Consider the following 57,671-nt stretch of genomic DNA (forward strand, 5'->3'; position numbering starts at 1 on the left):
ACCTTGGAAGTAAACAATTTTAGGAATTAAATTATAGTGAGTAAACTTATTAAGTCATAACAACCGAAGTTGTCAACTAAAACCAGTACACATCAAAACGTAGTAAACGCTTACTCTTTCCATCGTGGGGATTTTTTCTTTCCACCATAGTGGAAAGAAAGTTTCTCCATGGAGGAAAGAAAAGAACCCCATGATGGAAAGAATAGCTATTCGCATACGAAGGTATTAAGTTTAGGCAGAAAGAAGTGTAAGAATGCCTAAGAAAAGGGTTAGTGGTTGGAAGAAGAAAAAAACGGTTACGGGCTACAAGTTTCATTCCTTTCCGTTCCGGATATTAACTTGTATTTGCGTTCATTGTATTTACATTTACTTTATTTCCGTGGTTACCCTATCTTTTTTATCCCTATCTTTGTTGTACGTAAGCAGTATATAGAAGTATGAAAGAATTGAATAAGATAAATTTCAGACAGCGGAAGTGGCGTCTGCCTGTATTGATCGCTTTATTTTTGATAGTAGTGGCAGGCTCTTTCTGGCTGAATTCGGCTCCGTTCCGCTCCGGATTCGAGATAACCGATGAACTGGGAGGCAATATTTTTCCTTCCGCCATCCTCTCTGTGGCAACGACGGATGCGCAGGTCATTGTTCCGGCCGATTCCCTCTATCTGGGCAATTCAAAATCCTGCATCGCTATCCGTGTGCGTTCGGGCAAAGCATATAGCCGGATACGGATTGAGGTGGCCGAAACTCCGTTCTTTTCCCGTTCGGTATCTGAGTTCGTGCTGGCAAAGCCACGGACGGACTATACGATATATCCCGATATTATATGGAATTATGAAGCGTTGAAGAACATTAACCAGGCGGAACCGGTCAGTGTGGCCATCAAGGCTGAAATGAATGAGAAGGATTTGGGGCAGCGGGTTCGCACGTTCTCCGTCCGCAGTATTAATGAGTGTCTGTTGGGTTACGTTACGAACGGGACAAAGTTTCATGATACGGGAATCTTCTTTGCCGCATACGTCAATGAAGAAAATCCGATGATTGACAAGCTGCTGCGCGAGGCGCTTAATACGCGTATCGTCAATCGCTTTCTGGGCTATCAGGGCGGTAGTGCCGAAGGGGTGGATAAGCAGGTCTATGCTTTGTGGAACGTGCTTCAGAAGCGTAACTTCCGTTACAGTTCTGTTTCTAATACCAGCTTGTCCAGCAATGTCGTCTTTTCGCAGCGTGTACGCACGTTTGACGATGCGCTGGAGTCTTCACAAATAAATTGTGTGGATGGCAGCGTGTTGTTCGCTTCCCTGCTCCGTGCCATTAATATAGAACCGATACTGGTGCGTACTCCGGGACATATGTTTGTGGGGTATTATACCGACTCGGGACGCAAGAACATGAATTTCCTGGAAACCACCATGATTGGTGATGTGGATCTGGATGACTTCTTTCCGGATGAGAAACTGGACTCGACGATGGTGGGCAAGTCGCAGAATCAGATGTCGCGCCTCACATTCGATAAGTCCAAGCAGTATGCTAATAATAAGTATAAGCAGAATGAAGAAGGTATTCATTCCGGTAAGTTGAATTATATGTTTCTGGAGATTTCAAAAGATGTGAGGCGGAAGATTCAGCCGATAGGAAAGTAGAGGCGGGAAAAGTGAACAGCCGATTCTCACGAACCGGCTGTCCTAATCATCATCTATGAATGAAAACCGTAAAAGTTTTCAATAAGTTTATTAACTATGCTTCCAGATAGCAAGATGACTGTGCTATGCTGTCGCAGATTATTCCTGATTGGAATCCCACCAGATGGGCAACGTCCAGATTTGGTCTGAGTTATACCAGGCTCCTTCGCCTACTCCCACCGGCAGGTCGAGCGCACCGGGTACTTCGGAGCCGATTGCTTTCAGATTCTCGAAGTTAAAGTCTGTTTCATAAGACGCTTGTTTCCAGCGGCGCGGGTATTTGTCTTGCGGAACATACGTCCAATAGGTAGGAGTGTTTCTGTATTCGTAAGGTTTATTCCAATTCAGGAAGTACTCCGTATTGTAATCAAGACGACGCATATCATTCCATTGTTCGAGGGTGAACAGCATTGCCGTTTGCTTCTGAGTCATAATCTTGCCCAGGGTGATGTCGGCTGCTGCTCCAAGCCCGTTATTCAGGAAGTTGTCAATATCGGCTTGTTTCATTGGGGTGAATGACGGACAGCTTGCCAGGGTAGCATCTTCCGTGATCCATGTGTTCAGCTGATCGTTTACGAATTCAATATTGGCCTTTACACCTTCTTTGTAGGCAGTGTAAGCTCCCGGTTTGTCGCCTTGGCGGAACAGCACTTCGGCTTTGATGAAGCAGGCTTCAGCGTAGGAAGCCATTGCGGTGGGACTTGATGCACGTGTATGGAATACACCGCTCAGAGCCGAAGCGTCATTGGTGGCATACATGCGGAATAGCATATCTTTGTTGCTGTTATATCCCTTGCTGCCGCATCTTCCCTGCACGTAGATGGTATCGCCTAAACGCTCTTCCTTTGTGGTGTTGCAGTACCAGGAATTGGTAGTGTTGTTATAGGATAGGGCGAAAGGCCCGGAATTGCTCAATATGTTAGTCTGCAAATCCACTCCCATCGAACGGCGCCATCTTCCGTCATCCGACCATTTTATTTCGGGTAGCGTACCGGCTGATTTCACTGAACGTGCCCAGGGGATAAATTTGTCGGCACGCGGGTCTTCCACACCGTAACCGCCAAAATTGGTCAGGTTTTCGTAGAACGTTGCTGTCACGTAATAGCGGTTGTTGTTCATGCCCACGGTTGAGAAGAGTGCGGAGTAGTCAACGGTTTCGTTCCATCCCTGGACGTCGTGCGTGGAACCGTTGGTGTCGGTATGGCGGATCAGCGTGTTGTCGCTGTTGCTCTGCTGGGCTTTGTTCAGGCAGGAAAGGATTTCTGCTGCGTCATATTTGCCATCTTTGTAGCTGCCGGCTTGCTTCTTGGTCAGGTGATTCAGCCAGCGGGCTTTCAGTAGATAACACATTTTGAGCCATTTGTTTACATCTCCGTCATTCCAGCTGTCACCTACTGAAAGAGGGGCGGCTGATACACTCTGATCCCTTTGGAACAGTTCGATGGCTTCTTCCAACTCTGCAATACATCCCAGGAAGATGGTCTTGCCGGTGTCATATCTGGGAGCAACCGATTCGCTGAGTGCTTCCGTGTAGGGAAGTTCGCCGTATAAATCGGTCATCTCCATAAATCCAAAGGCACGCATGAACTTGGCAGCGCCTGCATAGTGGTAAGCTTCGGCAGCCATGGCCTTGTCATACAGGTCTTTCAGATTGGACGCGCAAGGAACCAAGAACCATTGCTGGCCATTGTTTGCACGGTTGGCGGCATTTAGGTTCCATCTGGTGGCGCCCATTTGCTGAGAACCTGTCGGGGCGGCAATCTGTCCGCAATAATAGGTCGTATTGCTGGATACAATCATATATCCGTGGCTCAGATAGAATTGACACCAAGGCAGGCGATTCTGATATTGTGCACTCTCTGCGGTAGGAGTGTTGGGGTCTACATTGATATCCAGCCAGTCCGAGCATGATGCGAAGGACATGCAGGCGGCAAGACCCAGGAATAATTTTTTATATAGCTTCATATTCTTTCGTTTTTTACAGTGTTACACAAATTTAGAACGTCAAATTAACACCAAATGAGAAACTGGCTGTCGCAGGAACACCGCAATAGTCAATGCCCACAGAGGAAGAACCGACGGCACCCGAACCGGCTGCTGCAACTTCCGGATCTCCATCGTAGTTAGTGAAGAGCAGTAGATTGTTGGCGGTAGCAGTGAACATGCAACGCTTGATAACGTTTGTTTTCGCAAGAAACGATTTAGGCACGGTGTATGACAAGGAGATGGTGCGCAGACGCAGAGCGTTTACTTTTGTCATAGAGTTTGCACTTTCGTTTTTATAGTATTGAGTATAATAGTTCTCGATGATGTAAGCGCCACTTGTTTCTTTTCCATTGTATTGGTAAGTCTTGCCGGCCTCGAAGTTGAAGGTTTTGTCTTCATAGATAGGATTGCCATTGGCGTCTTCTCCTGTTGCAACGACACCTGTGATGGTTAAAGCATCGCGGCCTTCTGTTAGTTTACTTATACCTGCCACCGTCATTGCATATTGAGTGCCATTGTAGACATGGCCGCCGAAGCGGAAGTCCCACAGCATGTTGAACGACCAGTTCTTCCAGGTCAAAGTATTATTCCAGCCACCGGATACCTTTGGTTCGCGGTTACCGATTTCGTAAGTTTCTTTGTTGTCGGAAGTAGGCATGCCGTTTGCGTCAAGTATCACCTTGCCTTCATCGTTGCGGCTCCATTGAGCACCGGATATTGCCATGAAGTTGCCATCATTGAAAGAGGCGGCTTTTGCCTTACCCACTTGAGCATCGGTCACATAAAGGATGTTTACTCCTTCCATCAGGTTCTTGACGGTACCACGGTTGCCGCTCAGGTTAAGAGTCGTTTCCCAAGTCCAGTCGTTTGTCTTGATGGGAGAGCCGCCGATACTAAGTTCCATACCTTTGTTGTAAACGTCTCCGGCATTAACCTTACGCAGAATATAACCGATGGTATTGGACAGACGCGGGCTCAGAATCTGATTGAAAGAATTGTTGGTGTAGTAGGCGAAGTCGAATCTCAGGCGATTCTTGAAGAAACGAAGTTCAAGACCGATTTCTGTAGATTCGGTAATTTCGGGTTTCAGATAAGGGTTGCCGGCCATCCAGTTATTACCCACACCCACTTTGTTCCCTATGAATGTACCTACGGGCCAAAGGGCTGTGTTGGTTACATAAGGAGATGTGTCCTTACCTACGCGCGCCCAGGATGCACGTACTCTACCGAACGAGAGGATGTTGTCGCCCATGATGCCACGATCCTGAAGGAACTGGGTGAACACGACGGCACCGCCTACGGATGGATAGAAATAGGAACGGTTTTCAATCGGTAATGTAGAAGACCAGTCGTTGCGTCCTGTTACAGTCAGGAACACGGTGTTTTTCCAGTCGGCGCGGAACTCACCGAACAAGCCTACCAGTCTTTTGCGCGACTTGACATTCTTGAAGTTACGTTCATTATCCAGTGCATTGTCGAACGAGTAGAATCCCGGAACCTGGAAGTTCCATGCCATGCGATAGTCACTTTCAGAACGGGTGTCGTCGGTAGAAGTACCCAGCATGAGGTTGAAGTTGAAGTCACCGAACTGCTTGCCGAAGTTGGTCATCAAGTTGGTTGACAAATAGCGGTAACGATAGGAGTTTTCACTCATCATACCGTTTTGCCAGGCTTCTTTGTAAACACCGTCGGCGGCAATGGTCGTTGAGTTTGCAGTGGTATATGAGTCCATACCCATGCGATAGGAGATCCACCACCAGGGAGTTATGTCTGCTTTAACGCTGAAGTTACCGGTGAAACGCTCTGTCTCGTCAGTAAGTTTATTCTTGTTGAGAATCCAATAAGGATTGTCTCGTTCGTCCGTCACATCTTTTCGGTCGCCAAACATACGGTAACGGCTACCGTCTTCATTCATATAATGAGTCATGTCGTCAAACGGAGACCAACGATACACACCGGTCATCGTACCGGAACCGCCTGAATTGTAGAGGGCAGCTGAGGTAAGCGTCTTGTCAGTATTGGCTTGCGAATAAGCTACATTAGCGCCGAAAGTGAATATTTTCCATTTCTGCTCGCCGTTGAAACGGAACGTTGCTTTTTCGTAACCGGTGGTCGGTATGATACCATCCTGGTTGTAGTATGATCCGGAGAGGAAGAAAGAACTGTTTTTACTACCACCGGCGATGCTCAAGTTGGTATCCCAAGCTCCGCCTTGCTCAAAGAAATCGCCAATGTTATCATAGATTCGATCTCCGCTTTTAGCCGGTTCGCCCCAAGAATCGTAGGAAAAATCATCGTAAGTTATGCCTAAGTAGTTCCCGTCATTATCATAATTGTTTTGCGAGAATCCTCTTTTATATTTTTTCTGGGTTTCGGGAAGGCTTTTTGCCCAACTGGTTGTGTATTTCGTCGATAGATTGACTTCTACGGCGCCTTCTTTACCTTTCTTTGTCGTAATGATTACAACACCGGCGGAAGCACGCGAACCATAAAGAGCGGCAGCGGCCGGTCCCTTTAGTATTGACATGTTTTCAATATCTTCCGGGTTGATATCCATCACGCGGTTAGAGTTGGTGGAAGCTGTTGCCGTAGTTCCATCAAAGGCTGAATTACCGATAACGGACGTGGAATTATCGTAAATAACGCCATCCACAACAAAAAGAGGCTGGTTATCACGTTCAAGTGAGGTTCCACCACGCAGAATAATCTGGCTACCGGCACCGGCTGCTCCGGAACTTTGAGTGATGTTGACACCCGCAACCTTACCTGCCAAGGAATTGATGGCATTGGTGCTTTTATTTCTCATAAGTTCTTCGGCATTCACGTCGTCTACAGAATAACCCAGGGACTTCCTTTCTTTCTTGATACCCATTGCCGTCACAACAACTTCGCTTAATGTATGCAAATCATCCTGCATGGTCACTAAGTAAGAAGTTGCATTGGTTACTTTGACCTCCACGGTCTTGTAACCAACAAAAGATACTACTAATGTGTTACCAGTCGAGGCATCTACCGAAAAGTTGCCATCGATGTTCGTCACGGCGCCTGTACTTGTACCCTTCACTAATACGCTGGCGCCGATGATTGGCTCATCTGTCGCGTCTACAACTTTACCAGTGATTTTCTTTGCTTGCTGAGTTCTTTGGGAACTCAAAGTACATTATATCTTATAAATCAAATAATTAAATATAAAATAAGGAACTATTCCATTTATAGCTATAATTAGATGTCAACTTGTTGATAATCAGAGATAAATGTTTTATTGCGGATTAATGCTGGCAAAGTCTTAAATCTTTTTTTTAGAATATTTATTGGCTATTGGAACTTGGTACTGATATGATAAAGCGTACTTTAGTCGTTCTTGTGTGCTACCAATGTAGGGGTGTCACATCTTTATTATAAGTCTCTATGAATATATATTTTATGTGTATCTGATTTTGATTATGAGTCTATATTATTCATATAATAAATATAAAACTAAAAAGTAAAAATAATAAGTAGATGGTAAACCTATGGTATCTTTATAGGCCGACTGATAATGTATGGATTCTTGATAATATTGGATATTAACAGGCAATGAATGGCTATATTTTATTCAAATTTATGCATATTGAACTTCAATTGTTATGTTAATAAGGTTTAGTTTCTCTGTTCTACTTTTATTAATAGTTTGATATTAAATTTAAGTTGTGAGGGTGTTTTTTGCAATTATGCGATTCTTTATTTCCTTTTCCTCTATTGCAATACCTTGTTTTCTTATTTTAAATAAGTTATATGTAATACAAAAGATGTTGCAAAATAGACATGTCTAATAGGAAGTGTTTTGATTGTTATTATTGTGTATATGTCTTTAGAATGCTCGTATTTGATTTCTATATGATTTAAATTACTTATTATTGCAATCTTTGTGATTAATAATTTGTGTTTTGTATTAGTCGCTTTATTGTTAAATAAGCATTGTTAGTTTGCAAAAGTATAAAAGCAAATAAATTAATATTCATTTAGATATTTTTAATTATGATTATGCTGAAAATTCTAAATTTATTTATATGTTTGCAAACAAATCCAAATTGTAGAGCTTATGAAAAGAAATTATTGCTTATCATTAATGTTGCTTGCGTTATTTGGGATGTTTTCCCCGAATTCGGTCAAAGCTGCCGATGGAGAAAACACGCCAAGTTCCCAAAGTACTCAACAAGCTAAGAAAATCACAGGTAAAGTTGTGGATGCGACAGGTGAACCTATTATTGGAGCCAGTGTATTGGTTAAAGGTACAGGCACGGGTGCAGTGACGGATATTGACGGAAACTTCTCTGTAGATGTTCAGCAGGGTAGTACATTGATAATTTCATTCGTAGGGTATACTTCGGCTGAAATAAAAGTGGGTACGGGAAGTGTATATAATGTGACTTTGGCGGATGATACTCAAGCCTTGAGTGAGGTTGTGGTAACGGCAATGGGCATTAAGAAAGAGCGTAAGGCATTGGGATATGCAGTACAAGATGTAAATAGTAAGGAACTTCTGAAAAATAAGAATGCCAATGTGATCAATTCATTGAATGGAAAGATTGCGGGTGTTAATATAACTCAGTCCGGTGGTTCCGCAGGTGCCGGTGCGCAAATTGTGTTACGCGGTGGAACTTCGCTTGAGCGCGACAACCAGCCTCTTTTTGTTGTGGATGGCGTTATTTACGATAATTCAACCGCTATTGGAGGTGATTCCGGCTTCGACGGTATGCTCCGTACCGCATCTTCATTTGGTAATCGTGTAATGGATATTAATCCGGAAGACGTTGAGAATATGTCAGTATTGAAAGGACCGGCCGCTGCCGCTCTTTATGGTTCGCGTGCCGCTGCCGGCGTTATTGTGATTACTACAAAGAAAGGTAATACTGATGGTACTACGGAAGTTACCTTTAATACTCGCTTTACTACGAGTTGGGTAAATCGTCTGCCTGACATGCAAGATACTTATAAGAGAGGGCAATACAATGATTTGGGAAATCTGGAAACAGATTGGGTTATGTCTTCTTGGGGAGAAAAATACAAGAGTGGAGAGAAAGCATATGATAATCTTGAAAATTTCTTTAATAATGGAGCAAGTTACGATAACACGCTGACCGTATCTGGCGGTAACAAGGCTGGTAGCTACTTCCTGTCTATATCTCGCTTTGACCAAAACGGTATTGTGCCTAATACGGGTTATGATAAAACTACGTTCCGTTTCAATGGAGATCGCAAATATGGTAATTTTACCGTGGCCGCAAATGTAGCTTTCTCAGTCTCCAATACAGATAAGACTTTGACTTCCAGTGGACTGTGGGACTCTGACGGTAAAGGTGGAAATGGTGCTATGCAAGCTGTGTATAGCTGGGCTCGCAGTGAAGATATGGCACGTTGGATAAACGATGATGGCAGTAAATACCGTATCTTCCAGGATTTAGATCCTGATAATCAAAATCTGGTATCAGATACGGATAACCCGTATTGGATTATCAATAAAAATAAGATGTGGGATAAAACCACTCGTTTTACGGGTTCGGTAGCTCCGAGTTATAAAATAGCCGATTGGCTGAATGTCAGTTATCGTGCCGGTATAGACCGCTATACAACTAATGACTATACCTATATTGCTCCGGGAGCAGCTATGAAAGATATTTATCAGAATGGACGTCTGTCAACTAATGATTTCACCTATGAGTATTTAACCTCCAATTTAATCATTACTGCGAATCAGAAAGTGGGTGATTTTGATTTAGGCCTGATGTTGGGACACTCTGCGGAAGATACTAAAGTAAGACGTGAACGTCGTACGGGTTACGATTTTATTACTCCGGATTTTCCAAGTTTTGAAAATATAGACCAGTCAACTAAACAGTTCCAGTCTTATCAGAGCCGCAAGAGGCTGATGGGTGTTTTCGGTGAATTCCGCGCGTCTTATAAGAATATTGCATATTTGACGGTTACCGGACGTAATGACTGGACTTCTACGCTACCTGTGAATAACCGTTCTTATTTTTATCCGTCAGTGAGCGGAAGTTTTGTTTTCACAGAATTGCTACCGGAGAATGAAGTACTGTCCTTTGGTAAGATTCGTGCATCGTGGGCACGTGTAGGTAAAGATACCGATGCTTATGCCACCACCACTGCGCTGTGGGCACCGAGAACATTCCTGGCTGGTGTAGGTACCGGTAACTCCTGGACACGTGGTAATCCGTATCTGCGACCGGAAATTACGGAATCTACTGAATTGGGTTTGGAAATGCGTTTCTTCAAAGGACGTTTAGGATTCGACTTTACTTACTATACCAATGACAGTAAGGACCAGATTGTATCTCCCCGTCTGAGTCAGACAAACGGATACATTATGTATTCAACGAATGTCGGTAATGTGTATAATAAAGGTATGGAACTTTCTATCACTGCAATACCTGTTGAAACTAAAGATTGGAGATGGGAAACCACTCTGAACTTTGCGGGAAACCGTGGTACGGTTGAGAATCTGCTGCAGGGAATGGAGTTATTATATGTTACGGATGTGCAAATTGGCGGAGTGAAAGCCGCTTCGGTCAATAATGGTAATTTCATGGCATTGACCGGAAATAAGTGGAAGCGTACAGATGACGGAAAAGTGATATTGGATGCAACTACGGGACTGCCTACGTATACCAGTAATGGAACCGAGTTTGTAGGTAATCGTGAACCGAATATGTCGGGCGGTTGGAATAACACCATACAATATAAAAACTGGAACCTGTCCATGTTGTGGGATTTCCGTTTTGGCGGTGCTATATATAACGGTACGGAATACGACCTGACTGTCAACGGCTTGAGTACCCGAACACAGAATCGTGATAAATTAGAAATCACAGGTGTTGTTCCTGACGGGGCAGATGCAAATGGCAATACGATTTATAAAGATGCGACATTCACTTTTGAGGCAGGAAAAAACTATGATATATTGAATCCTGACGGCACAGTGAAAACCGCGAGAAACGGTAATCAGATTATTCAGGATTACTATTCGAACATCTATACGAAAGAATCATCGAATTTCATAACTAAGACTAACTGGATGCGCCTGCGTTCAATCTCTCTTTCTTATACATTTGATAAATCTTTATTGGCAAAGACCAAATTTATAAAAGGATGCAGCATCAATGTGACGGGTAATAACTTGCTGCTCTTCACCAATTATAAAGGACTTGATCCTGAAAACAGTGTAGCCGGTTCTGGTGTGACCGGTTCAAGTTCAACGGGTATTGACTATTGTGGTGTGCCGAGTACGGCAAGTATGTCTTTCGGCATTAATTTGACATTCTAAGGAGTATGAATTATTAAAAGTAAGAATTATGAAAAAGATAAAATATATAGGATTAAGCCTTGTTATAGCGATGGGATTTGCATCCTGTGAGGATTGGCTTGAGGTGAATGATAATCCCAATACCCCGACGCAGGATGTTGCCTCCCTGGAATCCAGGCTTCCATGGATTGAACATCATTATGGATATGCAGCCGGTACGGCAGGTTTTCGTGCAGGTTTTATCAATGGTACGATAACCTCTCGAAAGGGTGTCTCCACTCTGGCCACCAACCTGCATAACTATATGCCTTATTGGGATGCCAGTAATGGTATTTCTACTACCCCTTACCAGCATTGGTTTGTAGGTGCAGCCTGTAATCTTGAGGATCTAATAAAGAAAGCAGAGGAAGAGGGAGCATATCATTACATTGGTGTTGCCCATGTAATCAGGGCTATGGGATTTATGCTGATGGCTGATTGGTATGGCGAGTGCCCGTATACCGAAGCGTTGGGAGCTTATCTTACTCCGAAGTATGATACAGGTCAGGCTATTTTTGAAGGCTGTATGGCTGACTTGGATTTGGCTTTACCTTACTTCGATATGACGCAGGAGCATAATGCCACTCCGCTGAAAGATGGAGATAGCTGGAATGATGGCGATGTTACTAAATGGAAAGCGTTAGTCTATGGATTGAAAGCGCGTTGGCTTAATAATCTTTCAAAGAAAAGTAGTCTCTATAAACCAGAGGAGATATTATCCGCCATTGAAAAAGGACCTAAGGATTATGCTACCAGCACCATCGTCAATCATGTGAATGATCCGGGTGATACCAGTAGTGATGCTTTGGCGGGAGACCCGTTGAAGACTTCCTTCTTGTTTGATTGTGCGGCATGGTCCGATCATATCCGTATGACTAAATATTACACGGACTTGTTTGAATACCCGCAGACGGATGGAAGTGTAGTTTATGATCCTCGCCGTGAAAAGATGTTGCCTATGAACGAGCATTATAAGAATGGAGAATCTTATTTCATGGTGACATCCGGGGTGGATATTATCAACTCTGATATTTTAAATAATTCGGGTCCGGCACAGCAGACGTACAATGCTTCTACAAAATCTTACTCTGTCAGCACTGCCGGTCGTGAAGGTGATACAATCTATGTGACTCTGAAAGGAGTATGCTGTAAGCAAGGTGGGGCTGCCGACGAAAGTTATTATCAGGGGGCTGACGGTACCATTTTGTCCACAGGAACATTCTACACATTGCCGGAGTCTCCTACGCATTTGATGACAAGTTACGAAATGGACTTTATCAAAGCTGAGGTTCTTTTCCGCCAAGGCGATAAAGGCGGTGCGCTGACTGCTTATAAAAATGCCATTAAGGGACATCTTGATTTTATGAATACTAAACTGAAAGCCTATGGAACAGCTAATAATCCGGGTAAGAATCCTATGCCTCAGGCTGATATCGACGAATTCCTGGCAAGTGACTGCATTGCGCAAACGGCAAATGAGTTGACAATGGCGGAAATCATGAAACAGAAGTTTATTGCAATGTCATTCTCGCAACAGAACTGGAATGATATGCGCCGCTTTAACTTCTCAGCGGGTAATGTTGGTGACTTTGGGGTTGTATATCCAGGTTTTGACCGTCCGAAGAGTATTCGTGCTACCGCAGTTTCTCAAAAGTTCCCGGGGGCTTCCAAATCGGATAATAATTATTGGTGGCGTCGCATGGCTCATTGTTCTCATGAGGTGAATTATAATGCCAAAAACCTGAAAGAGTCTAATGCCAAGGCTACGGACAATGATATTTGGTCTGTTTCGGTTTGGTGGGATGTGCCTGAATAAAATTCCTTAGTTTATGGAATGTTAATTTAAATATCTTAAAATATTGAGGACCTATCTACTCCATTGATTATCTTTGCGCTCAGAAATGAAAAATATGATTTTCTTTGGAGTTTCATAGGGATTTAATAAGATATTGAAGGCTATAATGGTCTTCATTCATAGATGATGATTGGGACAGTCGGTTCGTGAGAATCGGCTGTTTTTTGTTTCTATTTGTTTGCATATCAACGGCGGTAATGTTACTTTTGCCGAACGAGGCGAGATAGCTTCGCAATTAACTTCTGAATGACAATGGCACAAGGCAAGAAATTTATCTCTCCGGGAGCATGGTTTTCCATGATATATCCCGCGGACTGGAATGAGTTTGAAGACGGAGAAGGCTCTTTTCTCTTTTATAATCCCAGTGAATGGACCGGAAATTTCCGTATCTCCGCATATAAAGGCGATGCCACATACGGCAGGGAAGTGATTCGTCAGGAACTGAAAGAAAACACTTCGGCAGCTGCTGTGAAAATAGGTAGTCTGGAATGTGCTTACAGTAAAGAGATGTTCGAGGAAGACGGTGCTTATTATACTTCCCATCTTTGGATTACCGGTATGGGCGATGTTGCCTTTGAGTGTTCTTTTACGGTAAGTAAGGGCTCATCTGTTGCAGAAGCCGAGGCTGTCATCTCTTCATTGGAAGTACGCAAGGAGGGAATGAAGTATCCGGCGGAGATAATACCGGTTCGTTTGTCCGAAATCTATCAGATTAATGAAGCTTTTGAATGGGTGACGGCTACCGTGAAGGAACAGTTGAAAAAGGATTTCCAGGGTACGGAAGAAGATTTAGCCAGTATGCAACAAATTATTGACAGTGGCTCGATTGCTCCAAAGAAGAAGGAAGCCTGGTTGTCATTCGGCATCGCTTTGTGTGTGATTCTTGCCAATGAGGTGGATGGCTTGGAATGGATGACACTGATAGACGGTAACCGGGAAGCTCCTGTGCTGCAAAACTCAACTACCGGAGAGTGCATCGACCCCATGAAGTTGGTGTGGAGCAAAGTAAAAGCCGGTGAACCTTGCAATCTGTCAGAGACCTACAAGACTCTGTTTTAATTTTTAATTTATAATTTTTGATTGTGATAAGTTATCTTCAGATAGAGAATTTGACCAAGTCGTTCGGAGATTTGGTATTGCTTGAGAGTGCTTCTTTGGGTGTGGCCGAGGGGCAGCGTATCGGATTGATTGCCAAGAACGGTAGTGGCAAAACTACCTTGCTGAATATCATTTCCGGAAAAGAAGGTTATGACAGTGGGACTATATCTTTCCGCCGTGACCTCAGGGTGGGATATTTGGAACAAGATCCGCAGTATCCCGAAGAACTGACTGTGCTGGAGGCCTGCTTCCATCACGGCAACAGCACGGTAGAGCTAATAAAGGAGTATGAGCGCTGCATGGAGACGGAGGGGCATCCCGGTTTAGACGAAATCCTGATACGTATGGACCATGAAAAAGCATGGGACTATGAGCAGAAGGCCAAGCAAATCCTTTCTCAACTGAAGATACGTAACTTCGACCAGCAGGTGAAACACCTTTCCGGCGGTCAGCTGAAGCGTGTGGCACTCGCCAACACCCTTATCACAGAACCGGACTTGCTGATTCTGGACGAGCCGACCAACCACCTCGACCTCGATATGACCGAATGGCTGGAAGATTATCTGCGTCGCACGAACCTCAGCCTGCTTATGGTGACGCACGACCGATATTTCCTTGATCGTGTCTGCACCGAGATCATCGAAATCGACAACCGTCAGATTTATCAATATAAAGGTAACTACAGTTACTATCTGGAAAAACGGCAGGAGCGAATTGACGCGACAAATGTTGAGATATCCCGTGCCAACAACCTGTATCGCACGGAGTTGGAATGGATGCGTCGGATGCCGCAAGCCCGCGGGCACAAGGCACGTTACCGCGAAGAGGCTTTTTATGAATTGGAGAAAGTAGCCAAACAACGTTTTAATAACGATAATGTGAAGCTGGACGTGAAAGCCTCCTACATCGGTAGCAAGATATTCGAAGCCGACCACGTGTACAAGTCCTTCGACGACCTGAAGATTCTGGAAGACTTTTCCTATATCTTTGCCCGTTATGAGAAGATGGGTATCGTAGGAAATAACGGTACGGGTAAATCTACCTTTATCAAAATCCTGATGGGAGAACAGAAGGCGGATAGTGGGACGATTGATATCGGTGAGACTGTGCGCTTTGGCTATTATTCGCAGGACGGGTTGCAGTTTGACGAACAAATGAAAGTGATTGATGTGGTGCAGGACATCGCTGAGGTCATAGAACTGGGCAACGGCAAGAAACTGACGGCATCTCAGTTCCTGCAACACTTTCTTTTTACTCCCGAAACCCAGCACAGTTATGTCTATAAACTGAGTGGGGGAGAGCGCCGCCGCCTGTACTTGTGTACGGTGCTGATGCAAAATCCTAACTTCCTTGTATTGGATGAGCCTACCAACGATTTGGATATCATTACATTGAATGTGTTGGAAGAATATTTGCAGAACTTCAGGGGATGTGTAATCGTAGTGAGCCATGACCGTTACTTTATGGATAAAGTAGTAGACCATTTGCTGGTGTTCAACGGTCAGGCAGACATCCGCGATTTCCCCGGAAACTATACCCAGTATCGTGATTGGAAAGATGAAAAAGCCCGTCTGGAAAAGGAGAAAGAGAAGGAAGCTGCTAAACCGCAGGAAGATAAGACTGCCAAGGTCCGCCTGAATGAGAAACGACGGATGTCTTTCAAGGAAAAAAGGGAGTTTGAGCAGTTGGAGGAAGAGATTGCTACTCTTGAAGAAGAAAAGAAAGCTATTGAGGCTGCTCTGTGCAGTGGAACATTGTCTGTGGAAGAGTTGACGGAGAAATCAAAGCGCTTGCCTGAAGTGACGGATTTGATTGATGAAAAGACAATGCGTTGGTTGGAACTCAGCGAAATAGAGGGATAATACAGAGCGATAAATGATGTGATAAAGCGATTGGATGATAAAATGATTAGATGATAAAGCGATGAGTAATAGAACTGGAAATTTAACTAACTATCATAGTCACAGCCTGTACTGTGACGGGCGTGCCCATATGGAAGACTTTGTCCGCTTTGCCTTGAGCGAAGGGTTCACGTCTTATGGCTTTTCTTCACATGCTCCTCTGCCATTCTCTACTGCATGGACGATGGAGTGGGACTCTATGGACGACTATCTGTCTGAATTCCGCCGTCTGAAAGCTAAATATGCCGGACAGATAGAACTGTATATCGGACTGGAGATTGACTATCTGAATGAAGAAAGTAACCCGTCCATTGCCCGTTTCCGTGAACTGCCGCTGGATTACCGCATCGGTTCGGTGCACCTGCTTTATAATGATAAAGGAGAAGTGGTGGATATAGATGTTTCAGCAGATAAATTCCGTACTATCGTCGATAAGGAGTTCGGTGGTGACCTGGCACGGGTGGTGCATCTCTATTATGAGCGCCTGATGAGGATGGTAGAACTGGGTGGTTTTGATATTGTAGGCCATGCCGACAAGATGCATTACAATGCCGCCGCTTACCGTCCCGGATTGCTGGACGAGCCTTGGTATGACGCTTTGATACAACAGTATTTCGACGCTATTGCCCGGAAAGGATATATCGTAGAAGTCAACACAAAAGCTTGGTTTGACTTAGGCACTTTCTACCCCAATGAACGCTATTTCCCTGTATTGCTTGAAAAAGGAATCCGCGTGCAGGTGAACAGCGATTCCCACTATCCGGAGCGTATAAACAACGGACGCCCGCAAGCCTTGGCGGCCCTGCAAGCGTCCGGTTATCACACTGTCACGGAGCGGTATAATAATGAGTGGAAAGATATGCCGCTGATTATTAATACTTAACTCCTGTGACTTTTCCTATTATTATTTCTTTTTCAACAAAAAGTCTTCAATGGCCTTTTGGTAAGTAGCTTTATCAGCTGCTCCGCGGAAGAGCTGTGGCTCCCCCTCCATCGGTATGAATACGAAAAGAGGGATACTGCTTGCATTGAATAATGCGGCAAGTTCGCGTTCCTTGTCTACATTCACCTTGTAGATTACAATCTTGCCGACATATTCTTTAGCCAACTCTTTCATGATGGGAGCTGTCATACGGCAGGGACCACACCAGTCTGCATATAGGTCAATGATAGCAGGTTTGTCGCCTTTGTACTTCCAATCCTGTGATTTCTCGTAATCGAATACGTTTTTGATAAACATATCCTTGTTCATTACGATGACTTCTCCGCTTTTGACGTCTTTTTGTTCAGACTCATTGGGTTGTGCTTTAGCCCCGTCTTTGCAGGCAAATGCGAGTACGCTTGCAAAAACTAAGACTGCAAATGTCAGTATTTTCTTCATTTTCTTGTTCTTTTATGAATTTTGCTCAAGAACAGCTTTCAGTTCACTGCCTTTGATAACTCCGGAATGACGCCATACGGCTTCACCCTTTTTGAATACAATGAATGTAGGCACAGCTTGTATGCGATACTTGGCGGATAGTTCTTCGTGTTGGTCTACGTCAATTTTCACGATACGCGCAGTTTCACCTATTTGTCCTTTCAATTCCTCCAATACCGGATGCATAGCCTTGCAAGGTCCACACCATGTGGCAAAGAAATCTACTAAGACGGGCTTTTCTGATTGTATGAGTTCTTCAAATTTTTCCATAATCTTTTCCTTTCTGTTTTTACTATAAGTTTCTTGTTAATATAAAAAATAGTATTACTTCTGTAGTTAGAAACGCATGATAGTATTTTTTGTTCACGGGTTACGGGCATTCATGCCTGTAAAGCACCTGTTTTTGGATATTTTTTAGAATACTTGAATAAAAGAAACATTTTCCATAAGAAAATAAATTCAATCCTATAGATATGATTGAAAAACATTTCGCCCCTACAAGCCTGACGCATGTCTGCATCCACATAGCTTGTAGGGGCGAATAATCATTCACCCGCATACACGAGCGACCTTTTTATAAACCTTTTCTTTTATTCTGCAATCGTCAGCTCCTTGATGATGTGCGAAGCCCCGGCATACTTTTCAATAATGAACAAAGTATATCGGATATCCACACACGCTGCACGCTGTGAAGACGGGCGGAAAGCGATATCTCCCGTAAGTCCCTCATAGTTACGGTCGAATCCTGTGCCTATCAGCTCTCCTTTGGCATTGAACACCGGACTGCCCGAATTGCCACCGGTGTTGTCCGTGTTCACAATGAAACAGACAGGCATTTCACCGTTTGGCATGGCATAGCGTCCGAAATCTTTTGCCTGATACAGTTGCTTCAATTTGGCAGGAACCACAAACTCCCAATTATTGGGGTCTTCCTTTTCCATAGCGCCTTTGAGGGTGGTGTAATAACTGTATTCCACGCCATCCGCCGGTTCATACGGCAGCACCTTACCATACGTGAGGCGTAGGGTAGAGTTTGCGTCCGGATAAATGGGAGTACCTGCGCTGCGCTTCATGTCCATCATGCCCTTCACCCATACCTTGTGCGCGGCATTATAGTTTTTGTTGGCGTCTGCCATGGCAATGGCTGTCTGCAACAGGCCGTCCGTGATGGAGTGCTTGAACAGTATCATCCAGTCGAAAGCCAGTTTATACGAACCGGGCTTGCGGATAAACTTCTCGAAATTTTCTTTTTTTCCGAAGACGGAATGGTCGAAACAAGCGTCTACGAAAGCGTCGCTGTCGCCTTTGAAGCGCTTGTCAATCACTTCGAAGATGCTGATGCGTTGTTCTGCCGGAATATATTGCATATAAGTCCGCAACATTTTCTTGGCAACGATGCGTTCCACTTCGGGGAAGGGTACGGATGCAAAATACTTATCCGCAGCCACTTTCAGACTATCTGCCGCCGACTTGATTTGTGCTTTATCTTTGCTTTTCAAGGCAGTCAGCATGGCCGAAGTGTTGGGAATGCGCATAAAGTCCAGTCCGGTGACCAATGCCTCCTGAATGGCTTGTTGGTGGTAGAGGGCAGGACGGCGGTGCTCGACGATGCTGCGTATCTGGTCGAAAGCTTTCTGATAAGCATCGTCACCTTGTTCGCGTCCGCGTGCCAGGAGTTGTTCCTGCTGTGCGCGTTTGGTGTCGAGTACCTTCAAGCGGACAAGACCTTCGTTCATGCCGATGGCATTTTTCCAGTAGTTGGCAGATGAGGCATACTTGCTGGCGTAGTGGATGCGTACGGCTGGGTTCTTCTGCATCTCTTCCATCAATGCCTCCTGGCGTACACCACGCACGTGGTGGCGCATGAAGTTGGTGGTTTCCATACGCTCTTCCACTTCATCGGAAATCATATAGCGCCAGTTGCGTCCGGGGAAGCCCATGACGAAAGTGAAATCACCTTCCTTGTAGCCGGCAAGGCTGATGGTGAGGTGCTTCTTTACTTTCAGAGGAATGTTATCCTTGGAGTATTCCGCCGGATTTCCATCCTTGTCGGCATAAATGCGGAACAGGGAGAAATCGCCTGTATGGCGCGGCCACATCCAGTTGTCGGTGTCGGCTCCGAATTTTCCGATGGAAGAAGGAGGGGCGCCTACCATACGGATGTCGCTGTAAGTGGTCTTGATGAACAGGTAATAGCGGTTTCCGCCGTAGAATGCTTTCAGTTCCAGCTTACGTCCCGGTGTCAGGGCGATGCCTTGTTCGGAAGAGAAGCGTTCGGCTACTTCCTTCAGATACTTGGGCGAAAGATAATTTGTGCCGTTCGGGTCCGGATCAATCTTCAACTGTTCGTTTACGAAGTCCGTCACGTCCAGTATCTCGTCGATGTAGGTGATGGTGAGTCCTTTGCAGGGAAGTTCTTCGTCACGGCTCATAGCCCAGAAACCATCTGTGAGGTAGTCATGCTCCACTGTGCTATGTTGCTGGATGGAGCCGTACCCGCAGTGGTGGTTGGTCAGCACCAGGCCTTCGGCGGAAATAACCTCACCGGTGCAGCCACCGCCAAAGTGAACCACCGCATCTTTCAGTGCGATGCCATCGGGGTTATAAATTTGGTTGACGGGAATGAGCAGTCCCAGTTCCGTCATGGCGACTTCATTCTGCTTTTGCAGGTCGGTCAGCATCCACATGCCCTCATCGGCGCGGGCGAACAGGCTGGCAGATGTAATGAATAATGAAAGTAAAATTCTTCTCATACAAAAGTGCTTTAGAAGGGTTTCTGAAAGGGGGGATAATAAGGTAACGACTGAATAGGGATGAAGTAACGACTGAACCTAATTCACTCGTTACTTCATTCATATTCATTTATAGGGTCATTTTCCCATAGGGTGGTCCGTTATTCTATAATGTTCATTTCTTTTATCAGATGCTCACAGCCTCCCAGTTTCTCAAGGATAAAGAGTACGTAGCGGATATCGAGATTGATACAACGTTGCAGGTTGTTGTCGAAGTTGATGTCGCCGCTGAGTGACTCCCAGTTGCCGTCGAAAGCACAACCTATCAACTCGCCATTGGCATTCAGCACCGGGCTGCCGGAGTTACCGCCGGTGATGTCGTTGGTGCTGAGGAAGCAAACCGGCATGTCACCGTTGGGCAGTGCATAGCGTCCGAAGTCTTTCTTCTGAATCAGTTCTTTCAGTTTGGCGGGAACCGTGAATTCGCGGTCTTCGGGATTTTCTTTTTCCAGAATACCGTCCGTAGTGGTGTAATATTTATAGTGTACGGCATCGCGCGGATTGTACGATTTCACATTGCCGTATGTCAGACGGATGGTGAAGTTGGCATCCGGATATGAAGGCACGGGTTCTTTCATTTCACCCAAACCGCGGATGTATGCTTTGTGCAGCACTGCCAGCTCTTTGGAACCGCTACTCAGTTCTTGTCCCAGTGCCATTAGCTTTTCAATCTTTGCACGCGAGTATTGGGTTGCCAGGTCCTTGTCGATAGCTTTCACTGTCGGTTTCTTGATGAACTTGTCGAAGTTAGCCTGGTTGGCGAGGATGGAGTTGTCGTACATGGCATCGATGTAGGCATTGTAGTCACCCTTGAATTCTTTCTCGATAGTCTGATAGAAAGCGGGACGTTGTTCTGCCGGAATAATCTCAGCGTATACGGGGAAGATGGCTTTAGCCACTTTGCGGTCCACTTCGTGGTCGTAATCCTTATTATGGATGTCGGCATAAACCTCTTTCAATTGTTCCAGACACTTGTTGATGATGGAGTCATTCTTTTCTTCCAGTCCCTTTTTCAGGTTGTCCATAATCATGTACGGGCTGCCGAACTCAATGGCACCGCTGAATGCTTCTGCCAGGTAATAGTACTGGCGGGTGAGCGGCATTGTCTGGGCTACCAGGGCATCTATCTTTTCGACTACACCTTCATATTCGGGTTTGCCTTTGGCAAATTCGGCGAACTTTTTCTCTTGTTCAGCTTTCGTGCCCATCACATCGTTGTCGATAATGGCTTTGTTCATGCCGATAGAGTTCTTCCAGTAGTTGCTGCTTCCGGCATACTTGTTGGCATATTGGATGCGGGTCTTGTCGCTGGCAGCCATCACTTCCTTCAATACGGCGAGGCGTGCGCCACGGATGGTGATGCGGGGCTGGTTTTCCGATTCCATGCGTTCTTTCACTTCCGATACGGTGAGGTAGCGGCTGGTGCTGCCGGGGAAACCCATAATCATGGCGTAGTCACCTTCTTCCAGTCCCTTGATGGAGATGGACAGGTACTTCGGGGTCTTCAGAGGGACGTTTGAGGCGGAATATTCTGCGGGGTCACCGTTGGCATCCGCATAAATGCGGAACATGGAGAAGTCACCCGTGTGGCGCGGCCACATCCAGTTGTCTGTTTCTCCACCGAATTTACCGACAGAAGAGGGGGGAGCGGCTACCATACGCACGTCCGTATATACCTTTTTATAGAATAGGTAGTATTTGTTGCCTGCATAGAAGGGCAGTGCCTGTACTTCGATGCCTTTTTTGCCTTTCAAATCGCTCTTCTCAAACAGTTCTTTGGCCAGTTTGTTGAGGAAGGGACGGGTCATGGCCGTCACTTCGTCCACTTCACCGGCGGCAATCTTCTGGTTCACGATATCCGTAATGTCCTCGATACGGTCGACGAACTGGAACTTCAATCCCGGAGTAGGCAGTTCCTCGCTGCGGTTCTTTGCCCAGAAACCGTCTGTCAGGTAGTCGTGCTCCACACTGCTGTGCTGCTGTATAGACGCATAACCGCAGTGGTGGTTCGTCAGAATCAAACCTTCCGGTGAGATGATTTCACCCGTACAGCCACCGCCGAAGATGCCTACCGCATCTTTCAGTGAGACTCCGTTCGGATTGTACAAATCATCCGCTTCCAGTTTCAGACCTTGCTTTTTCATCAACTCAATGGAGTTCTGCTGTTTCATCAGTTGCAGTAACCACATTCCTTCGTCGGCACGTGCTGCAGAGCCGAACGCCAGCGCTGCGAGCGCTACTAAATAGGTTCTAATTTTCATTATTACTTGATTATTATAATTTTGATTTCACGAAATTCATCACATTGGCAGGTGGACGCTGGTTCATCAACTCATTCTTCATGAAGTCCATGTACGGCGCTACATGGGCGAAGAAACGGTGATATCCCTTGCACAGATAATTCAGTCCCGGTTCTCCGCTTGCCGTCCGTGCGAAGCGGTTCTTGGGACATTCGCCATTGCAGGCAAACAGCCATTCACATTCCCGGCATTGGGTGGGCAGCGATTGCTGCTTCATTTGTCCGAACGCCTGCTGCTTTTCGCTGTACATCATCTCTACCAGTGTTTTCTGATAGATGTTTCCTAATTTATATTCGGGGAATACGAAGTGGTCGCAAGAATACACGTCTCCGTTAAATTCCATCACTCCGGCATGTCCGCACGTCTTTGCCATAGAGCAGACGCCCGGTTGCTCGCCTACCCAGTTGGCAAGGGTGGAGTCGAACAGTTGGATATAATAGGTACCCACATCCTTTTTTACCCATTCGTCGAAGATGGCGCAAAGAAAATCTCCCCATTGTTCGGGGCTGACGGAGAAGTCCGCCAGTTTGGCCACCTCTTCCTGGTCGGCAAGCGAAGCGAGGTGCCGTCCGTCCTGATGTCCGAACACCCGTTCCACGATAGGCGCAAACTGAATGTAATGGCAGCCTATTTCTTTAAAGAAATTGTAAAAGTCCAGCGGATAATCGGCGTTGTAGTCGTTCACAACCGCCATACCGTTCCATTCCACACCATGCTTCTTCAGCAGTTTGATGCCTTGCATTACCTTTACAAAAGAAGGTTTTCCCTGTTTGTTCTTGCGGTATTCATCGTGGAACTCCTGCGGGCCGTCGATGGAGACACCCACCAACCAGTTGTTTTCGCGGAAGAACTCACACCATTCATCCGTCAGCATGGTGCCGTTGGTCTGGATGCAGTTGTCGATGGTACGTCCCCCGGCATGTTTTTTTTGCAGCTCCATCGCTTTCTTGTAGAAAGACAAGGGGCGCATCAGGGTTTCTCCACCGTGCCAGGTGAACATCACTTGAGGCATGGTTTGCGAATTGATGTATTCTTCGATAAACTTTTCCAGCAACTCTTCGCTCATCACGTGCTTGGGGTTGTTCTGATATAGTTTGCTCTTTTCCAGGTAATAACAGTAGTCGCATGCGAGGTTGCATACGGCACCTACCGGTTTCAGCATCACATATAGGGGCTTGGCAAAAGGAGCGTATGTTGACATGGGGGATTCTTTGATTTCAGTTATACGGTTTACATTTTGTTAGTTATCACTGCAAAAATAAGTAAACTAAATGAAATATCCTTTCTTTTCTCCCTCCTTATAAGGATTATTAATGGAAAAAAGAGACCAAAAATTAAATATTGATAAAAAGTTTCTTTACAACCCGAATAGGTTGTACCTTTGTATCGTGTTTCATAAAAATCGTTTCCTGCATGATTAGAATGAATGTGAACCGTATTTTGCCTTTAATGCTTTTGCTCGTGCTTTTTGCTTCGTGCAGCCGTAAGTATAAGGTTGAGGGCGTGTCGTCAGTGACCAGTCTTGACGGTAAGATGTTATACCTGAAAACGCTCCGCGACGGGCAATGGGTAGCAATTGATTCCGCCGAAGTGGTACACGGTTTGTTCTCTACGAGCGGCCCGTCGGACTCTGTGATGATGGTGACGCTCTACATGAATGACGAGGCTATCATGCCTCTTGTACTTGAAAACGGTAAGATTGAAGTCTCCATATCCAACTCTCAACTCACCGCCAAAGGTACGCCGCTAAACAATGCTTTGTATGAGTTCATCGAGAAGCGCAATGCGCTTGAACTGAAAATAGAAGAACTAGAGAGGAAAGAGGCACGTATGGTATTGGATGGCGCCGCGTTGGAGGACGTCCATGAACAACTGACCCAGGAGGGAGAAGCTCTGGTAAAAGAGATGAATGACTATATAAAGGAGTTCATTTCCACTAATTACGAGAATGTTCTTGGCCCCAGCGTATTCATGATGATGTGCAGCACGCTGCCTTATCCCGTGATGACGCCTCAAGTGGAAGATATCATCAGAACCGCTCCCCAATCTTTCAAGAACACCCCTTTAGTGAGGGAGTTTATTGATAAGGCCAAAGAAAATATGAAATTGATTGAGGAACACCGGCGCATGGAGGAAAGTGGTCACTGATCTTCATTCTTCACCATTCCCTTGTATTCTTCCGGTAAAGCACTTTCTACGGCGGCGTAGGCTTCGGCCATCGTCGCCTTGATGTTTTCAATGCCCTGTCCTTTGGGCGGGATGGGATCGTGGATGGTCAGTATCATGCGGTGGCGGTGTATCCACTTCCCTGTACGAGGTAAAATTTGGAATGAACCGTCGATGGTGACCGGTACTACTTCCAATTGCAATTCGTCCGCCAGCTGGAAAGCGCCTTTCTTGAAATATCCCATGTGTCCGGTGAATGTACGTGCACCTTCAGGGAATACCACTAATGATACGCCGTCTTTCAGGGAAGCCTTTGCCTGGCGAATGGTTTCCAGTACTTTTTTGGGGCCGGACCGGTCTACAAAGATGTGTCCCGCGCTTTCGCATGCTTTTCCTACGAATGGGAGTTTCCGCAGGCTCTTTTTCATCATCCACTTGAAGTTACGTCCCAGGAAACCATAGATAAGGAATATGTCGAATGCTCCCTGATGATTGGGAACGAATACATAGGATGTATGTTTATGTATTTTCTCCCGTCCGCGCACTTTCACAGGGATAAGCAGGAAGACGCAAATGAGTTGCGACCATATTTTTCCGGGGTAATATCCCCAGATGTGTGCACCGCCTATCAGGGAGCCGACAATAGTGACCAATGCTGTGAGGATAGTCAATACTAAAAGGATGGGCAATGCAAAACATATCTGATATATATAATATAGTATCTTCATAGGTGTTGGATGTTTCGTTTCTGCAAAGATATATATTTTGATTCAGATATGCCACCCGGTGATAGTACTTTTAATTGTTCCGGTAATTCTTCCTTCTGCGATGGCTATGCCCTTTGCTCCGGATGGTACTGCTGTTTTTGTTGCGATTAGTTGTGCAATGTGATCACTGTTATTTCCGGCCATGCTCCGAAGCGGAATGGCAATCCCACATAGCCGATGCCGATATTGACGTACAGTCCCCGTTCTCCCTCGGTGTACAATCCACTCCATTCGGGATAAATCAGCGAAGCAAGTGAATGGCCGAACATGATGGCTTGCATAGCATGTGTGTGTCCGGCAAGCATCAGTTCAATGTTTGTGTCCGGTAATACTTCCCGCCGCCAATGTGTAGGGTTATGGCTTAAAAGAACGCGGAACATACCCTCCGTGCCTTCTGCTGCTTTCTTTAAGTCGGCAAATTGGGAGAAAGGCGGCTCTCCGTCATTTTCTACGCCAATCAGAGCGATGCTGTCTCCTTGGTGGTACAGTATGTCATGCTCATTGTTCAGCAATTTCCACCCCATGGCTTTTTCTTCGCGAACCAGATTATCAATGTTGTTCACCTGCTCTTTCAGGTTTTTCCAGCGATAATAACTTCCATAATCGTGGTTGCCCAGGATGGAATATACGCCATCTTTGGCGTGGAGTTGTGAGAGAATATCTTGAAAACCTTCCAGTTCGCAGCTGCGTTGGTTCACTAAGTCGCCGGTGAATACAATTAAGTCGGGATTCTGCCCATTAACTAATTCTACCAACTTGCAGATAGGTTTCTTGTTTTCTATCCAGCTGCCGATATGTATGTCGGATAATTGCACGATACGATAACCGTCAAATGCTTTCGGGAGATCCGGGTGGTGAAATTCCACTTCTTTTATTTCGAACTTGCTGATACCCACTAATGTGCCATAAAGGATATTGAAGAAACTGACTACGCCCAGCACCAGTCCTATAGCCGTAAATGGTGAACGGGGCCAACGTAGCAGATAGTGGAAAGGCAATCCCACTAACGAGCATATCATGAATATTGTCTTGGGAATGGCAAACAGGAATACACAGATGGCAAGCCTTCCGATGGCTTGGGCATGATGTGCCATGGCGTTCTCGCCTATACCATGCATTAATACAAAATAACCGGCTATTAATAAAACGGTAGGTATCCAGTGTGCAATGCGTAACCAGATGTTTTTAGTTTTCCGTAGGATGTACATAAAGTAAATGTACACATCGGGAATTAATAAAAAAAGTATAAGGAGCAGGGTTATTCTGTGCATATATCTTCTAATTCTTCTATGTTCTTTTTAATATCGTTGAGATATTTATAAGCAACTTTTTTGTATAACAAGTAGATGATGGTAACGTCACACAGTACGAAGAAAGCAATCAGTGTGGCTTGAACTCCAAAGGATGCCTTGTAGTAACCCATCATCCAGTAATTGAGTATATTGAACACTATCACCCATACGGAGATAGCAATGATTTCATATTTGGTCCATCGGCGGAAGCTTGCCATACGCTTGCTGACAATGGCTACCGGCATTTCCTCAATCTTAGTGTTTTTTATCCAGCGATAATTCTTGTGGTCCCACCAGATACCTATCAGGATACTGATGCCGACAAATATCACAAGTGAATTGATTTTGGGTTGCCAGTCTCCGCTGATTTGGAAAATGGATGGCAGCAACCAAACAATCAGAAGAAGCACCAGTCCTACTATTCCGATACCGACGGAGAAGCGTTGCCAACCTGTAAGGCGCCCTATGCTTTTGCGTGTGTTTGCCTTGTATTCGGCAATCATTCCCGCAATCTGCTTTTCGTCGGCAATCGGTTCTTTTTTCAATTGCTCGTCCAGCGCATTCCAAGATTTCTTCAGTTCATCCAGTTCCATATTATTCCTCCTTGTTCATTTTTCTAAGTTTGTCTTTAATCCGGCTGATTTTGGTAGCGATGTTCGTTACTGTCAGACCGGTGATTTCTGAAATCTCCTCATAGCTTTTCTCTTCCAGATAAAGCAGGATAATGGATTTTTCCAGTTGCCCCAGTCGGTTAATCATCCGATAGAGTTGTTTCAGCATGTTTTGTGTTTCGTCCAATTCTTCCATCCGGTCGGAGTCCTGGCTCAGGGTCACGATTTCGGGGATGTTTTTTTCTTTGCGGATGAAACTGATACAAGTGTTCAGTGCGATGCGGTATATCCATGTAGACACTTTGCATTCTCGCCGAAACTTGGGGTAAGCTCTCCACAAATTGAGCACGACATCCTGATACAAGTCGTTCAGGGTAGCATTCGGCGTAGTGTACAGATAGCACACCTTATAAATAACGCGCTCGTACTCCCGTATCACGGACAGGAACTCTTGTTCTACATTCTCCATGCTTCTTCTTGAATTGCTTTTGCACTGTTAGTCGCAAAGGTAATAAGAAAATCACAAGGGCAGAAATGGATTTTAATCATTTAGTACTCCTTTTAAGCTGTTTGTCTCTCGAAATCGCCTTTTTGACTAAATATTATTAAAAAAGAGTTTGATTATTCTAAATGAGAAATGTATCTTTGCCTCAATAGTATTTAATGACAACATTAGTATTAACAACAACAACATTGAAGAATGATGATGAAATCTTTTATTGGAGTATGCTGCACAGTGCTGCTGTGCTTGTCGGCATGTGGGGACATTGACAGCCCGGAGTTTCCGCCTTCCAAGGTTAATCTGAATGATATAAAGGAACTGACTAATTTCTCGTATAGTGAGCAGAAAGACTTGGAAAGCAAGTATGGAATATTCTTTGATTATCGTGACAGGCGGGTGTATCTGTTATCCGGAAATCCCGTTTTTGATTCTCCCTACGAGAGATGCAGTTATCTCGAATTTTGTATATCACCAGATAAAGACAATCTGTCTGAAGAAAAGATATTTTACTATAACTATGATTATGAAAAGGTATGCCGCATCACTCCGGAGTACTGGAATGAAAATGCTTCAATAGCTATGTTTCACCTTGATATGATGAGCTGGGGGGCAGGCACGTATTACTATCGGCTGGTAGCTTATAATTGGACCTGGGGTGGTGGTCCCGGTATTTTGGATGATTGTTTGCAGCAAGATGGCAGGAAGGCTACATTCAGCGAGATTAAATCTTTCGCAATCCCCACCAAGTATGCTCCTTATGCTGACATCTCATATTCAGAATGGGAACAGATGGTATATGCCCGTTTTTATAATAGTGAGTTTGAAGAAGGAATTGCCCGAATAGGCGTTTGTTATTCTACGACAAATCAACTGCCGACGACGGCTGATCAAGTATTTACAGCCGAGATTGGTAAAGGAGAAGTGAGTTTTCCTTATCAAGGTGGATCTTGCTATATGCGTCCTTTTGTTGTTACGCAGGATAATGTAACGGTTTACGGATATGTTCAACCATTTCAATTTTCAAGATAAAGATGAAAAGACTGATTATAACTTTATTCATGGTGGTTGTCGGACTGACCGCTATCATGGCACAGCAGACGCACGATATAAAAGATGTGGTGACGGATAAAAGAAACGAGCCGATAGTAGGTGCTTTAGTTACCGCAGAAGGTACAACGATCAGTGCAATCACTGACATTGACGGTAAGTTTCTGTTAAGGGATGTACCTGCTGATGTAGAAAAAGTTGTCGTAGAGTCTATCGGCATGGAAACAGAAGAAGCTAAAATAGACCGGCCGATTATGATGGCTGCACGGCCTAAACGCCTGTCATTGGTATTGGAAGCCGGACTGGACTGGAGTCGCTATACTGCTGAAGGTTCTGATACTAAAACCGGTTATCATGTCGGTATCGGTATGGAAGTGCGTATGTCTAAGCGCTGGGCATTCCGCCCGATGGTGCAGCTGGCCAATAGAGGAGCGGAATATAATTTCACGGACGGATCATATACTTATAAAGAAACATGGAATCCGCTGATGCTGGATGTGCCTTTGAACTTTCTGGTACGATATGATTTAGCCCGTAATATGAGCCTTGTGTTATCTTTTGGCCCTGTGCTTTCATGGGGACTCAGTGGTAAGGTGAAGGTTTCCGAAATGGGTAAGGCAGATGCTGAATATGATATTTATGATAAGAAGTATCCTAGTAGTTGGGGTGGTCCTGACCATTCACTATTGCATCCCTTTGGATTTGGTATGACTTATGGCATAGGTGTTGAATATAAGAAACTTATGATAAGCTTTTCCGGTAAGAATATGGGAATTATCACAGATGACGACGGGTTGGGAGAAGTGACCGAACATAATTTTGTGTTGGGCGCCAGTGTTTCATACCGTTTTTAATCGTGTCTCTAAATGTCGAATATATAAAAGAATACTATCATGAAACAAATCATCATATTGATCATTGCGGGGCTCTGCATATCGGGAGCATCGATGGCGCAGGGACAGAAATTGAAAGGCAGACTTATTGATAAGGACTATTATCCGGTGAAGAATGCCAAAGTAACGGTGAAAGGCACTAATTTGAACACCACTACAGATAAGAAAGGTAATTATTTTATAGAAGACGTACCTTTGATGCTTGATTCTGTCCGGATAGAGAAAGGTAAGAAAGATGAGAGCGAGTCTACTCTTATGAAGATTAGAATGGCTAATCAGATTATCTCGAAACGTTTCTCCTGGTTTGTAAAGGCAGGTATAGGTTTTGATTTCATTACGGGTGGATCTGCAGATGTTTTGGAGAGGGCTTCTTATTCGGTTGGGGTAGGCTTTGATTATAAGCTTTCCAAGCATTGGGCATTGCAGCCGGCTCTCCATTTTGTGCATCGGGATATGCAAGGTGATTTAGATTTTGAGGTTTATGACGATAACAGATATTACTATTCGTATGATACAAGATGCGCCATGAACAGTCTGGAATTGCCGTTGCTTTTTGCCTTGAAGTATCGCTTGGGGCGGAACCTGGGAATTGCAATAACAATGGGGCCTTATGTTTCTTATGGCATAAGCGGAACAGCCAGTGGCTCCTTTGAATACTATGACCCGGAGAACCAACAAAAGCGTCAGTATGATGTCGATATGTTTGGAAAGCGTTTTGGAGGCGGATATGCTTATGGGATAGGTTTTGAGATTAATCGCATTCTTATAGGAGCTTCAGGACGTGTGGGAGTTATATCCGGTGATTTTGATTCGGCATACGTGGGAACGATGATTGAAATAGGATATAAGTTCTGATTATAACACTTGCGGCTGCGTGGGCCTACACTTATACAAGCGTGACCCTACACTTGTACAAGCGTAAGCCCACGCAGCCGCAAGTGTAAAGTGATTCTGATAAGGGAAGTTACAGGTTTGCTGCCAGAAATTTCTTTATGGTCTCTACCGGCATTCCTCTGCGCCGTGCATAGTCTTCCAACTGGTCATTTCCTATTTTACCGACAGCAAAGTATCGTGCAGCAGGATGTGCTAACATCAGTCCGCACACAGTGGCATGAGGGCGCATGGCTCCGTTTTCTGTCAGGCTGATGCCGATTTGTTCCATGTGCAGCAGTTGGTTCAGTAGGAAGTTGACGGACTGGTCGGGTAAAGAGGGGTAGCCTACAGCGGGACGTATGCCTTGGAAGTTTTCTTTCAGTAATTCCGGTATCGAAAGTTTTTCATCTTTGGCATATCCCCAGGCCACTTTACGTACATATTCGTGCATTTTCTCTGTGGCGGCCTCGGCAAGGCGGTCGGCCAGTGTCTGTACTAATATACGTTTGTAGGGATCGTTTTCGTACAGAAGTTCTACTTCTCCATCACAGGATGCGGCAAATATACCTACCGTATCGGGAATGCCGGACGAGAACGGCCGGACAAAGTCACTAAGACAAAGAAAAGGACTGCCGTCAGGATGAGGCGTTTGCTGGCGAAGCAAAGGGAACAGGGTACCGTCCAGTAGCAGGTTGTCGCCGTCTGCATTAGCCTTGCAAAGGTGGAACAAGGTGTTTACGTGGAAATCTTTGTCCAGTTGATTGAGCATCCGGTTCGCTTCCTTGAACAGCTGCATGGCTTCGGCAGCTTTAGCACGTTCTTCTTCGGGGAAAGTTGTGAGCCACATGGCGCGGCATGAGTCGCAACCATGAATATCGGCAATAGCGGAAAAACGGGGTTGAAATCCCCATGCATGAAAGAAGTATATCCAGTTGATGTATGGAGAAACCTCATGAATGGGGTATGTCAACACATTGTCCGCAAGGCAGTTCATAGTTTATAATTCATGATTAATAATTAAACCTCAGCTCTTCGCCACGGTAAGTTTCGTCTACCTGTCCGTCACTGTATATCAGATGTCCGTTGGCAAACGTTTTGTCTACTTTCCAGCGGAAGGTATTGCCTTCGAGCGGACTCCATCCGCATTTGCTGAGAATGTTGTCAGCGTTGACTTCCCAACGTTCACCATGACTGACAAGTACAAGGTCTGCCTGATAACCTTCGCGAATATAACCGCGTTTACAGATACCGTATATCTTGGCAGGTGCATGACACATCTTTTCAACAATTGTTTCAATAGAGAAGATACCTTGTTCCGCCAATTCAAGCATACTAACTAAAGAATACTGAATCATCGGCATACCTGACATTGCTTTCAGAGCACCACCTTCCTTCTCACTGAGCAGGTGAGGAGCGTGGTCGGTGGCAATTACATCAATAACTCCGGTGTTGACTGCATTCCGTAACGCATCGCGGTCCACCTGTCTTTTGATGGCAGGATTACATTTGATACGGGTTCCCAACACTTTATAATCTTGTTGGCTGAATAGCAGGTGGGCGATACAGGCTTCGGCTGTGATGTGCTTATCTTCCAATGACTCATCGCTGAACAACCGCAATTCTTTTGCCGTAGAAACATGAAGCACGTGCAGGCGTGCACCGGCCAGGCTTGCCATGCGGACTGCCAGTTCCGATGAAGCGTAACAAGCGGCCGAAGAGCGTATAAAGGGATGTTTACTGACAGGAATATCCGTTGCATTACGGAACATTTCTTTGTAGTAATCAGTATTCTTCTTGATGATTTCCTGACTTTCGCAATGGGCGGCAATCAGCATATCTGTTCCATTGAAAATATTCAGCAGACTGTTGGTCTTATCCACCAGCATATTGCCGGTACTGGAGCCCATAAAGAGCTTGATACCACATACACGGTTCTTATCCAGATTGTTGAATTCGGTATAATTATCGTTGGTAGCACCGAAATAGCAAGAGTGGTTGACGATACATTTCTCGTTCAGCAGGTCGAATTTCTGTTCAAGTGCATCGAGAGTGGTAGTCAGCGGTTGCGTGTTTGGCATATCCATGATAGAGGTGACGCCGCCTGCGGCAGCCGCACGGCTTTCGGTAAAGATATCCGCTTTATGCGTCAGTCCCGGATCACGGAAGTGCACATGGTCGTCAATGACACCCGGTAGCAGGCAACACCCGGTAGCTTCTATTATCTCATCACAAGGGGCGGAAGGTTCTTTTCCGTAGGTTAGCACTTCGGCAATCAAGCCGTTTTCAATCACTACGGATCCCTGGACTGAACGTCCCTCATTCACTATCGTTGCGTTATGTATCAGCGTTCTTCTCATCGTCATTAATCATTTATCGTTAATCACTAATCATTGTTCACAGCTTTCGGATATTTATGGAACCAACTGTTCATTTTCAGTTTGATAACTCCGAAGACGGCCTCCCCGAAGATACTGCTGTTCATTTTAGAAGTGCCCAGTTCCCGGTTGATGAAGATAACGGGTACTTCCGCTATTTTGAAACCGCATTTGTAAGCGGTGAATTTCATTTCAATCTGGAAAGCATAACCCTTAAAGCGTATACCGTCGAGGTCGATGGTTTCCAATACTTTCCGGCGGTAGCACTTGAATCCTGCGGTGGTATCATGCACCGGTAACCCCGTAATGATGCGCACGTATTTGGAAGCAAAGTAGGACATCAGTACACGTCCCATAGGCCAGTTCACTACATTGACGCCACTGACGTAGCGTGAACCGATGGATACATCGGCACCATCCTCGGCGCAAGCTTTGTACAGGCGGGGAAGGTCGGCAGGATTGTGACTGAAATCGGCGTCCATCTCAAAGATGTAATCGTAATGATGTTCCAACGACCATTTGAAACCGGCGATGTAGGCGGTTCCCAACCCCAGCTTGCCTTTGCGTTCTATCATGAACAGGCGTTCGGGGAATTCCTGCTGCAAAGTTCTGACAATGGCGGCAGTACCGTCAGGCGAACCGTCTTCGATAATAAGGATATGGAATACTTTTTCCAGGGCGAAAACGGCGCGGATGATATTTTCGATGTTCTCCCGTTCGTTGTATGTGGGAATGATAACGATGCTGTCCGATGTCTGCATATTCATAAAAAGAGGATTCTTATTGGGAACAAAGTTAAGTGTTTTCTATCACATACGAACAAAACTAAGGATTATTTAGTAATTTTGCGCTCGTTATGATGACAATTACCGAGCTACAACAACGATATGCCGCTCATCCCAATGTGGAAGCAATGAGGGGTTTACTAAAGAAATCGTCCGTCCGTTCCCTTTTCTGCGAGGGTCTGTGCGCTTCTGCCGCTTCGCTGTTTTCATCCGTGCTGGTGCAACGGGGGGGCTGTCCTTTTGTTTTTATTCTGGGTGACCTGGAAGAGGCAGGGTACTTTTACCATGACTTAACACAGGTTTTAGGAACGGAGAAAGTGCTGTTTTTCCCTTCTTCTTTCCGTCGTGCCATCAAGTACGGGCAGAAAGATGCGGCCAATGAGATTCTCCGTACCGAAGTGCTGAGCCGTTTGCAGAAGAACGAGGAAGGACTCTGCGTGGTAACTTATCCCGACGCTTTGGCTGAGAAGGTGGTTTCCCGTAAGGAACTGGGGGATAAAACGCTGAAGCTGCATACAGCTGAGCGGGTGGATATGAATTTCATAACTGATGTGCTGCGTAGTTACGGTTTTGAATATGTGGACTATGTATATGAACCGGGACAGTATGCCGTGCGCGGTAGCATTGTCGATGTTTTCTCTTTTTCTTCCGAATATCCTTTCCGTATAGATTTCTTCGGCGATGAGGTGGAAAGCCTCCGTACTTTTGAGGTCGATTCCCAGCTTTCCAGGGAAAAGAAAGACAGTATTGTGATTGTTCCCGATTTAAGTCATAGTCTGGAGCAGGGTGGTAGTGGTGGCATGGTATCTTTTCTCGACTTCTTGCAACCCGAGACCATATTGGCAATGCGTGACTTTCTTTGGCTGCGCGAACGTATTCAGACGGTGCATGATGAGTCACTTACCCCACAAGCTATCGCGGCCCGTGAAGCGGAGGAGAACGGTGCCATCACTTTAGAAGGAAAATTGATTGATGGCGGAGAGTTTACCTTGCGTGCGCTCGATTTTCGTCGCATGGAATTTGGCAATAAACCTACCGGCACTCCGGATGCCACCGTTACTTTCAAGACTACTGCCCAACCCATCTTCCATAAGAATTTCGATATGGTGGCGGACTCATTCAAGGAGTATCTTTCACTCGGCTACACCTTATATATATGTAGTGATAGCATGAAGCAAACCGACCGTATCCGCGCGATTTTCGAGGATCGTGGAGACGATATTTCCTTCATAGCCGTAGAACGTACTCTGCACGAAGGGTTTGTAGACAATGCCTTGCATCTTTGCATCTTTACTGATCATCAGTTGTTCGACCGTTTCCATAAATACAACCTGAAGAGTGACAAAGCCCGTAGCGGTAAGGTTGCCTTGAGCCTGAAAGAACTCAATCAGTTTACACCGGGTGATTATGTGGTGCATACCGATCATGGTGTAGGGCGTTTTGCCGGACTGGTACGTATTCCCAACGGCGACACTACCCAGGAAGTGATGAAGCTGGTCTATCAGAATGAAGACGTTGTGTTCGTTTCCATTCATTCTCTGCATAAAGTTTCCAAATACAAAGGAAAAGAAGGTGAAGCACCGCGTTTGAATAAGTTAGGTACAGGTGCCTGGGAAAAGCTGAAAGACCGTACTAAATCAAAAATCAAGGATATTGCGCGTGACCTTATCAAACTCTATTCCCAGCGCCGTGAAGAGAAAGGTTTTCAATACAGTCCGGACAGTTTCCTGCAACGGGAGTTGGAGGCATCTTTTATTTATGAAGACACTCCTGATCAGAGTAAGGCAACGGCCGATGTGAAAGCTGATATGGAAAGTGCCCGCCCTATGGACCGGTTGGTGTGCGGTGATGTTGGTTTCGGAAAGACGGAAGTGGCTGTGCGTGCAGCCTTTAAAGCTGTGGCGGATAATAAGCAGGTGGCTGTACTGGTGCCTACAACCGTATTAGCTTACCAACATTTTCAGACTTTCCGTGACCGGCTGAAAGAACTTCCCTGCCGGGTAGAATATCTGAGCCGTGCCCGCACCGCTGCACAGGCGAAAGCCGTAGTGAAAGGACTTACTGATGGAGATGTGAATATTCTCATCGGCACCCACCGTATTCTTGGTAAAGACGTGAAGTTTAAAGATTTGGGACTGCTCATCATTGATGAAGAGCAAAAGTTCGGCGTAAGTGTGAAAGAAAAACTGCGTCAACTGAAGGTGAACGTGGATACCTTGACCATGACAGCCACACCTATTCCCCGAACTCTACAATTCTCCTTGTTGGGTGCCCGTGACCTTTCGGTGATACAAACTCCGCCACCTAATCGTTACCCCATTCAGACGGAGGTACATACTTTTAACGAAGAAATCATTGCTGATGCCATTAACTTTGAGATGAGTCGTAACGGACAAGTCTTCTTCGTCAACAATCGTATTTCCAATCTCATCGAGTTGAAGATGATGATAGAACGCCATATTCCTGATTGCCGCGTAGCTATCGGCCACGGTCAGATGGAACCTGCCGAACTGGAAAAGATCATCTTCGACTTCGTGAACTATGATTACGATGTATTACTTGCCACTACCATCATAGAGAGTGGCATTGACATTCCGAATGCCAACACTATCATCATCAATCAGGCTCAAAATTTTGGTTTGAGTGACTTGCACCAGATGCGTGGGCGTGTAGGGCGCAGCAATAAGAAAGCATTCTGTTACTTGCTTGCCCCTCCTTTGTCCTCGCTTACTCCTGAGGCGAAACGCCGTTTGCAGGCTATCGAGAATTTCTCCGATCTTGGCAGTGGCATTCATATCGCTATGCAAGACTTGGATATTCGTGGTGCGGGCAATATGTTGGGTGCAGAACAAAGTGGCTTCATTGCCGACCTTGGTTACGAAACCTATCAGAAGATTCTTTCCGAGGCTGTACAAGAACTGAAGACGGATGAGTTTGCCGAACTCTATGCCGAAGAGTTGAAGGGAGACGGCACTATTAGTGGTGAGCAGTTTGTAGATGAATGTCAGGTAGAGAGTGACCTGGAACTCCTGCTTCCCGCAACTTATGTGACCGGTAGCAGTGAGCGTATGCTTCTTTATCGCGAACTGGACAGCCTGGTGCTGGACAAAGATGTAGAAGCTTTCCGCACTCGTCTGGAAGACCGCTTCGGACCTATTCCACCGGAGACGGAGGAGCTGTTGCGTATTGTTCCTCTCCGCCGTTTGGCTGCTCGCATGGGTATAGAGAAGGTGTTTCTGAAAGGCGGGCGTATGTCTCTGTTCTTTGTGTCCAATCCGGATAGTCCGTATTTTCAGAGTCAGGCATTTGGCAAGGTCATTGCGTACATGATGAAATATACCCGTCGCTGTGACCTGCGTGAACAAAGCAACAGACGTTCCATGCTGGTGAAAGATGTCCGGACGGTGGAGGAGGCGGTTTGTGTGTTGCAAGAGGTGATTTTAATGGAAGCCGGAGAATGACTTTTATCGTCCGAACTGAACCGCAAATCCTATATTAAGGAAGGTGATATTGTTCTTAAACCAGCTATGGTCTATCCCGTCGTCATATCCGTCAGTGTTTGATAAACGGGCATCGGGATTGGCAAACCAGTCTGCCGTGAGCATATCGGCCCGGAAGACTCCTGATATTTTTTTAGTAATGCGGAACTCATACCCCATGCCGAATGACAGACCGCAATATCCTCTTTGGAAAAGATGACCATTTCGTTCGCCTCGCTGATACGTTCGTTCCTGATAGTTCATATAGCCGATTCCGAATGACAGGAATGCACCTTGGTTTCCGTTGCTCCATAAGTGGCGAAAAGTGATTGTGGGACGTGCATAATGAAGATGCATCTTATCAGGTAAATCTGCTATTCGCAGATAATCGTACTGAATGCCAAGTGCAAAGTTAGGGATGAAGTAATAACGTCCTTCCAGCATTAAGTCGTATCCCGCACGATCACCGTTTTTGCTGAAGAAATCGTTTTGGTTTCCTTCTACGTGTGGCAGTGTCAATCCGCCACCCACTGTTATGCTAAAGGTCTGCGGCAAATAGTCTTGCGCTTGCAGAAATGAACCTGTATAATTCAAGAGGGCAGTAAGCATTATTAATAATAGTCGCTTCATCATAGTTTATTGGGTGTTTATCGTTTTACATATAGTTTGTCAATCAAATCCTGCCGTCCAATGCGACGCAACTCGTTGATGATATTCTTTCGCTCCTCGGGCTTATACCAGAAGAAGAATTGGCGCTGTGCTAGCTTTTCGCGAGGGGTTTTGGCACTGAACACGGGTTCCAGCGTATACGGATGATATCCGGTGTACCATGCTTCGGTAGCTACGGTCATGGGCGTAGGAGTGAAGTCCTGCACTTGCTCCAGATGGAAGTCCAAACGCTTGGTGATGACGGCAAGTTCGGCCATATCCTCTTCTTTGCAGCCGGGATGACTGGAAATGAAGTAAGGAATGAGTTGTTGTCGTAATCCTTCTTCTTTATTGATACGGTCGAATATCTTCTTGAATTCCTGGAATTGGCTGAAGGGCGGTTTACGCATGATGCTCAGTACGCGGTCACTGGTGTGCTCCGGAGCAACTTTCAGACGACCGCTGACGTGGCGGGCAATCAGTTCGCGGGTATATTCCTGCGTACTTTTATTGATGGCGGGATCTTTGCTTTGATGTAATAATAAATCGTATCTTACTCCACTTCCGATAAAACTCTTCTTGATACCAGGCAGGGCATCTACTGCATGATAAATATCCAGTAGCGGGCGGTGATCGGTATTCAGGTTGGGGCATACTTTGGGATGAATGCAGGATGGGCGTTTGCATTTCCGGCACATTGTTTCATCACGTCCTTTCATCCGGTACATATTGGCGGACGGTCCTCCCAAGTCGCTCAAATATCCTTTGAAGTCTGGCAGTTCCATGACTTCCTTTACTTCTTTAAGCACACTCTCCTTGCTACGGCTTACAATAAATTTTCCCTGATGTGCCGAGATGGTACAGAATGCGCAACCTCCGAAACATCCGCGGTGAATATTCACAGAAAACTTAATCATATCGTATGCCGGAATGCGCTTGCCTTTGTATTTTGGATGAGGCAGCCGGGTATAGGGAAGGTCGAAAGAGCGATCCAGTTCTTCTTCTGTCAAAGGAGGATAAGGCGGGTTGACGACTACCGTCATGTTATCCACTTCCTGTGTAATGCGTGAGGCTGTATATTTATTACTTTCTTCCTCGATATGGCGGAAGTTGGCAGCTTGTTTCTTCTTGTCTTTCAGACATTCGGCATGAGAGAAAAGGCAGATATCTCCTTCTTCGGCAATGAAATCCGCCGTTTTGCATGAGTACGCAATTTGCGGGATGTCGGCAAGGGCTGCACTGTCTTCTCGTAGGGACGAATCATTATTCGTCTGGATATCACAGATTTTCTGCATTCTCTTCACCAACTCCACTACCGGCTTTTCTCCCATTCCGTAAATCAGCAAATCCGCTCCGCTTTCTACAAGAACACTTTTCATCAATTTGTCTTGCCAGTAGTCATAATGTGTCACCCGGCGCATACTTGCCTCGATACCTCCCAATACAACGGGAACATCCGGATATATTTTTTTCAGAATGCGGGTATATACAATTGAAGGATATTCCGGGCGCATATCCGGACGTGCATCCGGTGTGTAGGCATCGTCACTGCGCAGCCGCTTGTTTGCCGTATATTTATTCACCATTGAATCCATGCATCCGGGACTGATACCGAAGAACAGGCGTGGACGTCCCAACTTCTTGAAGTCACGCAAGTCGTCCCGCCAATTGGGTTGGGGAATAATCGCCACGCGCAGACCTTCTGCTTCGAGGATACGTCCGATAACGGCAGCCCCGAAGGAGGGATGGTCTACATAGGCATCGCCACTGAACAGGATAACATCCAGTTCGTCCCATCCGCGTAATTCCACTTCTTTTTTGGTTGTGGGCAACCAATCAGTTAGTCGATATTCTTTCATGCCGCAAAGATACGCATAAAATGATTAGATGGTAAAGCGAAGAGGGATAAACAATGCCTGTCTGGGGAAGTCTTTTTGGTATTTATCATTTCCCCCCTTAAGTCGTATTATCCGTTATCTTACGACATGACTTCCGTCACCCCACAGGGTAACGTTCGTTACACGCCGAGGTAAAAGTCGTTACATACCGAGGTAAAGAGCGTTACAATAGGGGGTAAAGGTCGTTACATCCAGCGGTAAATGCTTTTACATTGTTTGGTAAATGGAATGTAAATGCTATCTGTTGAAAATCAATGAACTAAGAGAATCTATTAGCAAGGCTGATTCCTTTAGGATATGAATGAGGATTTTGAGGTTACTTTGATTCTTATACATTTGTGATACCAATATTGTCCATAAACAAATCCCGTTGCAAATCTTAAAAGACTGCAACGGGATTTGTTTCTCTATTAATTACGACCTCCCAACGTAGGGATGTGCTCATTTTTCGGACTGCCTTGTAAATTGCAACGTCATCTGTTCGCCGTCATAAATTTCGCGGAAACCAACTTGTTGCTCGGCCAGATACTCTTTCAAATCATTGAAAGCAGCGGCATCGTCCATGATTATTTCCAGTTTCTCACCCGGTGAGGCTGCGCACATGGCTTTCATGGCCGGGATGAGTGGGCTGTAATGTTTCTGACCACATGTGTCGATTGTTTTCATTTATTCTTCTTCTATGGGTTCCTGCTTTGAAAGCCATTCCAGATAGAGCTTGATGAGTTGCTGCAGTCCGAAAGCTTTCATGTTGTTGTGGTATATCACGTCGATGCAGAGGTCGAGCAAGTCTTTGCTGTCCTCCTCTTGTGATGCGATGAGGGAGCGGATGTTCAGCCTCAGTTTCTCCAATACAGATTCATCTACAATACCATTACTGTCAATGAGGTGGCGGAAAAGTCCGTATTTCTCGATGGTTGCCAGATTCTCTTCGGAGATATCCAAACTGCGGGTACCGCTGGGATTAGCTTGTATAGTGTACATAGTCTGTTATGTTTTTAAAGGTTTATACTCTGAGAGCAAAGATAAGCGTTATTTTTAATTAGACGTATTGTTTTCTACTTTTTTGCTTGAAAGAATTGCAGGATGGAGGCCATGACGGCATTGCGGTCCGATTCCTGTTCGATGCTTTCCAGTGGGAAACCCATAACGAAGGTGCGGTAATTGCCTTGGTAGGCAATGGCTGCGCTTTGGTTGTCGGGAGCATAAGTAAGCACGGGGAAAGCTGTGCCTGTCGGCAGGATGCATTCCGGTGCGGTCACGGCATAGGCTTGCTCATTGGGCAGGCGGGGAATGGTGAATGTACGTTCCAGTCCGTTGATGTTTCCGGACCGGTTATCATTCAGGGATTGGCCGTAAGCGTATTTCAGGATATTCTGCGTAAACTCCCGGTCACCTTGTGAGCGGTTCATGTCACTGCCGATGTAAGAGCCGCTCACAAGAAGGTTGCCGCCGGATTGACAATATGCGGTCAATGCGCGTTGCATGGGTGAGGAGAAAGTCTTGTAATACACATTACCGGCGGGATTGCTTTGCCGGTCTTCCTTTTCAAGTCCGAGGATGTAGTCTACGACATCGTAAACTTCCAGCGGTACACTTCCGTTCTCTACGGATTCGTCGCTGCACGAAACGAAGCTATAGTCACCTGCCGCTTGTATCGCTTTCCCATGCACGAACGGATAGTCGAAGGAATTTCCGGCAATTCTGATTCCTTCCCACTCATCCCCGCTGCGTCCCAATTCTTTTCCCGTCTGCTTGCGTGAAAATTCGGTTTGGGCGCCGCAAAGTGAAATGTCATATAAATAAGGTACCCCCGGGTCTTTTGCCAGATCGAATCCGGCTGCGATGGGAGTATCGACAACTGCGGGGCCGCTGATACGGTCGAATCCGTTGACAATCAATACACGTCCCTTTTCCTTTTTCGCTTTATAAGCCGCGAGTATTTCGGACGGGAAGCTTTCTCCGCCACGGTTGGCCGCGGTGACTTTAAAAGAATAGACTATGCCCGGTTCTATCTTTGCGGTGTAGGAAGGACTACTTACACGTACTCCGTTGTCAAAACCACCGCGTCCGATACGGGTATAAACGATGTATTCGCGCGGTTTGGCTGTAGGTTCTACTATGTCTTCCTCACCTTTCCATGAAAGTTCCAGTGTATTCTTCTTATTGCCGAAACGGATGGCGAAGTTACTTACCGGAAGAGGTTGCACCACATAGTCCTTGCCATGCTGGTTGCAAAGATATTGGAGGATCGCTTTATAGATGGAACGCCCCACGGTAAACTTGAAGTTGGGATCATGGCCGAGACGCATATCGGCAAAGTTTTGGTGTGATAGCAATTCCACAATGGTGGACGGAACTGCCGGAAGGCGGGTTTCGCTGTAATTACGGTCCCATAGGCTGCGGCGTGTCCAGTCTATGGCATAATTGGAACGGATATCGCGCTGAAGCTGCGTGAGCAAGATATCGGAAAGGTCACGTGAAGTGTATCGGTCAGTGCCGCTGGCAAGTAATCCCTCGTTGAAATTGGTGGTATAGATGCCGAGCGTACCGATAATCTTGTCTTCTTTACTGGCGCCTGCATCACTGTGCAATGCCATCGCCATTTCGAAAGGTACCCCCAACCCTTGCTCTTTGGGGTTGAAGATGGAGCCGCCGGACAGATAGTTGATCATTCTTGAACGGGAATTTATGTCATCAGACATATCGTCTTTTCCTTCGCGTCCGCCATAAACAGGGTAGGGCATACCGGCCCATTGTGCATAGTAACGCGAACCTTCCAGATACCGGGGCAATCCGCTGGTTTCCCCGCCACGTGCGATATTTCCCATTCCTCCACCAAAACGTACGGCATCGGCACAGACAACGCCTTTTTCTTTGCTTTCATTACTTAGTACTACCATGCCGTAATCGTTTTTGCCTTTATCAAAAGCAAATGTTCCAAGATATACCCAGGTGCCTCCTCCGATTTGTTGGTTCACTTTGAATTCAGTGACACCTCCGTTGTGAAATACGAGATATTTGGCATCGCTTACACTGTTTGGCAGAGTTTGATAAGACACATATACGGCATATTCCCCCGTTTCAGGAATGTCAGGCACCCATTCGACAAAAGCCTTGTCCTTTTTCTTTTCGGTTTGGGCATAGCGGGCTGTCCCGGTAATGAAAGGATTTTCGTTATCTTGATATACTCTTTTCTGTTGGGCAAATCCTGGTTGGTTTGTCTGTTGCCAACGTGCTTTCCGGCTTTTGACTTCTAAATAGAGGGAGCCTTGTCCGCCATATCCATTCAGGCTTCCGTCATTGTCGACGATGACTTCCTGTTTTTGTGTATCCCGTTCACGGGGGGTGAATACATTGGCTCCGGCATTTTCCAGCATGGGTATGAGGTAGGGTAAAATGAATGATTGTGTGAACTGGTCTTCTGTTGTACAAAACAGGCGTGGACGTTGCCATCCCCATGTATTTTTGTCGTTGATATAATATTTTCCATGACTTTGCCAAAGGGCGATATGTCTTCTTTCCAATCCACGGGTAATTTCGTATGGACGTGAGATGCGGGTTACCCACGGATTGCTTTTGTATTCCAGCTTATTAAATAGACGTGTTTTGTCTTCCTTCCCTTTCCGGTAAAGATTTGGAATGAGGTCTTCAATGCTTCGTCCGTTTGCAAAAAGGGTTATTTTGAAATAACTTACCGGTCCTGGCAAGATTTGTCCCAAATGCCGATAAATGGCATCTACTGTTACTGGTCGTAAGGGCTGGTAGGCAAAGCGTTCGTTTGTATAGATGAGCAACCTCTTTTTTCGGAAGTCGATACGGAAACTGTCCAACTTGCAAGTACCTATATTTATCGTATTGGTGGTATATTCTTTAAAGAAAGCTTGTAGCCGTTCTTCTACATTTTGTTCGATGTCTTGTGCCGGAAGAAGTGTTCCATACAACAAAAGTAAGATGCTGGTTAGAATTATTTTTTTCATACTTATGGAATGTTCAAGTTTGTAATGTCTGCTTCTATGTGGCAGTAGTACATACAAAAGTACATAAAAGAAGATTGCATTGTTTATTGAATTGCTTTCTTTTTGATATATTTTGCAAATCTGTATTTCAGAAAACGCTCCCGATGATTTAGTTGTAAATTATTGGGTTTGGTAAAGATTCGGTATTTGCAATGTTGTTGAATTCATACATAATACTTATGAAAAAAATATAGCATTGCCTAGTTGAAAACGCGCAGACAGAAATGCATCCTCTTTTTTTTATCCTTACATTTTCTCATGAAATCGTTTCCGATGATTTATCCCTGTTTCTTTGAACAACCTGTTTCAAATCCTTAGTTTTGTCTTGCCAGCCAGTTTCCGGCTGTAATTGTATAATCACTAAATTACTAAAATTTATGCAGAAAAAGACACTACTCCCTCAATCAGTTCACAAATTAAAACGAATTTGGATATTATGTTTGATAAGTCTGTGCATTGCACCATTAAATGCGCAAACTTTATACAAAATTGAGATGCCCAATTACATCCTGCAAGCATCAGGCACAAACACAGAGACTTTGTACATCAAAAACAAGGAATCTGAAAACCTGATTCAACTCGGAAAACTAAAGTTCGGGTGGACACCTGCCATCACAATGGAAAATACATGCAGTTATGAAATCATTGAAGTAAACGGATATCAGGCCATCCGCGCCACCTACACTTTTCCTTCATCTGTACCTTCTTCCATTACACTGACCGGAACCTTCATTGCACGTCCCGACCGGGTAGACGTCCAATATTGGGTTTCCGGTGTTCCTACCGGATATGTCACCAACTGGGGAGGCTCACAATTTCGCTTCATACTCTCCAACAAGGCAAATACCCAAATATTGCCAGAGGCCAAACTCGGCTTATGGCAACGGGATGCACAAGGAGGATTGCCCATTGAAGCCGCAGATTCCAATTTCTTCCCATTCCTCATAAAAGATAAAATAATATGTCTGGCCTATGGTCCTGAGAATAAGGCTAATTCCAGTTGGAAGGACGACTGGTACAGGCATACCGTCTTAATTGATAATAAAGACGGTTCCTATTCCACGAAGTTCTCCGTACTGGTGGCTTCTTCGGACTGGCCGTACGAAGCCATCTGTGCCCAATGGAAAGGACGTCCCTTTGCATTAACTCTCAGCACCGATAAACCTTACAATTGGTGGGAAAATGCATCCGGAACATTAAGCGTAAAAGTAAATCTGGCCAACACTTCCCAAGAGAAGAAAAATTGTACACTCAAATATTGGATCAGAGACTATGCCGGAAATTATGTTGTCAATGAAAGCCGTTCACTTACTTTAGAAGCCGGTCAGCTACAGGTCTATCCCATTGAGTTCACCCCCGAAAGCGAAAGAGAAATCTACTTTATAGAGGCTTCCATCGAGGATGAAACTGGCAAGGAGCAAGTATTTCACAGAACGAATATAGGGCTCCTCCCCCCACACGAATTCACATCTACTTCTGATGAAAACATCATGGGACTTTCCGCTTACTGGGCTATCCCCGACTCAACAGAATTGAAACGGTTACTCAACAGAATGGGGGTCAGATGGGTAAGAAACGGAATTAACAGCAGTTTCAAGAATATCGAAGCAATGTATCATAACAATATCGACTGGACAAAAAAGTGGAGTGATACAGAACGAGATAAACAAATCCGAACCTGCTTCCAAGAAATAGTGAAGAGCGGAAACAAAATTTGGGAGTTTGGCAATGAACTGAATATGAGTTCTCCTGATATAGGTGGAGCTGGTGAAGGTATCGGAAAAGCACTATTGGCAGAGTCTTATGTGAAATGGTTAAAAGCTATCCGCAAGATACAGTCGGAAAAAACGGAATGGCAAAAAATCAAAATTATATCTTTCGGTTTTGCCGGTACTGACGAAGTATTCCTGGAAAAACTCGTCACACTAGGAGGTTGGGAATTGCTGGATGGAATAGCACTTCATCCAGGAAGAGGTAACTTTACTCCCGATTATCCTGTAACAGTTCCATGGAATGAATTTGAGAAACCTTCTTCAGGATATCAATACTGGAATTACTATGGTTCCATCCGTATTCTCAAAAACTTCATCAAAGCACATGGAAATGATAAAGATTTATACCTGACGGAAGTCTACGCACTTGACTTTCCGAACCATTCATGGAATGACACTCCCCGCGAATCAGCCGAGAACGTGGTCCTCTCATTTGCACTTGCCGCTGCTGAAGGAGTAAAGAATGCACTCTATTACCAGCTATTCAATTCAGTATGGAACAATCAATTAGGCGTGAGAGAAGACAACCGTGAATATTTCTTTGGTCTAATCAACCGCGATCTAAGTTTCAAGCCTTCCCTCATGGCCTACTGCAATATATCCGAAGCGTTGGATGGGGCTCGTTTCAAAGGATGGATCAAGTTTAGTGAAAATAATCCTTTCAGCAAAGGAATCATGTTCGATACGCCTAAAGGTCCTATGAGTATTATTTGGGATAGAATAGAAGGCGATATACTTCCACGTCCCAATGGGAACAGTTCTCCGGAACCTTGGATCAGTTCATGGAATATACAAACGGAACTGACTTTGCCCTGCAAAGAAGAAAGCATTACGGTATTGAATGCCATCGGACAAAAAGAATCAATCCCGGTGAAAGACCATAAAGCTACAATAACTCTAACTGGAGCTCCTGTTATTATTTACGGCATGGATGCCTCTCAGATGCAGCTTCACGGAGATGCCCCGACCAGCATAGAGAACCTTTATGTCAACGGGAAAGATATACGAATAAGTCCCAATCCAGTAAAGGATCGATTGTTCATCAAAGCTAATTTTCAGTCGGACATCAAGCAAATGCATCTCTATATATATAATGTAATCGGGCAGCAGATTGTAAGTCAATCAATTCCTGTATCAGGTAATACCTTGGAATACAGCATAAACGTGACCGGAATCAATGCAGGAATCTATTACGCAGTCTTCGACATAAATGGTGTCGAACGCATAACCAAGAAGGTTATCAAGCAATAGAACAGTTTATATTATCCTTAAGATAGAAGTGTTACACAAAGCAATCTTTTTGCTTGGCTAACACTTCTATCTATCTTGTGGGTCATGCCTCATATGCCTCGGTGTTAGGTCACTTTCTGAACCATTTATCTGCAAACTTCACATACTGTTTCCAGTCATATTGAGTGATGTCGTGCCTGCCAGAACGAATGTGGTAGGCGATACTACCGTCTTGTAGAGGAGTATCGCTTGGAGGCATCTCTTTGGCATCTAGCCCCTTTGCTCCGAATATAAACTCATATACCGGAGTAGCATGTACTCCGGATAGGAATTCTCCTTTAGGGTCGGCCCATTGGTCTTCGGTGGCGCTGGCAATATAAACTGGACGTGGGGCTAAAAGAGCTATCAACTCATGCTGGTCAAAAGGAAGCGTGTTCTCTTTGCTGTTGTATTTCCGGAAGTTGCGACAAAACCAATGTGGAAACTGTTGGTTGATGGCTTGAATGGTTTCTCCGATTGCACGTCGGGAAAGGGCGGCCCCTCCGCAACCGGAGCAATTGGAGATAATCATAGCAAAACGTTGGTCTGTGGCTCCTGCCCATAAGGCGGCTTTACCATGCCGTGAATGTCCGAACACGGCTACTTGGGATGTGTTGATATCTTTGTCTGTTTCGAAATAGTTCATCGCACAGCTCATGGCCCATGCCCACGCGGCTATGGTTCCCCATTCGTCGTTAGCCGGATGATGTTGTCCTTTTTTGTAGAATAGAGGGTGAACTCCATTTTTAAATGCATCATCAAAATCGGGGTCAATGTCTCCGCGATAGATTGTGGCAAGGGCGTATCCGTTTTCCATTAGCATCTCAATGGGCCATCGGGCAGCTGCAATGCCTCGGGGAGGCAGTCTCTTCCATAAAAATTCTTTTTGTTTTTCGGGAGTTGGATAGGATATACCGGGATCTAGGCTGATGGTATGGTTACCTTTGAAGTTTAATCCGAAGAATAGAGGAACTGCTCCTGAACGCTTGTTTGGAATATATATGAGGACTGTAAAGTAGTGTTTGTCACTTTTTGTCAGGTAAACCGAAACTTCCTTACGTGTAGCTATACCGCCTAACGCATTTTTGTCTTCTGTCAGAATTTTGAAGTGCATATCTTTCGGATGTTTAGGTGCTTTGCCGAACATTTCCGTTTCGAAGAGCCGGAGTAGTTCCGGCCTGCGTTTTTGGTTCCATTGTTTCAGGGTATTTATAGTGCTTCCGTTTTTCATTATCAATGGATTAGGTAGGTCGTAATTCGGAATGTTTTCTTCTTCATAATTTGCTTTAGAAGCAAGATATCTGAAGATAGTGTCTTTAGGAAGACTTTCAGCCAACACCGTAAGTACAAAACACTGTAAGAAGCACAATATTCCTGTAATCTTTTTTTGAGTATTCATAGTAAATAGTTTATATTATTCTTAATCTTTTAAACTTTATGGTATCCTTGATTAATGATAAAGCTGAATTCGTGATGCATCTATTCCGTATATTACGCAAGGAGCACCAGTCAATTCTATAGTTACCTGATTATTGGTAGTAGGCACTATCTGTTTTTGTCCGATGGCATTCAGTAAGGTGACCTCTGGAACATTGCTTGGCAATGTCAGTCTCTTTTTTGTTTTCCATGAGCTTACCCAAGGTTCCGGAAAAATATCTCCGTTGGGATGAGTCAGGATATTTCCTTCTGTCCTGTCCCAAAGTACAGCCATGCTTCCCCGAGGAGTATCAAATAAAATTCCTCTGCTGAACGGATGCTTTTCGTCCATCCGTATCCAGCCTTTGAATGTGGCTTTATCCAATACTTCAGCCGTGTTGCAAAAGGCCATCAAAGAAGGCTTGAAGCTTAAATCTCGGTTGATCATCCCAAAGAAATACTCCCGGTTAGTGGCATTTACTCCTAAATGGTCGAACCATACGGAGTTAAATAGCTGATAGTAAAGTGCATTCTTTACTCCCTCTGCCGCTGCAAGCGCATATGATAATAATAAATTCTCCGCCGCCTCGCGAGGGGTGTCATTCCATGAATGATTGGGATAATCAAGCGCATATATTTCGGTGAGGTACAAATCTTTGTCGCCTCCATGCTTTTGTATGAAGTTCTTGACTACTCGGATAGAACCGTAATAATTCCAGTATTGATATCCGAAAGCGGGCTTCTTGAAATCTTCCCAAGGAGCGATTACCGGAAAATCAGGTGTAAAATTACCTCTGCCCGGATGCAATGCGATTCCGTCCAGTAAGTCCCATCCTCCTAATTCTACAATCTTTTCCAGGAAGACCTCATCTGCACCTGCTATTCCGAATGAGATAATCTGAATGTTCTGCCATTCAGTTTTTTCTTTTTGAACTTTGCGTATGGCTTTCAACCACTCTATATATGCTTCGGCCAAACTAGCCTTACCAATGCCTTCACCGGCACCGGCAATGTCCGGTGAACTCATGTTCAGTTCATTGCCAAATTCCCATATTTTGTTCCCATTCTTCACAATCTTTCGGAAAAAGGAACGTATCAATTCTTCCCGCTCTGTATCTTTCCATTTCTTCTTCCAGTCTATGTTATTGTGAAATGTGGCTTCTATGTTTTTGAAACTGCTGGTGATTCCGTTACGTACCCATCGGACTCCCATCCGGTTTAATAAACGTTTTAGATTCATGGAATCGGGAATGGCCCAATAGGCTGAAAGCCCCATAATGTTTTCATCGGGTGTGGCTTTAAACTCATGAGGAGGCAATATAGCCAGACTTGTCCTCGAGAAAATCTGTTCTTTTCCGTTTTCATCTTCAACGGAGACTTCTACAAAATAAATTTCCCGTTTTGTGTCTGCTGTAAATTCAATGGGGTGAACTTGTACTTCTCCTGTTTCTAAGAAGTATTTTTTTGAGTCATTCACTATGTAATTTCCGTCATAGTCACGAATCCAATACTTAAGTATGCATTTTTGTGGAACTGGTGACGTATTGATGATTTTAGCTTGTACGCCGATTGGAGCAGTTGCGTCCTCCCACCAGTTATAGACTTTCTCTGTGGTGAGTGTTAAGGCAAATGGACGTTTCTGCCATTTTGCACTGATAGCTTCGTAAGGCCATCCATAAGGAGGAAATAGGATTGAGAACTGAGTGAAATAGTTGCCGTCTTCCTGACGGGATAGAATCGTATGTTTGTAGTCTTTTCCTTTCCAATTTGAGTCGACTTTGTTATCGGCTCCATAAGTAAGGCAAAGCAAGCGGTTTTTTATCAAAAACGGGAATATTTTGGCATCGGCTATTTCTAACGGAAGTCCTCCTTTAGCATCTCGCTGCCATATCCCCAATTTAGCTTCCGGAAGTTTTTGAGTACCGGCGTTTTCGGGCAGGCAGAAACGGAACTGACATCCTTTCCAGTCAGCCTTATACTTTTCGGGAACTCCTGAAAGCAAATACTGTACGTCCACCCGGTCTTGATGCACTATGAATGTACCTATAAGTTTCATCGAAGTCGGTACTGATGGAGGAAAAAAATAATGAATACGAATGGCACTTGCCCCATTCACCTCAGTTATTTCATATTTACAATTGTTTTCGAGTTCCAGTTGAGGCCACTGGCCAAGTTTCAGCTCGCCAAGTTGTACTAATGTCTCCGATTGTTTGTTTTGCAACAGCAACCTTCCTTTATCTTTGGATGCTATTCTTAAAATATAATTGGAAGATTCAATCTTATAGTTTGCCAGCATTTCTATGGGTGCTATACAGAAATTGATTATTAACAATAGTAACCATTCTCTTTTCAATTCGGCAAATGAAATGTTATATAAAAGCTTATACATATCTTTATTTTTTGTAAATTATAAAATTTACCCCTGCTACAAATATTATGTGGCAGGGGCAATTTTTCATAAAAGTGGATATCCACGATTAATCTTTCATGAACTGGCCTTCTTCGGGTACCTGCAAGGGAGTTACATTATTTTCACAACCTAAATAACCGTTATTTTGATTAATGTGTCCATTGGTGTTGGCTCTGATATCTTTGTTAGGAATAGGCCATAACATGTGATGAACACTCATGGTGTATTCTGCAAATCTGTTCTTTACACCTTTGTTATAGAAATTGTTATGTTGACTGATCCAGTCGAACCAGAAATTGTATCCGGCATCTTTCAAGTTGCTGGCTCCCTTTGGACCACATAAGTTTTCCATTTTGTAGGTACGTCCGTTGAATATTTCACAAGGTTTACCTGTCAGTGCGTATGTATAAGCGATACGAACCAATGTAATGTGACGATGTTCTTCGTAATAAAGTTCACGTGCACGTTCGTTCAGAATTTCACCGATATTGATGTTTTGAGCAGTCAGCGGATCGGCGCCTGCACGGTTACGGACTACATTCAGCATATTGGCTGCTTCACTCAGATTATCTTTCCAATAATAGCATTCGGCAAGCATCAGGTAAACTTCGGCACTACGCATCAGGTAAATAGGGCTTGAACCACCTTTCCATTGACCGCTACCTGCTGTCGGATCCGGAATATAAACTTTGTAGTGCGGCCATGAAAACCAGCAGCGGATTGAATCACCGCAAGACATATTCACTGGTTTTACTGCCTTCTTTCCATACCAGGGATCATTAGCTTTCTTCAGGGCCGGGTCATTATAAATTAGGTCTTCCATACGTCTCCAGCTATCGTGGTTGTAGCGGCCACGTAAGTCATTTTTCTCTTTCTCTGTCCAGATGGTATATTGGAAGTAGTTGGTGGGGCGTACACGGGCAATGCCTCGTCCATATGTTTTGTTCACATCTTCCACAATGCCGGCTGTAACGTCTTTGCTGTCGGGAGTGACGGCGAAACCAGTTTTACCACTCGGAGTTTTTACTACGTTATTATTCCACATAGGAACACAGTTAGCCATGATTTCTGTTTTTGCAGAACCTGTGCCACTGGCATTATTCGGTTCGGATACACCATATAATATACCTTCTGTGTTGGCCGGATCACTTTTGGCTTCTACGCTATGCAGATCAAACATCAGGTTGGGATGATTGTTTTTAGTGGAAGTAAAACGGTTGACCATCAGTGGGTGTTTAGCTACGATTTCATTTCCAACTTTGATAGCATTGTCGAATTCTCCCAATGACATATAGACTTTCATCAACAGTACGCCACAGGCCGATTTTGTGGTGTGTCCACGGTCTACTTGTTCGGGTACCCATTGGTATGCAAATTCCAGTTCTTTTTTCATACGACGCAAGATGCTCCAACGGTCACATGTATTAAAATCATACCGTGGGTATGTGACTTCGACATCAATGAAGGGGACATCCCCGAACTGGTTGATTAGTCGCCAGTATCTGTAACAACGTTGGAAGTAACCTGTACCTAATACTTTGTTCTTTTCAGCTTCATTCACGAATTTTGTATCTTTCATACGTGAAAGTACTACATTCGTATATTTTATTTGATTCCAGTTCTCATCCCAATTATGTGATGTCAAATAGGAGTTTTCTGCATTATTAAAGTTCGCATCCGGCATTAATTGGCGATCCATATCCTGCAAGGGTCCTGCTTTATCAGTCGTTCCGCTGATGCAGAGGTCGGAGAAGATCAGTTCACAAGTATATCCACTTCCGTTTCCAAAGTATTCATGACGCATGGAACGCTCGGCTGCTGCCAGAGAAGTGAGCAGACCGTCAGCATCAATGTATGCATTTTCAGGAGTGAGGAAAGAGAGGGGTTTAGGTTCCAACCAGCTTTCGCTACATCCGGTTAGTAGTGCCGTACATAAAGCGGCACCACTGATAGTTTTGAATATTCTGTTCTTTTTCATTGTTCTTTCAAATTAGAGTGTAAAGTTAATACCGAAATTGAATGTTCTTCCCATTGGGCTGTTTGATTCAGGATCCCAGCCGTCGTAATGAGGAGCAAAGACTGCTACATTATGAATGGATGCGTTGAAGCGTAAATCTTGGATACCCACAACTTTTGTCCATTTTTGTGGCAGGCGATATGAAACTGTGATATTGTCCAAACGGATAAATGACTTGTTTACATAATGTGTTCCTAAATTCTTTGAACCGATACGTGCATAGTCATTAATCGGATTTTCCGGTGTCCAGTAAGGCTGATCGTAACCGCAACTGATAGAAGCATCGAAGTTATTGTTGGCGGCATCAGCATATGAACCATGGTGTCCCCATAAAGAGTACAACATGAATGAAACATCCAAATCGTTGAACAATTGGAAATTGTTACGTAATGTCCAGCGGAAGCGGGGAGTCGTATATTTCTGATGTCTCTTGTCATCCTGATCCAATTTCCCATTTTCATTGAGATCCAGATATTTAAAGTCACCCGGCTGACAACCATATTTTGCAGCTTCTTCAGCTTCATCTTGTTGCCATACACCATCTCCTACATAATCCCAAATGCGGTCTGGGTCCTCACCAATAAACCATTTGTTAGTGATATCATCGTCTTCCACCTGACCGATGATATTACCGTCAGCATCAAGAATATTCTTCATGTTACCGTACAAGTGCTTAATCTTACGACGGTTGAGTGAGAAGTTACCTGTAGCACTCCATTCAAAGTTTTTGCGTCTCATGATGTTGGCATTCAATGTCAATTCAAAACCTGTATTCTGGAGTTGTCCCATATTACTCAATACTTTGCTGAAGCCGGTGATGGGTGGGATTGCACGGTCCATGAGCAAGTCATTGGTCATTTTCTTGTATACTTCGATAGAACCACTTAAAATATCTCCGAAGAGTCCGAAGTCCAAACCTATATTATATGATTTAGCACGTTCCCATTTTAACTTGCTATTTGGCATTTTTTGGTTCAATGTATAAGTTGTGGTATAAAACTTACCACTTCCATCGATCCAACAAGTCGGGTTGGAGGTCAGTTCCGCAAGGGCGGCATAGATACCAATGTCTCTATTTCCATTTTCACCCCAAGAGAAGCGTAATTTACCATAACTTAGCCATGAGGAGGTTTTCTTCATGAATTTTTCTTCTGTGAATACCCATGCCAAAGCAACGGCAGGGAATGTAGCACGTGGGTTCATCATACCGAAAGCTGAGTAACCGTCACGACGAACAGAAGCAGTCAACATATATTTATTGCTAAAGGAGTAGAATAGACGTCCCATCAAAGCATCACCAGTAGTGTATTGGTCAGTACTCAATGCAGTAGGATTGTTGCCCAAGTGGATACCATGATAGCCTAATGCGTCACTCGGATTGTATCCTTTGTTAGTACTCTTAGTCATCCAACTTTGTGATTTTTCGGCGTTGACTAGGAAAGTAGCTTCTACTTTATGTTTATCGAAGAACTCATATTTCCAGTTGAAGACATTGTCTACCTGCCAGTTGAAGGCTTTATTATGCTGGCGGAAGGAGGAACCACCTTCTCCTGCCCAAGCATCATTCTTGGCTGATTTGTGCTCAAAACTTTCGTTCCAGGCCAAGCGCGGAGTAAAGTTCATCTGGTAAGAGAAACCGAATGGTAAATTCAGGCGTCCGTAGATAGTTCCGTCCAGATTCATGTATACCTGTTTCTTATCTGTATATTTACGGTCATAGAATGGGTTGGCGATGGTGTTTGAACCATTAGGATAGTGCTGGTTAGCACTTTCTGGATTGTTAACATCATTACTACAATACGGAGAAAACCATGTCAAAGCTTTAGTATCGACAGCAATGGCACTTTCGTCACGGCTGGAGAAGTTCATATTCAATCCCACTGTGATATACTTGCTGACATTGGATTCCAGATTCAGGCGGGTAGTGAAACGGCTAAACGCATCACCATCTTTGATACCTTCATTGTCCATATAGCCAATGGACCAATAGTATTGGTAATCTTCACCTTTTTTGCTAATGCTGACGTTGTAGTTTTGTTGTACTGCATTGTTTAACATCAAATCTTGCCAATTGGTTAGTTTACCATTGAAATAATTATTGATTTCAGGGGTAGATAGGTCCAGACGTGACAACCATTTCGTTATTAGTTCTTCTTCTGATACAGACGTAACTTTATCCTTCTGGTCATAATTGTACCAGTCTACTTTATCTATTCCATTAAGCTTCCTTGGATCGGTATATATTCCCGGATATTGTTCAAGGTATTCATCCGTTTGCCTACCGATTTCGTATGCTTGACGGAAATCAAGAAATTGCTCGGCGTTTCTGAGTTTGCGGCTCTTAATAGGAGTGACTAATCCCCAACTTGTATTGACGTTAATCACTGGCTTGCTGCCTGCTATACCTTTCTGTGTAGTGATAGCAATGACTCCGTTTGCTGCTTTTGCACCATATACAGCAGCAGAACTGGCATCTTTCAGTACGTCGATTGAAATGATGTCGTTGGGGTTCAATTCGCTAAGTTCGCCATTATAAATAACTCCGTCTACAACAAGTAACGGTTGTGAACCGGCTTTTAAAGTACCTTTACCACGTATAAGGAAGTCGCCGCCACCTTTTGCTTCGTTGTTGACTGAGATGTTCAGACCGGCAGCATTAGCACGCAATAAGTCGTGCATATTACGGGGCATTTCTGCTTTTAAGTCGGTCGGACGAATGTTTGAAATAGCACCAGTTAAATCCTTCTTTTTAGCTGTACCATATCCGATAACTACAACTTCGTCAAGTGCTTGAGCGTCTTCCTGCATTGTAATGTTCAGATTGCTTTGCTGCACTTTGACTTCCACATCTTTGTATCCGATATAAGAAAGAACCAGTGTTTGGCCGTTTTTTGCGGTAATGGTAAAGTTACCATTCATATCTGTGATGACACCGTTATTGGTACCTTTTACCATGACAGTAACGCCAATAAGGATTTCTCCCTTGTTATCTACTACATGCCCTTTTATTGATATATTGCCCGTTTGTTGTTCCATAGCAACACTATGAATCTGCGTTGAAAGGGATGTCGTAATAAAGGGCTGACCAGCTTGTACTGTGCCAATGCCCAACAAAGCAGTCAGAACTACTGATTGGGCCAGACGATAGTATCGTGTGTGACCTTGCTGCCACATGCATGGATGTGATAAATTGTTTTTCATATAACTGAATAATAATTAGTATTTAGATATTTATTAGGCTTTTACTGATTGCAACTTTATGATTTTCAACCTCAAAATTGCTGGATAATAATGTTGTTTCTATTCTGCTCATTTTAGATTTGTTTTATGTTATATATTGAGTTACACATGCAAATCTCTGAAATAATATGATAACTTATGCAAGGAATGATGAAAATCATCGGGAACGATTTTGTAGGTTTTTAATGTTAATAGCTTGTTATATAGTTGATTATTCCTATATAAAAACATACTTTTGCATACCTTGCACAGAAAGATGGTTAGCTTTAGTTAAGGAAAACGTTCCCGTCGATTTTGCAGATAATGATTCTATATTATTCTATAATATTGTGATATTTGTCATGTTGTTGAACTTTTAAGTAATTAATATGATGATATATTTATTCCTTTTTTGTAAACCTCGTCTACAGCGAACAATCTTATTGTCAGTTTTAGTTTTTTATTCTTTAATGCTGTGTGCGCAGTCTTTGGATTATGAAGGAATGAACCCTCATCCTCGTTTATTATTAACGCAAGGAGGAGAAGAAGCTGTGAAGAGGTCAATAACAAGCTTCCCATCGTTATTGAAGGTTCATGAGCGTATTTTGAAAGAATCTGATGAGATACTCATCCAACAAATGGCGGAACGAGTTATGGAAGGGAAGCGGTTGCTGGGTGTTTCCCGTTTGGCATTAAAACGGATTTTCTATCTTTCATATGCCTATCGCATGACGAAGGAAGAAAAGTATGCTTATCGTGCGACACAAGAAATGCTTTCGGTAAGCCGTTTTCCAGATTGGAATCCATCTCACTTTTTGGACGTGGGAGAAATGGTGTTAGCATTATCCATAGGTTATGATTGGCTTTATGAGTATTTGGAACCGGAAATACGTTCTATAGTACGTGACGCAATTGTAGAAAAAGGTCTGGATGCCGCTGCTCCTGATGAATGGTTTTACAGAGCGGTATCTAACTGGAATTCTGTTTGTAATGGTGGTTTATTGTGTGGTGCGCTTGCAGTTTTTGAGGATGTGCCGGATAAGGCAAAAAAAATTATAGAGAAGTGCTTGTTGACTAATCCTAAAGCTTTAGTGGCTTATGGACCGGATGGAGGATATCCGGAGGGCTTTCATTATTGGGGATATGGTACCAGTTTTCAGGTGTTACTTATTGCTGCCCTTGAAAGTGCATTGGGGACAGATGCCGGGCTATCCGAATATCCCGGTTTTTTGGAATCAGCTCGCTTTATGGAATTTATGACAGCTCCAAGTGGCGAATACTTTAATTTTTCGGATGCTGTTAATGGAGTGAGATGTAATATGATGATGTTTTGGTTTGCTAAGAAAATGGGGGATTTATCTTTACTATGGTTAGAAAATCAATATTTAGAGGATCCTTCAGTTAGTTTTGCAGAAGATCGTTTATTGCCCTGTCTGTTGATTTTTTGTGCTCATCAGGATTTGAGTAATATACAACCGCCTTCCTGTCGTTTTTGGCATAATGGTGGAAAGACACCGGTTTTTATTTATCGTGGCGGATGGAATAGTAAAAAAGATAGCTATCTGGCCGTAAAAGGAGGTTCTCCCTTAACTTCTCATGCGCATATGGATGCCGGTTCGTTTATTTATGAAAGGGAGGGAATACGCTGGGGGATAGATCTCGGTATGCAAAATTATTTAAGTTTGGAGAGTAGAGGAGTAAATTTATGGGATCAGTTTCAAGAAGGCCAACGGTGGGAAGTGTTCCGTCTTGGTAATATGGCACATAATACGCTTACGATAAATAATAAGCGGCATTTAGTGAATAGTTATGCTCCCATAAGCAGAATATATAAAAGTGAAGA

General features: G+C 44.4%; 35 protein-coding genes and 1 pseudogene (1 of these 36 running past the window's edge). 13 read left to right on the top strand and 23 right to left on the bottom strand.

Features of this window, described 5'->3' with window-relative positions; translation table 11 throughout:
* Positions 1-437: 437 nt before the first annotated feature.
* Positions 438-1,640, top strand: a complete 1,203-nt coding sequence (locus BUC01_RS15215; RefSeq protein WP_034524674.1) for a hypothetical protein — start codon at positions 438-440, stop codon at positions 1,638-1,640.
* Positions 1,641-1,778: 138 nt separating this feature from the next.
* On the opposite strand, the gene BUC01_RS15220 is transcribed toward BUC01_RS15215, so the two are convergent.
* Positions 1,779-3,644: a SusD/RagB family nutrient-binding outer membrane lipoprotein gene (locus tag BUC01_RS15220; protein ID WP_073314148.1), complete on the bottom strand. Its 1,866-nt coding sequence runs from the start codon at positions 3,642-3,644 to the stop codon at positions 1,779-1,781.
* 31 nt (positions 3,645-3,675) lie between these two features.
* Positions 3,676-6,819, bottom strand: coding sequence for a SusC/RagA family TonB-linked outer membrane protein (locus BUC01_RS15225; protein WP_083595464.1), 3,144 nt, complete (start codon positions 6,817-6,819; stop codon positions 3,676-3,678).
* Positions 6,820-7,746: 927 nt separating this feature from the next.
* Here BUC01_RS15225 and BUC01_RS15230 point away from each other — a divergent pair.
* From BUC01_RS15230 to BUC01_RS15250, 5 genes are all read left to right on the top strand, one after another.
* Complete coding sequence (locus BUC01_RS15230; RefSeq protein WP_025834653.1) at positions 7,747-10,989, top strand: SusC/RagA family TonB-linked outer membrane protein; 3,243 nt, start codon at positions 7,747-7,749, stop codon at positions 10,987-10,989.
* 28 nt (positions 10,990-11,017) lie between these two features.
* Positions 11,018-12,823, top strand: a complete 1,806-nt coding sequence (locus BUC01_RS15235) for a SusD/RagB family nutrient-binding outer membrane lipoprotein (RefSeq protein WP_073314150.1) — start codon at positions 11,018-11,020, stop codon at positions 12,821-12,823.
* 291 nt (positions 12,824-13,114) lie between these two features.
* A complete protein-coding gene (locus BUC01_RS15240; protein ID WP_025834654.1) occupies positions 13,115-13,921 on the top strand; it encodes a DUF3805 domain-containing protein in 807 nt (268 codons plus the stop codon).
* A 23-nt stretch (positions 13,922-13,944) separates the two neighbouring features.
* The gene (abc-f, locus tag BUC01_RS15245; RefSeq protein WP_025834656.1) at positions 13,945-15,822 is read left to right on the top strand and encodes a ribosomal protection-like ABC-F family protein; all 1,878 of its coding nucleotides are present in this window, start codon (positions 13,945-13,947) and stop codon (positions 15,820-15,822) included.
* A gap of 61 nt (positions 15,823-15,883) precedes the next feature.
* On the top strand, positions 15,884-16,744 hold the full coding sequence (locus BUC01_RS15250; protein ID WP_073314152.1) for a histidinol-phosphatase: 861 nt from the start codon (positions 15,884-15,886) through the stop codon (positions 16,742-16,744).
* A gap of 21 nt (positions 16,745-16,765) precedes the next feature.
* On the opposite strand, the gene BUC01_RS15255 is transcribed toward BUC01_RS15250, so the two are convergent.
* From BUC01_RS15255 to BUC01_RS15275, 5 genes and pseudogenes are all read right to left on the bottom strand, one after another.
* The gene (locus BUC01_RS15255; protein WP_025834658.1) at positions 16,766-17,242 is read right to left on the bottom strand and encodes a thioredoxin family protein; all 477 of its coding nucleotides are present in this window, start codon (positions 17,240-17,242) and stop codon (positions 16,766-16,768) included.
* A gap of 12 nt (positions 17,243-17,254) precedes the next feature.
* A pseudogene (gene trxA, locus BUC01_RS15260) lies at positions 17,255-17,566 on the bottom strand (thioredoxin); the annotation flags it as partial.
* Between the two features lie 305 nt (positions 17,567-17,871).
* The gene (locus BUC01_RS15265) at positions 17,872-20,034 is read right to left on the bottom strand and encodes a S46 family peptidase (protein WP_073314154.1); all 2,163 of its coding nucleotides are present in this window, start codon (positions 20,032-20,034) and stop codon (positions 17,872-17,874) included.
* A 140-nt stretch (positions 20,035-20,174) separates the two neighbouring features.
* Positions 20,175-22,334, bottom strand: a complete 2,160-nt coding sequence (locus BUC01_RS15270) for a S46 family peptidase (RefSeq protein WP_369451344.1) — start codon at positions 22,332-22,334, stop codon at positions 20,175-20,177.
* A 13-nt stretch (positions 22,335-22,347) separates the two neighbouring features.
* Positions 22,348-23,574, bottom strand: coding sequence for an anaerobic sulfatase-maturation protein (locus BUC01_RS15275; protein ID WP_073314156.1), 1,227 nt, complete (start codon positions 23,572-23,574; stop codon positions 22,348-22,350).
* A gap of 212 nt (positions 23,575-23,786) precedes the next feature.
* On the opposite strand from BUC01_RS15275, the gene BUC01_RS15280 reads away from it, so the two are divergent.
* Positions 23,787-24,521, top strand: coding sequence for a DUF4369 domain-containing protein (locus BUC01_RS15280; protein WP_025834664.1), 735 nt, complete (start codon positions 23,787-23,789; stop codon positions 24,519-24,521).
* Here BUC01_RS15280 and BUC01_RS15285 read toward each other — a convergent pair.
* From BUC01_RS15285 to BUC01_RS15300, 4 genes are all read right to left on the bottom strand, one after another.
* Complete coding sequence (locus tag BUC01_RS15285; protein ID WP_044533485.1) at positions 24,515-25,267, bottom strand: lysophospholipid acyltransferase family protein; 753 nt, start codon at positions 25,265-25,267, stop codon at positions 24,515-24,517. The two genes, BUC01_RS15280 and BUC01_RS15285, sit on opposite strands and share 7 nt — an antisense overlap.
* 146 nt (positions 25,268-25,413) lie before the next feature.
* On the bottom strand, positions 25,414-26,577 hold the full coding sequence (locus BUC01_RS15290) for a metallophosphoesterase (protein ID WP_025834666.1): 1,164 nt from the start codon (positions 26,575-26,577) through the stop codon (positions 25,414-25,416).
* Complete coding sequence (locus BUC01_RS15295) at positions 26,565-27,191, bottom strand: hypothetical protein (RefSeq protein ID WP_025834668.1); 627 nt, start codon at positions 27,189-27,191, stop codon at positions 26,565-26,567. The genes BUC01_RS15290 and BUC01_RS15295 overlap by 13 nt, the downstream gene beginning before the upstream one ends.
* 1 nt (position 27,192) lies before the next feature.
* Positions 27,193-27,678 carry an RNA polymerase sigma factor gene (locus BUC01_RS15300; protein WP_025834670.1) on the bottom strand — a complete coding sequence of 162 codons (486 nt, stop codon included), beginning with the start codon at positions 27,676-27,678 and terminating at the stop codon, positions 27,193-27,195.
* Positions 27,679-27,909: 231 nt separating this feature from the next.
* On the opposite strand from BUC01_RS15300, the gene BUC01_RS15305 reads away from it, so the two are divergent.
* Genes BUC01_RS15305 through BUC01_RS15315 form a run of 3 tightly spaced genes read left to right on the top strand, consistent with a single transcriptional unit; the run spans position 27,910 to position 30,506 of the window.
* A complete protein-coding gene (locus tag BUC01_RS15305) occupies positions 27,910-28,740 on the top strand; it encodes a hypothetical protein (RefSeq protein ID WP_243462697.1) in 831 nt (276 codons plus the stop codon).
* Between the two features lie 2 nt (positions 28,741-28,742).
* On the top strand, positions 28,743-29,612 hold the full coding sequence (locus BUC01_RS15310; RefSeq protein WP_025834673.1) for a carboxypeptidase-like regulatory domain-containing protein: 870 nt from the start codon (positions 28,743-28,745) through the stop codon (positions 29,610-29,612).
* 39 nt (positions 29,613-29,651) lie between these two features.
* Positions 29,652-30,506 (top strand): outer membrane beta-barrel protein, encoded by an 855-nt coding sequence (locus BUC01_RS15315; protein WP_073314158.1) that lies wholly within the window; start codon positions 29,652-29,654, stop codon positions 30,504-30,506.
* A 109-nt stretch (positions 30,507-30,615) separates the two neighbouring features.
* On the opposite strand, the gene BUC01_RS15320 is transcribed toward BUC01_RS15315, so the two are convergent.
* From BUC01_RS15320 to BUC01_RS15330, 3 genes are read right to left on the bottom strand one after another with little or no spacing between them, the layout of a single operon-like run.
* Positions 30,616-31,518 (bottom strand): vitamin B12 dependent-methionine synthase activation domain-containing protein, encoded by a 903-nt coding sequence (locus BUC01_RS15320; protein ID WP_025831465.1) that lies wholly within the window; start codon positions 31,516-31,518, stop codon positions 30,616-30,618.
* 16 nt (positions 31,519-31,534) lie between these two features.
* Positions 31,535-32,881 (bottom strand): dihydroorotase, encoded by a 1,347-nt coding sequence (locus BUC01_RS15325; protein WP_025831467.1) that lies wholly within the window; start codon positions 32,879-32,881, stop codon positions 31,535-31,537.
* Positions 32,882-32,907: 26 nt separating this feature from the next.
* Positions 32,908-33,660: a polyprenol monophosphomannose synthase gene (locus BUC01_RS15330; RefSeq protein ID WP_025831469.1), complete on the bottom strand. Its 753-nt coding sequence runs from the start codon at positions 33,658-33,660 to the stop codon at positions 32,908-32,910.
* 98 nt (positions 33,661-33,758) lie between these two features.
* On the opposite strand from BUC01_RS15330, the gene mfd reads away from it, so the two are divergent.
* A complete protein-coding gene (gene mfd / locus BUC01_RS15335; RefSeq protein ID WP_025831470.1) occupies positions 33,759-37,145 on the top strand; it encodes a transcription-repair coupling factor in 3,387 nt (1,128 codons plus the stop codon).
* Positions 37,146-37,148: 3 nt separating this feature from the next.
* On the opposite strand, the gene BUC01_RS15340 is transcribed toward mfd, so the two are convergent.
* The 5 genes from BUC01_RS15340 to BUC01_RS15360 form a co-directional block, all read right to left on the bottom strand.
* The gene (locus tag BUC01_RS15340; protein WP_025831471.1) at positions 37,149-37,793 is read right to left on the bottom strand and encodes a hypothetical protein; all 645 of its coding nucleotides are present in this window, start codon (positions 37,791-37,793) and stop codon (positions 37,149-37,151) included.
* A 17-nt stretch (positions 37,794-37,810) separates the two neighbouring features.
* Positions 37,811-39,670, bottom strand: coding sequence for a YgiQ family radical SAM protein (locus BUC01_RS15345; RefSeq protein WP_073314160.1), 1,860 nt, complete (start codon positions 39,668-39,670; stop codon positions 37,811-37,813).
* 480 nt (positions 39,671-40,150) lie between these two features.
* The gene (locus tag BUC01_RS15350; protein WP_025831472.1) at positions 40,151-40,375 is read right to left on the bottom strand and encodes a sulfurtransferase TusA family protein; all 225 of its coding nucleotides are present in this window, start codon (positions 40,373-40,375) and stop codon (positions 40,151-40,153) included.
* Positions 40,376-40,690: a hypothetical protein gene (locus BUC01_RS15355; RefSeq protein ID WP_025831473.1), complete on the bottom strand. Its 315-nt coding sequence runs from the start codon at positions 40,688-40,690 to the stop codon at positions 40,376-40,378. It abuts the gene before it with no gap.
* A 74-nt stretch (positions 40,691-40,764) separates the two neighbouring features.
* On the bottom strand, positions 40,765-43,686 hold the full coding sequence (locus BUC01_RS15360) for a golvesin C-terminal-like domain-containing protein (protein ID WP_073314162.1): 2,922 nt from the start codon (positions 43,684-43,686) through the stop codon (positions 40,765-40,767).
* Between the two features lie 416 nt (positions 43,687-44,102).
* On the opposite strand from BUC01_RS15360, the gene BUC01_RS15365 reads away from it, so the two are divergent.
* Positions 44,103-46,748: a T9SS type A sorting domain-containing protein gene (locus tag BUC01_RS15365; RefSeq protein WP_073314164.1), complete on the top strand. Its 2,646-nt coding sequence runs from the start codon at positions 44,103-44,105 to the stop codon at positions 46,746-46,748.
* Positions 46,749-46,857: 109 nt separating this feature from the next.
* Here the strand turns inward: BUC01_RS15365 and BUC01_RS15370 are convergent, their stop codons facing one another.
* The 4 genes from BUC01_RS15370 to BUC01_RS15385 all read right to left on the bottom strand — a co-directional run bounded on the left by BUC01_RS15370 (position 46,858) and on the right by BUC01_RS15385 (position 55,810).
* Complete coding sequence (locus BUC01_RS15370; protein WP_025831474.1) at positions 46,858-48,165, bottom strand: glucuronyl esterase domain-containing protein; 1,308 nt, start codon at positions 48,163-48,165, stop codon at positions 46,858-46,860.
* A gap of 51 nt (positions 48,166-48,216) precedes the next feature.
* A complete protein-coding gene (locus tag BUC01_RS15375) occupies positions 48,217-50,571 on the bottom strand; it encodes a hypothetical protein (RefSeq protein ID WP_073314166.1) in 2,355 nt (784 codons plus the stop codon).
* An 88-nt stretch (positions 50,572-50,659) separates the two neighbouring features.
* Positions 50,660-52,570, bottom strand: coding sequence for a RagB/SusD family nutrient uptake outer membrane protein (locus tag BUC01_RS15380; RefSeq protein ID WP_025831475.1), 1,911 nt, complete (start codon positions 52,568-52,570; stop codon positions 50,660-50,662).
* A 12-nt stretch (positions 52,571-52,582) separates the two neighbouring features.
* A complete protein-coding gene (locus BUC01_RS15385) occupies positions 52,583-55,810 on the bottom strand; it encodes a SusC/RagA family TonB-linked outer membrane protein (RefSeq protein WP_243462455.1) in 3,228 nt (1,075 codons plus the stop codon).
* A gap of 407 nt (positions 55,811-56,217) precedes the next feature.
* On the opposite strand from BUC01_RS15385, the gene BUC01_RS15390 reads away from it, so the two are divergent.
* Positions 56,218-57,671: the 5' portion of a heparinase II/III domain-containing protein gene (locus BUC01_RS15390; RefSeq protein ID WP_083595465.1), read on the top strand. 388 nt of this gene lie beyond the right edge of the window; the window shows 1,454 of its 1,842 coding nt (coding positions 1-1,454); the start codon lies at positions 56,218-56,220; its stop codon lies off the right edge, out of view.

The organism is Bacteroides stercorirosoris (assembly GCF_900142015.1).
Classification (GTDB): domain Bacteria; phylum Bacteroidota; class Bacteroidia; order Bacteroidales; family Bacteroidaceae; genus Bacteroides; species Bacteroides stercorirosoris.

Coding starts and splice junctions, on each gene's coding strand:
- BUC01_RS15215 (WP_034524674.1), top strand. CDS start 438: ATGAAAGAATTGAATAAGATAAATTTCAGACAGCGGAAGTGGCGTCTG.
- BUC01_RS15220 (WP_073314148.1), bottom strand. CDS start 3,644: ATGAAGCTATATAAAAAATTATTCCTGGGTCTTGCCGCCTGCATGTCC.
- BUC01_RS15230 (WP_025834653.1), top strand. CDS start 7,747: ATGAAAAGAAATTATTGCTTATCATTAATGTTGCTTGCGTTATTTGGG.
- BUC01_RS15235 (WP_073314150.1), top strand. CDS start 11,018: ATGAAAAAGATAAAATATATAGGATTAAGCCTTGTTATAGCGATGGGA.
- BUC01_RS15240 (WP_025834654.1), top strand. CDS start 13,115: ATGGCACAAGGCAAGAAATTTATCTCTCCGGGAGCATGGTTTTCCATG.
- BUC01_RS15250 (WP_073314152.1), top strand. CDS start 15,884: ATGAGTAATAGAACTGGAAATTTAACTAACTATCATAGTCACAGCCTG.
- BUC01_RS15255 (WP_025834658.1), bottom strand. CDS start 17,242: ATGAAGAAAATACTGACATTTGCAGTCTTAGTTTTTGCAAGCGTACTC.
- BUC01_RS15265 (WP_073314154.1), bottom strand. CDS start 20,034: ATGAGAAGAATTTTACTTTCATTATTCATTACATCTGCCAGCCTGTTC.
- BUC01_RS15270 (WP_369451344.1), bottom strand. CDS start 22,334: ATGAAAATTAGAACCTATTTAGTAGCGCTCGCAGCGCTGGCGTTCGGC.
- BUC01_RS15275 (WP_073314156.1), bottom strand. CDS start 23,574: ATGTCAACATACGCTCCTTTTGCCAAGCCCCTATATGTGATGCTGAAA.
- BUC01_RS15280 (WP_025834664.1), top strand. CDS start 23,787: ATGATTAGAATGAATGTGAACCGTATTTTGCCTTTAATGCTTTTGCTC.
- BUC01_RS15285 (WP_044533485.1), bottom strand. CDS start 25,267: ATGAAGATACTATATTATATATATCAGATATGTTTTGCATTGCCCATC.
- BUC01_RS15290 (WP_025834666.1), bottom strand. CDS start 26,577: ATGCACAGAATAACCCTGCTCCTTATACTTTTTTTATTAATTCCCGAT.
- BUC01_RS15295 (WP_025834668.1), bottom strand. CDS start 27,191: ATGGAACTGGATGAACTGAAGAAATCTTGGAATGCGCTGGACGAGCAA.
- BUC01_RS15300 (WP_025834670.1), bottom strand. CDS start 27,678: ATGGAGAATGTAGAACAAGAGTTCCTGTCCGTGATACGGGAGTACGAG.
- BUC01_RS15305 (WP_243462697.1), top strand. CDS start 27,910: ATGATGATGAAATCTTTTATTGGAGTATGCTGCACAGTGCTGCTGTGC.
- BUC01_RS15310 (WP_025834673.1), top strand. CDS start 28,743: ATGAAAAGACTGATTATAACTTTATTCATGGTGGTTGTCGGACTGACC.
- BUC01_RS15315 (WP_073314158.1), top strand. CDS start 29,652: ATGAAACAAATCATCATATTGATCATTGCGGGGCTCTGCATATCGGGA.
- BUC01_RS15320 (WP_025831465.1), bottom strand. CDS start 31,518: ATGAACTGCCTTGCGGACAATGTGTTGACATACCCCATTCATGAGGTT.
- BUC01_RS15325 (WP_025831467.1), bottom strand. CDS start 32,881: ATGAGAAGAACGCTGATACATAACGCAACGATAGTGAATGAGGGACGT.
- BUC01_RS15330 (WP_025831469.1), bottom strand. CDS start 33,660: ATGCAGACATCGGACAGCATCGTTATCATTCCCACATACAACGAACGG.
- mfd (WP_025831470.1), top strand. CDS start 33,759: ATGACAATTACCGAGCTACAACAACGATATGCCGCTCATCCCAATGTG.
- BUC01_RS15340 (WP_025831471.1), bottom strand. CDS start 37,793: ATGAAGCGACTATTATTAATAATGCTTACTGCCCTCTTGAATTATACA.
- BUC01_RS15345 (WP_073314160.1), bottom strand. CDS start 39,670: ATGAAAGAATATCGACTAACTGATTGGTTGCCCACAACCAAAAAAGAA.
- BUC01_RS15350 (WP_025831472.1), bottom strand. CDS start 40,375: ATGAAAACAATCGACACATGTGGTCAGAAACATTACAGCCCACTCATC.
- BUC01_RS15355 (WP_025831473.1), bottom strand. CDS start 40,690: ATGTACACTATACAAGCTAATCCCAGCGGTACCCGCAGTTTGGATATC.
- BUC01_RS15360 (WP_073314162.1), bottom strand. CDS start 43,686: ATGAAAAAAATAATTCTAACCAGCATCTTACTTTTGTTGTATGGAACA.
- BUC01_RS15365 (WP_073314164.1), top strand. CDS start 44,103: ATGCAGAAAAAGACACTACTCCCTCAATCAGTTCACAAATTAAAACGA.
- BUC01_RS15370 (WP_025831474.1), bottom strand. CDS start 48,165: ATGAATACTCAAAAAAAGATTACAGGAATATTGTGCTTCTTACAGTGT.
- BUC01_RS15375 (WP_073314166.1), bottom strand. CDS start 50,571: ATGTATAAGCTTTTATATAACATTTCATTTGCCGAATTGAAAAGAGAA.
- BUC01_RS15380 (WP_025831475.1), bottom strand. CDS start 52,570: ATGAAAAAGAACAGAATATTCAAAACTATCAGTGGTGCCGCTTTATGT.
- BUC01_RS15385 (WP_243462455.1), bottom strand. CDS start 55,810: ATGAAAAACAATTTATCACATCCATGCATGTGGCAGCAAGGTCACACA.